43 protein-coding genes and 1 tRNA gene (1 of these 44 running past the window's edge) are annotated in these 57671 nt (G+C 63.7%); 35 read left to right on the forward strand and 9 right to left on the reverse strand.

Annotation, left to right across the window (positions count from 1 at the left end; all coding sequences use genetic code 11):
- The 8 genes from JJ896_10605 to JJ896_10640 form a co-directional block, all read left to right on the forward strand.
- Positions 1-533 (forward strand): elongation factor Tu (locus JJ896_10605; GenBank protein MBO6780092.1); only part of this gene is annotated, 533 nt, incomplete at its 5' end.
- A 117-nt stretch (positions 534-650) separates the two neighbouring features.
- Positions 651-726: transfer RNA gene (locus tag JJ896_10610), tRNA-Trp, on the forward strand.
- 16 nt (positions 727-742) lie between these two features.
- On the forward strand, positions 743-928 hold the full coding sequence (gene secE, locus JJ896_10615; protein ID MBO6780093.1) for a preprotein translocase subunit SecE: 186 nt from the start codon (positions 743-745) through the stop codon (positions 926-928).
- 5 nt (positions 929-933) lie between these two features.
- Positions 934-1488, forward strand: coding sequence for a transcription termination/antitermination factor NusG (gene nusG / locus JJ896_10620; GenBank protein MBO6780094.1), 555 nt, complete (start codon positions 934-936; stop codon positions 1486-1488).
- Between the two features lie 536 nt (positions 1489-2024).
- Positions 2025-2546 (forward strand): hypothetical protein, encoded by a 522-nt coding sequence (locus tag JJ896_10625; GenBank protein ID MBO6780095.1) that lies wholly within the window; start codon positions 2025-2027, stop codon positions 2544-2546.
- 667 nt (positions 2547-3213) lie between these two features.
- Positions 3214-3996 carry an NYN domain-containing protein gene (locus tag JJ896_10630; GenBank protein MBO6780096.1) on the forward strand — a complete coding sequence of 261 codons (783 nt, stop codon included), beginning with the start codon at positions 3214-3216 and terminating at the stop codon, positions 3994-3996.
- Positions 3997-3998: 2 nt separating this feature from the next.
- On the forward strand, positions 3999-5912 hold the full coding sequence (locus JJ896_10635) for a copper resistance system multicopper oxidase (protein ID MBO6780097.1): 1914 nt from the start codon (positions 3999-4001) through the stop codon (positions 5910-5912).
- Positions 5909-6619 carry a copper resistance protein B gene (locus JJ896_10640; GenBank protein ID MBO6780098.1) on the forward strand — a complete coding sequence of 237 codons (711 nt, stop codon included), beginning with the start codon at positions 5909-5911 and terminating at the stop codon, positions 6617-6619. The genes JJ896_10635 and JJ896_10640 overlap by 4 nt, the downstream gene beginning before the upstream one ends.
- Before the next feature lie 59 nt (positions 6620-6678).
- Here the strand turns inward: JJ896_10640 and JJ896_10645 are convergent, their stop codons facing one another.
- Entirely contained in the window at positions 6679-7353 is a 675-nt protein-coding gene (locus JJ896_10645; protein MBO6780099.1) for a response regulator transcription factor, read from the reverse strand.
- A 258-nt stretch (positions 7354-7611) separates the two neighbouring features.
- On the opposite strand from JJ896_10645, the gene rplK reads away from it, so the two are divergent.
- From rplK to rpoC, 6 genes are all read left to right on the forward strand, one after another.
- Positions 7612-8049, forward strand: coding sequence for a 50S ribosomal protein L11 (rplK, locus tag JJ896_10650; GenBank protein MBO6780100.1), 438 nt, complete (start codon positions 7612-7614; stop codon positions 8047-8049).
- A gap of 88 nt (positions 8050-8137) precedes the next feature.
- Positions 8138-8845 (forward strand): 50S ribosomal protein L1, encoded by a 708-nt coding sequence (locus tag JJ896_10655; GenBank protein MBO6780101.1) that lies wholly within the window; start codon positions 8138-8140, stop codon positions 8843-8845.
- Between the two features lie 28 nt (positions 8846-8873).
- Positions 8874-9395, forward strand: coding sequence for a 50S ribosomal protein L10 (locus JJ896_10660; GenBank protein MBO6780102.1), 522 nt, complete (start codon positions 8874-8876; stop codon positions 9393-9395).
- Between the two features lie 113 nt (positions 9396-9508).
- A complete protein-coding gene (rplL, locus tag JJ896_10665) occupies positions 9509-9889 on the forward strand; it encodes a 50S ribosomal protein L7/L12 (GenBank protein MBO6780103.1) in 381 nt (126 codons plus the stop codon).
- Positions 9890-10083: 194 nt separating this feature from the next.
- The gene (gene rpoB, locus JJ896_10670) at positions 10084-13911 is read left to right on the forward strand and encodes a DNA-directed RNA polymerase subunit beta (GenBank protein ID MBO6780104.1); all 3828 of its coding nucleotides are present in this window, start codon (positions 10084-10086) and stop codon (positions 13909-13911) included.
- Positions 13912-13974: 63 nt separating this feature from the next.
- Positions 13975-18237 carry a DNA-directed RNA polymerase subunit beta' gene (rpoC, locus tag JJ896_10675; GenBank protein ID MBO6780105.1) on the forward strand — a complete coding sequence of 1421 codons (4263 nt, stop codon included), beginning with the start codon at positions 13975-13977 and terminating at the stop codon, positions 18235-18237.
- Between the two features lie 129 nt (positions 18238-18366).
- On the opposite strand, the gene JJ896_10680 is transcribed toward rpoC, so the two are convergent.
- Both JJ896_10680 and JJ896_10685 read right to left on the reverse strand, forming a co-directional pair.
- Positions 18367-18657 carry a Bor family protein gene (locus tag JJ896_10680; GenBank protein ID MBO6780106.1) on the reverse strand — a complete coding sequence of 97 codons (291 nt, stop codon included), beginning with the start codon at positions 18655-18657 and terminating at the stop codon, positions 18367-18369.
- A gap of 101 nt (positions 18658-18758) precedes the next feature.
- Positions 18759-19712, reverse strand: coding sequence for a phosphodiester glycosidase family protein (locus tag JJ896_10685; protein ID MBO6780107.1), 954 nt, complete (start codon positions 19710-19712; stop codon positions 18759-18761).
- Positions 19713-19798: 86 nt separating this feature from the next.
- On the opposite strand from JJ896_10685, the gene JJ896_10690 reads away from it, so the two are divergent.
- The 10 genes from JJ896_10690 (at position 19799) to JJ896_10735 (ending at position 32956) form a co-directional block, all read left to right on the forward strand.
- Positions 19799-20350, forward strand: a complete 552-nt coding sequence (locus tag JJ896_10690; GenBank protein ID MBO6780108.1) for an RNA polymerase sigma factor — start codon at positions 19799-19801, stop codon at positions 20348-20350.
- Positions 20350-21276 (forward strand): hypothetical protein, encoded by a 927-nt coding sequence (locus JJ896_10695; GenBank protein MBO6780109.1) that lies wholly within the window; start codon positions 20350-20352, stop codon positions 21274-21276. The genes JJ896_10690 and JJ896_10695 overlap by 1 nt, the downstream gene beginning before the upstream one ends.
- Complete coding sequence (locus JJ896_10700) at positions 21277-22485, forward strand: DUF4097 family beta strand repeat protein (protein ID MBO6780110.1); 1209 nt, start codon at positions 21277-21279, stop codon at positions 22483-22485.
- A gap of 74 nt (positions 22486-22559) precedes the next feature.
- Positions 22560-23468: a DUF4097 family beta strand repeat protein gene (locus tag JJ896_10705; GenBank protein MBO6780111.1), complete on the forward strand. Its 909-nt coding sequence runs from the start codon at positions 22560-22562 to the stop codon at positions 23466-23468.
- Between the two features lie 118 nt (positions 23469-23586).
- A complete protein-coding gene (locus JJ896_10710; GenBank protein ID MBO6780112.1) occupies positions 23587-24207 on the forward strand; it encodes a TetR/AcrR family transcriptional regulator in 621 nt (206 codons plus the stop codon).
- Positions 24204-26066: a long-chain fatty acid--CoA ligase gene (locus JJ896_10715; GenBank protein ID MBO6780113.1), complete on the forward strand. Its 1863-nt coding sequence runs from the start codon at positions 24204-24206 to the stop codon at positions 26064-26066. The genes JJ896_10710 and JJ896_10715 overlap by 4 nt, the downstream gene beginning before the upstream one ends.
- Positions 26047-28416, forward strand: coding sequence for an enoyl-CoA hydratase/isomerase family protein (locus JJ896_10720; protein ID MBO6780114.1), 2370 nt, complete (start codon positions 26047-26049; stop codon positions 28414-28416). Before JJ896_10715 ends, JJ896_10720 begins: the two co-directional genes overlap by 20 nt.
- Before the next feature lie 15 nt (positions 28417-28431).
- Positions 28432-29622: a thiolase family protein gene (locus JJ896_10725; GenBank protein MBO6780115.1), complete on the forward strand. Its 1191-nt coding sequence runs from the start codon at positions 28432-28434 to the stop codon at positions 29620-29622.
- A 9-nt stretch (positions 29623-29631) separates the two neighbouring features.
- On the forward strand, positions 29632-32154 hold the full coding sequence (locus JJ896_10730; GenBank protein ID MBO6780116.1) for an acyl-CoA dehydrogenase: 2523 nt from the start codon (positions 29632-29634) through the stop codon (positions 32152-32154).
- Between the two features lie 76 nt (positions 32155-32230).
- Positions 32231-32956 carry a hypothetical protein gene (locus tag JJ896_10735; protein MBO6780117.1) on the forward strand — a complete coding sequence of 242 codons (726 nt, stop codon included), beginning with the start codon at positions 32231-32233 and terminating at the stop codon, positions 32954-32956.
- 438 nt (positions 32957-33394) lie between these two features.
- Here JJ896_10735 and JJ896_10740 read toward each other — a convergent pair whose 3' ends face one another.
- Complete coding sequence (locus tag JJ896_10740) at positions 33395-35005, reverse strand: beta-lactamase family protein (GenBank protein ID MBO6780118.1); 1611 nt, start codon at positions 35003-35005, stop codon at positions 33395-33397.
- Positions 35006-35161: 156 nt separating this feature from the next.
- On the opposite strand from JJ896_10740, the gene JJ896_10745 reads away from it, so the two are divergent.
- From JJ896_10745 to JJ896_10760, 4 genes are all read left to right on the forward strand, one after another.
- Positions 35162-35356, forward strand: coding sequence for a hypothetical protein (locus JJ896_10745; protein MBO6780119.1), 195 nt, complete (start codon positions 35162-35164; stop codon positions 35354-35356).
- Between the two features lie 91 nt (positions 35357-35447).
- Positions 35448-37112 (forward strand): acyl-CoA carboxylase subunit beta, encoded by a 1665-nt coding sequence (locus JJ896_10750; protein MBO6780120.1) that lies wholly within the window; start codon positions 35448-35450, stop codon positions 37110-37112.
- A gap of 140 nt (positions 37113-37252) precedes the next feature.
- Positions 37253-38977: a long-chain fatty acid--CoA ligase gene (locus JJ896_10755; GenBank protein MBO6780121.1), complete on the forward strand. Its 1725-nt coding sequence runs from the start codon at positions 37253-37255 to the stop codon at positions 38975-38977.
- Complete coding sequence (locus JJ896_10760) at positions 38970-39401, forward strand: hotdog fold thioesterase (protein ID MBO6780122.1); 432 nt, start codon at positions 38970-38972, stop codon at positions 39399-39401. Before JJ896_10755 ends, JJ896_10760 begins: the two co-directional genes overlap by 8 nt.
- A gap of 4 nt (positions 39402-39405) precedes the next feature.
- On the opposite strand, the gene egtD is transcribed toward JJ896_10760, so the two are convergent.
- The 3 genes from egtD to JJ896_10775 form a co-directional block, all read right to left on the reverse strand.
- Positions 39406-40383 carry an L-histidine N(alpha)-methyltransferase gene (gene egtD / locus JJ896_10765; GenBank protein MBO6780123.1) on the reverse strand — a complete coding sequence of 326 codons (978 nt, stop codon included), beginning with the start codon at positions 40381-40383 and terminating at the stop codon, positions 39406-39408.
- The gene (egtB, locus tag JJ896_10770) at positions 40380-41648 is read right to left on the reverse strand and encodes an ergothioneine biosynthesis protein EgtB (GenBank protein MBO6780124.1); all 1269 of its coding nucleotides are present in this window, start codon (positions 41646-41648) and stop codon (positions 40380-40382) included. The genes egtD and egtB overlap by 4 nt, the downstream gene beginning before the upstream one ends.
- 580 nt (positions 41649-42228) lie before the next feature.
- Positions 42229-45840 carry a DUF11 domain-containing protein gene (locus JJ896_10775; GenBank protein MBO6780125.1) on the reverse strand — a complete coding sequence of 1204 codons (3612 nt, stop codon included), beginning with the start codon at positions 45838-45840 and terminating at the stop codon, positions 42229-42231.
- 163 nt (positions 45841-46003) lie between these two features.
- Here JJ896_10775 and JJ896_10780 point away from each other — a divergent pair, with 163 nt between their 5' ends.
- From JJ896_10780 to JJ896_10800, 5 genes are all read left to right on the forward strand, one after another.
- Positions 46004-49042, forward strand: coding sequence for an aminotransferase class III-fold pyridoxal phosphate-dependent enzyme (locus JJ896_10780; GenBank protein MBO6780126.1), 3039 nt, complete (start codon positions 46004-46006; stop codon positions 49040-49042).
- A gap of 10 nt (positions 49043-49052) precedes the next feature.
- Entirely contained in the window at positions 49053-49949 is an 897-nt protein-coding gene (locus JJ896_10785; GenBank protein ID MBO6780127.1) for an SUMF1/EgtB/PvdO family nonheme iron enzyme, read from the forward strand.
- A gap of 212 nt (positions 49950-50161) precedes the next feature.
- On the forward strand, positions 50162-51499 hold the full coding sequence (locus JJ896_10790; protein ID MBO6780128.1) for a Gfo/Idh/MocA family oxidoreductase: 1338 nt from the start codon (positions 50162-50164) through the stop codon (positions 51497-51499).
- Positions 51496-52410 (forward strand): FAD:protein FMN transferase, encoded by a 915-nt coding sequence (locus tag JJ896_10795; GenBank protein ID MBO6780129.1) that lies wholly within the window; start codon positions 51496-51498, stop codon positions 52408-52410. The genes JJ896_10790 and JJ896_10795 overlap by 4 nt, the downstream gene beginning before the upstream one ends.
- Positions 52407-53330, forward strand: a complete 924-nt coding sequence (locus JJ896_10800) for a TIM barrel protein (protein MBO6780130.1) — start codon at positions 52407-52409, stop codon at positions 53328-53330. The genes JJ896_10795 and JJ896_10800 overlap by 4 nt, the downstream gene beginning before the upstream one ends.
- A gap of 18 nt (positions 53331-53348) precedes the next feature.
- Here the strand turns inward: JJ896_10800 and JJ896_10805 are convergent, their stop codons facing one another.
- On the reverse strand, positions 53349-54446 hold the full coding sequence (locus tag JJ896_10805) for a cobalamin-dependent protein (protein ID MBO6780131.1): 1098 nt from the start codon (positions 54444-54446) through the stop codon (positions 53349-53351).
- 49 nt (positions 54447-54495) lie between these two features.
- A complete protein-coding gene (locus JJ896_10810) occupies positions 54496-55989 on the reverse strand; it encodes a beta-N-acetylhexosaminidase (GenBank protein ID MBO6780132.1) in 1494 nt (497 codons plus the stop codon).
- Positions 55990-56086: 97 nt separating this feature from the next.
- On the opposite strand from JJ896_10810, the gene JJ896_10815 reads away from it, so the two are divergent.
- Both JJ896_10815 and JJ896_10820 read left to right on the forward strand, forming a co-directional pair.
- Entirely contained in the window at positions 56087-57412 is a 1326-nt protein-coding gene (locus JJ896_10815) for a hypothetical protein (protein MBO6780133.1), read from the forward strand.
- On the forward strand, positions 57409-57671 hold the start of the coding sequence (locus tag JJ896_10820; protein MBO6780134.1) for a hypothetical protein. The gene runs 676 nt beyond the window's last position; the window shows 263 of its 939 coding nt (coding positions 1-263); it begins with the start codon at positions 57409-57411; the stop codon falls past the right edge of the window. The genes JJ896_10815 and JJ896_10820 overlap by 4 nt, the downstream gene beginning before the upstream one ends.

Raw genomic sequence — 57671 nt, forward strand, 5'->3', positions numbered from 1 at the left:
TCTCGATCACGGGCCGTGGTACGGTGGTAACCGGTCGTGTGGAGCGCGGCGTGGTGAAAGTCGGCGAGCAGATCGAGATCATCGGTATGCAGGAAGAGAAGCTGACGACGACCGTGACGGGCGTTGAGATGTTTCGCAAGCTGCTGGAGCAGGCGCAGGCCGGCGACAACGCCGGTGTGCTGCTTCGCGGCACGAAGAAAGACGAAGTGGAGCGCGGCATGTGTCTGGTGAAGCCGGGCAGCGTGACGCCGCACAAGGAGTTCGAGTGCGAGGTGTACGTCCTGTCGAAAGACGAGGGTGGTCGCCACACGCCGTTCTTCAAGGGCTACCGTCCGCAGTTCTACTTCCGTACGACGGACGTGACCGGCGACATCGAACTGCCTGAGGGCGTGGAGATGGTGATGCCGGGCGACAACACGCAGTTCAAGGTGAAGCTGATTGTGCCTGTTGCCATGGAGCAGGGCCTGCGCTTCGCCATCCGTGAAGGCGGCCGTACGGTCGGCGCCGGCGTGGTCTCGAAGATTCTCGATTAAGGCATCGCCTTTTTCGGCTGATTCATGAGCAAAGCCCCGCGTCCGATTTCGGGCGCGGGGCTTCGGCTCGAAATCACATCGAACGAAATTCCGCGTGCCCGGTATGAGGCGCGCATTACGGGCGTAGCTCAATTGGCAGAGCAGCGGTCTCCAAAACCGCAGGCTGCAGGTTCGAGTCCTGCCGCCCGTGCCACCTAGAAGACTTAAGTATGAGCAAGATCACCGGCTACCTCCAGGAGGTCACCAAGGAAATGCGCAAGGTTTCCTGGCCCACCCAGCAGGAGCTCATCCGAAACACGGTCATCACGCTCGTGGCCACCGTCATCATCTCCGCATTCATCTACGCCGCTGACCAGGTCATTGCGGCGACGCTGGAGATCATCTACGGTACCTGAGACCCGTGGAAAAAGTCATGGACAACATCCGCAAGTGGTACGTGCTTCGCACCTTCTCCGGTCACGAGAAGAAGGTCAAGGAGTACCTCGAGCAGGAACTGGAATACGAAGGTCTGACCGACAAGCTCGATCAGATCATGATTCCTACCGAGACCGTCTTCGAAATGCGCGCCGGCAAGAAGCGCACGCGTGAGAAAACGTTCTTCCCCGGCTATCTGCTGATCCACGCGATCTTGGACAAGCAGATCAAGCACCTCATTTCAGGCGCCCCCTCGGTGGTCGGATTCCTCACGACCGGAGATCAGCCCACGCCTCTGCGGCCGGACGAAGTCAACCGGATCATGGGCAAGATCGACGAAGTCCGCGAGGCCGGCGAGCAGCTGGAGATCCCCTTCAAGGCGGGCGATGCGGTCAAAGTCATCGACGGGCCGTTCAACAACTTCAACGGCATGGTCGAGGAGGTCTATCCCGACAAGGCCAAGGTGAAGGTGATGGTGTCGATCTTCGGGAGGAAGACGCCGCTTGAGTTGGATTATCTCCAGGTCGAACACGAAGAGTAGGCGGATCCCGGGCGCGCTGGCATCCCGCCTGACTGCGTTCCCCTTCGGACTCGTCTCGCTGCGGCGTACTGATGTACGCCTCACTCGCTCGCCTCGGGCGCCTTGTCAGTCGGGCGCCATCGCACCCTCACGTTGGCGGCGGGCGGTCGGATCCCGGGCGCGCTGGCATCCCGCCTGACTGCGTTCCCCTTCGGGCTCGTCTCGCTGCGGCGGCTGTGTCGTTCGGCATGTACGCCTCACTCGCTCGCCTCGGGCGCCTTGTCAGTCGGGCGCCATCGCACCCTCAGGTTGGAGGCACCCTCACGTCGGCGGCGGGCGGTCGGATCCCGGGCGCCAGCACCCTCGCCTCGGCGGCGGGCGGTCGGCAGGCGGGGGGCATCGGGGGCCTCACCTCGGAGGCGGGCTGCAGCCACGAGTTGCTCTACCCGCCGGCCCGGCTCGGTTGGGTGAGCCCGGCGCGTTTGGTGTATCTCCCGTGAACAAAGCAGGAACCCATCGAATAGAGAGCTACACACTTCAACCAAACCGTTCTGGTCATGGCGCGTGTTTTTGCAGCTCTTCTGTTGGTCCTGCTGGTCGTCCCTTCGGTTCAGGCCCAGTATTCTCTCTCGGTTCAGTGGTTTGAGCGTGAGGGAGACGCACAGTCCTCCGTCAGTGAGGAGGTTGCGGAAGCGGTTCGGGATCAGTTGACCCTTCGGGGCTGGCTGGGCGAGGGTGAGGCCGGTCGTCTCTACCTCCGCGCCGAGCGGCACGACCTCCCCGGCGGTCCAGTTGTCGTCATCAGCATTGTGGAGGCCGCGGCGATGGGAGATCGCATCATCGATGCTGCCGCAGAGGCCCAGGTGTTTTACGCGGGCCAGCCCCTGCCCGAAGACACGCCAGAGGCCACCATGGTGCGCGAATACATGACCCGTGAGATGATGAAAGGGCACGTCAGCGTCAGCCACATCGAACAGATCGTCACCACGCCTGAGGAGATGGTCGCCTCCGTGGCGGCGTACCTGGATGATTTGGATCGCCGTTCGCGCTGTATGCGAAACCCGGCGGAGTGCGCCTGAACGCGTCGGGGGCGCCTTCATGGAATGGCGCCCCCGATTTCCACCTGCCGGTCTCGTTGCAGGAGCGCCGAGTGGAATAACGCCCCCCGATCCCACATGCCGGCCGCTCGGGGCGGCCTTAGTGTGGAATCGGCCCGCCGCATTCCACAACAGGCGCTCCGCGGCGGCGTCCTGACCGCAACGGCAGCGCCCCGGCCCGGCGGGCCGCGCGAAAAGCCGCCGCCGGCTGCCCCGTCCGGTAGCACCGCAACGGCAGCGCCCCGGCCCGGCGGGCCGCGCGAAAAGCCGCCGCCGGCTGCCCCGTCCGGTAGCACCGCAACGGCAGCACCCCGGCCCGGCCGGCCGCGCGGCAAACCGCCCCCGGCTGCCCCATCCCGCAGCACCGCAACGGCAGCGCCCCGGCCCAGCGGGCCGCGCGGCAAGCCGCCGCCGGCCGTCGCGTCGTGGCCGCAATGGCAGCACCCTGGCCCGGCGGGCCGCGCGGCAAACCGCCTGCCCGATGGCACCGCGCGGCAAACCGCCTGCCCGACGGCACCGCACGGCACCCCGCCCCGCCGGACACCACCGCGACCCCAGCCGCACCGCCCCAGCCCCCGCACGGCGAATCCCCCAGCGCGAAGACCGCGCGTAGCCGGAACACCCCAGGCCGCCGCCCGGTCAGAATCGCATGAGTTCAGACAACAATATTGCGGTATACGTAGACTTTGAAAATGTCGCCCTTGGGCTGAGGGACCGCGATCAGCCCGATTTTGATGTAGAGATTGTGCTCGAGAAGCTCCTGGAAAAGGGGCGCATACTGGTTAAGAACGCCTACTGCGACTGGTCGTCGTACCAGGGCGCGCGGCGCCCGCTCCACGAGGCCGGGTTTGTGCTGGTGGAGATCCCTCACGCCCGGTGGTCCGGCAAGAATTCAGCCGACATCCGCATGGTCGTGGACGCGCTCGACCTGTGCTACACGCGGCCGCACATCGACGTGTTCGCCCTTGTAACCGGTGATTCGGACTTCACGCCGCTTGTCGGAAAGCTCAGAGAGCAGGGCAAACGGGTTATCGGCATCGGGGTGCGAGACTCCAGCTCAAAGCTTCTCATCGAGTCCTGTGACGACTTCTGGTACTACGACGAGATTGCCGGCAGCCGCGTGCCGGAGGAGCCGGAGGCGAACGGTGAGAAAGAGAAAGGAAAACCTTCCCGCACCCGCCTGTTCAAGCGCCTGGCAGCCACCGCCCACTCCATGATCGACGATCGCGGCGAAGCAGTGTGGGCATCGCACGTAAAACAGGTCTTCAAGCGCAAACAGCCCAACTTTTCGGAGGGTTTCTACGGGTTTTCAAGCTTCAGCGAACTGCTGGAAGAGGCGAGTCGAAAGGGCTTTCTGGAGATCGAGAGGGACAAGAATTCTGGTGGCCACCGCATTCGCAGCGCCACCAGCCGACCAGGAAACAGCAAATAAGCATGCAAAGGCGACGGTTCTTACGCCAAACAGCCGGCGCAAGTCTGGGACTCGGACTCGCCGGGATTCTGCCTCCCTGGGCGATGGGCCATGTTGCCGGACCGAAGGCCCGGAACAGCGTGGACCTGCGTATCGCCCCGCTGGCAGGCCGGGTAGGTGGCGAGCGTGCCCGTCAGACTGCCATCAATGGCACGGTACCCGGCCCGCTTCTCAGATTTCGGGAAGGAGAGGAGGCGGTACTCCGCGTGACCAACGGGTTGAACGAGGACACATCCATTCACTGGCACGGGCTTCTGCTTCCGTACACCATGGACGGTGTGCCGGGACTGAGCTTCGATGGCATCCCTCCCGGCGAGACGTTTGAGTACCGATTCCCCATCATTCAATCCGGCACGTACTGGTACCACAGCCACAGCGGCCTTCAGGAGCAACTCGGTGTTTACGCGCCCCTGATCATCGACCCCGCGCACGACCACGGGCCCGCATTCGACCGGGAATTCGTGATTGTGCTCAGTGACTGGACGTTCGAGAACCCGTACAAGCTGCTGGACAACCTGATCAAGGATCCCACCTACTACAACTACCAGCGGCGAACCTTCGTCGACCTTGTAGAGGATGGGGCCAGGCAGGGTCTGGGGCAGGCCATCCGCTCCCGCCTGATGTGGAAGCGCATGCGCATGGACGCCACCGACATCTCGGATGTCACCGGCGCCACCTACACCTACCTCATGAACGGGCACGCCCCGGGAGACAACTGGACCGGCATCTTCCAGCCGGGCGAGCGGATCAGGCTCCGCTTCATCAATGCCGGGAGCGCGACGTTCTTCGATGTGCGCATCCCGGGCCTGCCGCTGACCGTCATTCAGGCTGACGGCCAGGACGTGCAGCCGGTCGATGTCGAGGAGTTTCGCATCGCTCCGGCGGAGACGTACGATGTGCTCGTCTCGCCCGGAAACGCAGAGGCGTACACGGTCTTCGCGGAGGCGATGGACCGCAGCGGTTTTGCTGCCGGCATGCTCGCCACGCACGCGGACGCGACGGCCCATGTGCCGAATCGCCGGAAGCGGCCGGTTCGCTCGATGGCGGACATGGGACACGCAGATCACGGAGCGCACTCGGGCGATGGGCAGGGAGCCCATGGAGCGGCGGCAGAAGACCCGCACGCCGGTCACGCCACGCCACCGGCAGAAGACGCGCACGCCGGCCATGCCACGCCACCGGCAGAAGACGCACACGCCGGCCACGCCATGCCGCCGGCTCAGGACGCGCACGCCGGCCACGCCATGCCGCCGGCAGATCCGCACGCAGGCCACGCCATGGCCGATGCCCCCTCCGACCTGCTCCCCGCAGGCACCGTTCCGCCTCCGATGCAGCACGGCCCGGAGGACCACGGATCCTCGAATGCAGGGGTTCCGGGCACCGTTACCAGCAGATTGCATGAGCCCGGAGTGGGGCTCGGCAGCGACGGCTGGCGCGTGCTGACCTACGCGGATCTACGCGCCGTACACCCTCATGACGACGCCCGCGAGCCGGGTCGGGAGTTGGAGCTGCACATCACCGGTAACATGGAGCGCTACATGTGGTCGTTTGACGGCAAGGCGTTCTCCGAAGTGACGGGGCCTATGCGGTTCGAGCACGGGGAGCGCCTCAGACTGACCCTGGTGAATGACACCATGATGGAGCACCCGATTCATCTGCATGGCATGTGGATGGTGCTCGAGAACGGAACGGGAGACGCACTTCCCAGAAAGCATACGGTCAACGTCAAGCCCGCCGAGCGCCTTTCGGTGCTCGTCACGGCCGACGCCCCGGGTCTGTGGGCCTTCCACTGCCATATCCTCTATCACATGGAAATGGGCATGTTCAGGGTGGTCCAGGTGGCAGACTCTGCCATGGCTTCTGGCGACGGCGCATGAGGCAGATCGCCCTGCTCCTACTGCTTGCCGCGGTTCCTGCGGCTGCGGCCCAGCACATGGACCGCATGGTGCGTTCGTTCGTCCAGCTTGACGAACTGGAATTCGTCGGTGCCGACTGGGGACAGCCGTTTCAATGGAGCTCCCACGCCTGGGTAGGTAACCAATACCAGCGGTTGTGGCTCAAGGCCCATCAGGACGGGGCGACTTCCCACGAAGCAAGTGAGGTGGAGGTGCAGGCGCTCTACGGTCGCATCGTAAGCCCCTTTTGGGACGCGCAGATAGGGGTGCGTCTGGACGCGGAGCGAGACGGCGATGCGATCGAAACCCGGGCGCACCTCGCGGTGGGGTTCGAGGGCATGGCTCCCTACTGGTTTGAGCTTGAGCCCACTCTGTACATAAGCCAGTCGGGAGATATGTCAGCGCAGCTGCACGTCGCCTATGACCTCTTCGTGACGCAGCGCGCGGTGCTGGAGCTGGGGGGCGGGGCCGTGGCCTCTGCCGCCGCCATTCCGGAACATGCGGTCGGACGCGGGCTCAACAGCGTTTCTGCCTCAACCCGACTACGCTTTGAACTCGAGCGCAAGGTGGCGCCGTATGTGGGCTGGCGATGGGCCAGGAGTTACGGAGCCACGGCCGACTTTGCTCGGGAGGACGGTCACCCGGATTCTCGGCGCGCCCTGGTGTTCGGCCTCAGGATCTGGAGGTAAGCCTCAGTCGCTGGCGGTATCCCGCAAGGCCCGCGCGCCTCAGGATCTGGAGATAGCCCTCAGGCGCCCGGAACCAGCCGATACCCGACCCCTCGCTGGGTCACAAGCTGTGTACTGGATCCCGAGTCCCGAAGCTTCTGGCGCAGCCCCGAGAGTGTGACGTCTATGACATTGTCGGTGGTGTGAATGTCCTGTCCCCAGACCCGGTCGCCCAGCGAGGCCCTGGACACTGTCACGCCTGCCTGGCTGCACAATTCCCGCAGTACGGCGAACTCTTTTGGCCGCAGGTGGAGGGGTTGGTCCCCGACCGATGCCGACAGCGCTGCGAGGTCCAGCCGGATATCGCCCACGGCAAGGAATCGCTTGGTTTCACCTGGAGGCCGGCGAGTGACGGCCCTGAGCCGTGCCAGGAGTTCTTCCATGGCAAAAGGCTTGGTCAGAAAATCGTCGGCTCCAGCATCCAGGCCACTGACCTTGTGCGTGAGGCCATCGAGCGCCGTCAGAATCAAAACCGGCGTTTGCACGCCGGAGGCCCGCAGATTCTGCACGATCGCCCGACCGTCCCGTCTGGGGAGACGCCAGTCAATGACAAGTGCATCGTAGGCATTTGCCCGGGCTCGTTCTTCACCGTCAACACCGTCTGTGACGACGTCGACTCGGTATCCGGCGTTGGTGAGCCCGAGCCGCAACAGATCTTTCAGGGCATCGTCATCCTCGATGACCAGGATCCACATAAGCTCGTAAGTTTGGGGAGAGCCTGAAGGTAATCGCGGGCTTTGCTGAGGTTCGGATTCTTAATCAGAATTAAGGTCTGCCTGGAGGTCCCTCCGGCCGTCTGAACGGTCTTGTGAGGATTCGGTCAAGGGGGTTCGGCACGTGTTGTGCGGGGAACAGCCCTACCCACTCCCTGTTCTACCGGGCTCGCTCCAAGTAACCATTTATATGCGGGAGCTGCGCCCCGACGGGCCCGGCGTCAGAACCGCGTTGTCTCCATGGCAAAGAAGATAGACGGCTACATCAAGCTGCAGATCAAGGCCGGCCAGGCCAACCCGGCGCCGCCGATCGGTCCCGCGCTCGGTCAGAAAGGCGTGAACATCATGGAGTTCTGCAAGCAGTTCAATGCTGCCACGCAGGACAAGATGGGTCTCGTCCTTCCGGTCGTGATCACAGTGTTTGCCGACAAGTCGTTCTCGTTCATCGTCAAGAGCCCGCCCGCGGCCATCCTGCTCAAGAAAGCAGCGAAGATTGACAAGGGCGCCGGCGACCCGCTTCGCGACAAGGTTGGCACGGTGACCTGGGAACAGTGCAAGGAGATTGCCGAGCAGAAAATGCCGGATCTCAACGCGCATGACGTGGATCAGGGCGCTCGCATGATCGCGGGAACGGCACGCTCCATGGGCCTGAAGGTCTCCGGCGCTCCGACGGCCTGACACAACGGAGCGCCCGACCGGGCATCCGTCAGTAGAAACAGCGGGAGCGGCCCCCTTGCCGCGTTTGCACCGCACAGACAGAAAACCAATGGGAAAGAAGGGCAAGCGATTCAAGCGCGTCCAGGAATTGGTGGCAGCGGGCGAAGCGCCTTTTGGCGTTACGCGCGCTTGCGAACTGATTAAGGAGACCGCTTCTGCCAAGTTTGACGAGTCCATTGACGTGGACATTCGCCTGGGCGTCGATCCGCGCCACGCCGACCAGATGGTGCGTGGTGTCGTCGCGCTTCCGCACGGTACCGGCAAGGAAGTGCGTGTGGTTGTGCTGGCCAATGAGGCCAAGCACGCTGAAGCACAGGAAGCTGGTGCCGACCACGTCGGTCTGGACGACATCGTCGATCAGATCCAGAAAGGGTGGACGGACTTCGACGTCATGATTGCCACACCGGACGTGATGGCCAAGGTCGGTCGTCTGGGTCGCGTGCTGGGTCCCCGTGGGCTCATGCCGAACCCGAAGTCGGGCACGGTCACCATGGATGTCGCGGCTGCCGTGAAGGACGTCAAGGCCGGCAAGATCGACTTCCGTGTCGACAAGTTCGGCAACCTGCACACCGCGATCGGCAAGGCCTCTTTTGAGCAGGATGCCATCCAGGCCAACCTGGAGGCCTTCCTGAAAGAGGTTATCCGCCTGCGTCCTGCCGCCGCCAAAGGCACCTACGTCAAGTCGATTACGATTTCGACGACCATGGGCCCCGGCATTCCGGTTGATCGCAACGAAGTCCTGAACGCGCTCCGCTAGCGCCTAAACCCCGAGGTATCCCATGGCGATGACACGCGCACAGAAGGCGGAGGCGATCAAAGAGCTTGCAGAGAAGCTCGAGCAGACCCCCGTCATCTATCTCACCGATTACATCGGACTGACCGTTGAGCAGGCCAACAACCTGCGCAGCGCATTTCGCAAGTCCGGCGTCGAGTTCAAGGTGGTCAAGAACACGCTGCTCAAGCGTGCGATGGACCAGCTCGGTGGCTACGAAGAACTCTACGATTCCCTGCACGGCTCCACCGCCGTCGCATTCAGTGAAGAGCCCAGCGCTCCGGCCCGCGTCCTGAAGGATTTCCTGAAGGAGTCCAAGCTGGAGATCCCGTCCCTGAAAGGCGCCCATGTCGATGGCGCCGTGTATGGCGAAGGATCTCTTGACACGCTGGCAGAACTGAAGTCCAAGGACGAACTCCTTGGCGACATCCTGGGACTGCTGATGTCCCCGATGACCAACATCATCGGTGCCGTCACGGCCCCTGGCTCCACCATCGCCGGCGCGATCAAAGAGATCGCCAACAAGGAAGGCTGAGCCGAATCCCTATTGGCCACCGGCCAACCATCCAGAACACCCGAACCATAACACGCAGTGCAGCCTGAGCCTTCGGGTCACGGCAGAGACCACTGCAGGACAAAGGAACCATCATGGCAGAAGTCAAGGAACTCGCAGAATCCCTCGTCAACCTGACGATCAAGGAAGCCCAGGAGCTCGCCACCATCCTCGAAGAGGAGTACGGCATCAAGCCGGCCGCGGCCGCAGTTGCAGTTGCCGGTCCCGGCGGCGGCGCTGCAGGCGGTGAGGCCGCAGAAGAGCAGACCGAATTCGACGTCGTGCTCAAAGGCCCCGGCGCCAACAAGATCAAGGTCATCAAGGAGGTCCGCGCCATCACCGGCCTGGGTCTCAAAGAGGCCAAGGAGCTTGTCGACGGTGCTCCGAACAACGTCAAGGAGGCCGTCTCCAAAGACGAGGCCGAAGCACTCAAGGCCCAGCTGGAAGAGGCAGGCGCCGAAGTCGAGCTCAAGTAAGCTCCCGTGCGGCATAGCCCGCACACCGAAAGTCGGCAGGCCGGCCCCGTTTTGCGGGGTCGGCTTTCCGCGCTTCCAACCTAACCCGTTGGAAAACAGCCAGAAACACGGGGTAACAGGTCGCGTAAGCTATCTGTTTGCCGCCGTCGGAAATCGCGGTCCCCGGACCGCACAATGAGAGACCACCCCAGCCTATGTCGGTCCTAAAGGGAGAGGCGAACCGTAAGTCATTCGGTCGCATCCGTCCGGTCAAGGATTACCCGGACTTCCTGGACGTGCAGCTCAAGTCGTTCTCCGACTTCGTCCAGGATCATGTGCCACCAGAGGAGCGGGCGCCCATCGGACTCCAGCATGTTTTCCTGGAGCACTTCCCGATCCAGGATAGCCGTGAGCGCTACACCCTGGAGTTCATTCACTTTCAGCTCGACGCCCCCAAGCATTCGGTTGCCGAGTGCATTGCGCAGGGCCTGAGCTTTTCGGTGCCGCTGAAGGCCAAGCTCCGCCTGTCTTCCAAGGAAGACGAGGATGAGGACGAGGCAGAAGAGGCCATCGAACAGGAAGTCTATCTCGGCAACCTGCCGTTCATGACCGAACGTGGAACGTTCATCATCAACGGTGCCGAGCGCGTGGTGGTCTCCCAGCTGCACCGCAGCCCGGGTGTGTTCTTCGGTCAGTCCGTGCACCCGAACGGTACCGAGCTCTATTCGGCGCGCGTGATTCCCTTCCGCGGCTCCTGGATCGAGTTCTCCACGGACGTTTCCAACGTCATGTGGGCGTACATCGACCGCAAGAAGAAGCTGCCAGTCACGACGCTGCTGCGTGCCCTCGGTTACTCGACGAACGCCGACATCGTGGGCCTCTTCGATCTGGCGGATACTGCCCCGATCAAGACCAAGAAGGCGTTCAAGAGCGTGGTCGGCCGCAAGCTTGCGGCTACCGTCACGGTGGAACGTCTGACTGAGATCGTCGACGAGGACACGGGCGAAGTCATCGAGGAGCGTACCGAGCGTGAAGTGCTGCTGCCGGTCGCTCACGAGGTCGCCGAGGAGGACTACGACCTTCTCAAAGAGGCCGAGATCGACAAGATCTTCCTGATTCGCGAGAATCAGGATGAGGATGCGATGGACAAGACGTCGCTCCTCAACACGATGAAGAAGGACCCGACGCACACCGAGGAAGAGGCACTTGAGTACCTCTACTTCCAGCTGCGCGGCACCGAGGCTCCGGACATTGACACCGCCCGTGGTGTGCTGGACCGCCTCTTCTTCAGCGACAAGCGTTACGATCTCGGCGAGGTCGGTCGCTACCGGATCAACCGGCGCCTCCGCATCGAGGAGTCGCTGGACCAGCTCACGCTGACGCGCGATGACATCATCGCCATCATCAACGAGCTGATTTCCCTGCAGAACGCCAAGTCCAACGTAGACGACATCGACCACCTGTCGAACCGTCGTGTGCGTTCGGTGGGTGAGCAGCTGGCCAGCCAGTTCTCGCTTGGCCTCGCACGCATGGCGCGCACCATCAAGGAGCGCATGAACCTGCGTGACGCGGAGAAATTCACGCCGCAGGATCTGGTCAATGCGCGCACGGTGTCCAGCGTGATCAACACGTTCTTCGGCACCAACCAGCTGAGCCAGTTCATGGATCAGACCAACCCGCTGGCGGAGTTGACGCACAAGCGTCGTATGTCCGCGCTGGGTCCCGGTGGTCTGACCAGGGAGCGTGCCGGCTTCGAGGTTCGTGACGTGCATTACACGCACTACGGCCGTCTCTGCCCGATTGAGACCCCTGAGGGTCCGAACATCGGTCTGATTTCGAGCCTGTGCGTGCACGCCCGCGTTAACGACTACGGCTTCATCGAGACGCCGTATCGAGTCGTGAAGGGCGGCATCGTCACCGACGAGATCCAGTACCTGACCGCCGAGGAGGAGGATCAGGCCGTCATCGCCCAGGCAAATGCGCCCATCGATGACAAGGGCAACTACCAGAACAAGTACGTCAAGTGTCGTCACCAGGGTGACTTCCCGATCGTGGAGCCCGAGAAAGTCCAGTTCATGGACATCGCTCCGAACCAGATCGTGTCGCCTGCGGCATCGCTGATCCCGTTCCTGGAGCACGACGACGCCAACCGTGCCCTCATGGGCTCGAACATGCAGCGCCAGGCGGTGCCGCTGCTACGCGCCGAGGCGCCGCTTTGCGGAACCGGCCTCGAAGGGCGCGTCGCGCGGGACTCCCGTGCAGTCCTCGTGGCTGAAGGCGACGGAGCAGTCGAGTACGTGGACGCCACCAAAGTGGTGATCCGCTACCAGCAGGACGACACGGAGGCTGCCCTGTCGTTCGATGATCCGGTCAAGACCTACGATCTGACCAAGTGGCGCCGGACCAACCAGGACACCAGCATCAACCAGAAGCCCATCGTGCAGGTGGGTCAGACGGTGGATCGCGGTACGGTGCTGACGGACGGCTTCTCCACTGATCAGGGCGAGCTTGCCCTGGGCAAGAACGTGCTTGTGGCCTTTATGCCCTGGCGCGGTTACAACTTCGAGGATGCCATCGTCATCTCGGAGCGCCTGGTATCGGATGACGTCTACACCTCGGTGCACATCGAGGAGTTTGAGCTCCAGGTCCGCGATACCAAGCGTGGTGAAGAGGAGCTGACGCGCGAGATCCCGAACGTGTCCGAAGAGGCCACCAAGGATCTTGACGAGCGCGGCATCATCCGCATCGGTGCCGAGGTCAAGGCAGGCGACATCATCGTCGGCAAGATCACGCCTAAGGGCGAGACCGATCCCACGCCGGAAGAGAAACTGCTGCGTGCCATCTTCGGCGACAAGGCGGGCGATGTGAAGGATGCCTCCCTGAAGGCGCCTCCGGGCATGAAGGGTGTCGTCATCGACACGAAGCTCTTCAGCCGTCGCAAGCTGGATCCGGCTTCCAAGAAGCAGGAGCAGCAGCGCCTGTCGGAGATCGACCAGGAGCTGACCCGCAACATGGCGGAGCTGAATGAGACCTTCTGGAAGAAGTTCTTCAGCCTCGTCGTGGGCCGGAAGGCGGTAGCCTACATCGATCGCAACGGCCAGACCGTCGTGCCAGAAGCCGCGAAGGTGACCCGGGAGATGTTCGAAGGGGTGGATCCGCTCACGCTGGACCCGCGCAATCCCATCTCGGCCGATGCCAAGCTCAACGCCAAGGTCAAGCGCCTTCTGCGCAATTACGAGCGCCGCCATCGCGACGTCGACGGCATCGCCAAGCGCGACAAGCACCAGGTCCAGATGGGCGACGAACTGCCTCCGGGCATCGTGCAGCTGGCCAAGGTCTATGTCGCCAAGAAGCGCAAGATTCAGGTCGGTGACAAGATGGCCGGCCGCCACGGCAACAAGGGTGTGATTGCACGCATCGTGCCGCAGGAGGACATGCCGTTCCTGGACGACGGTACTCCGGTGGACATCGTGCTGAACCCGCTGGGCGTGCCGTCCCGAATGAACCTGGGGCAGATCTACGAGACGCTGCTGGGTTGGGCAGGCAAGATGCTCGGCCACAGCTTCGCAACGCCGATTTTCGACGGCGCGAAGATGGAGGACGTGGCACAGGCCATGCGCGATGCGGGGCTGCCGGAAGACGGCCGTACGCAGCTGTTCGATGGGCGCACCGGTGAGGCCTTCGACCAGAAGACCACCGTGGGCTACATCTACATGCTGAAGCTCAGCCACCTCGTCGAGGACAAGATCCACGCACGGTCCATCGGCCCCTACTCGCTCATTACGCAGCAGCCTCTGGGTGGAAAGGCCCAGTTCGGCGGCCAGCGTCTTGGAGAGATGGAGGTGTGGGCGCTCTACGCCTACGGTGCTTCGAACGTGCTGCAGGAGATGCTCACCTACAAGTCGGATGACGTGCAGGGACGCTCCAAGGCCTACGAAAGCATCGTCAAGGGCGAGAACATGCCCGAGGCCGGCATTCCAGAGAGCTTCAACGTGCTCGTTCGCGAGCTCCAGGGTCTCGGCCTGGAAGTGAAGCTGGACTAACCTCCTACCCCCACTGGATTTCAACTAGCGCCCTCGGGCGCATTCGCATAAGCAAACAAGCATATGCCTTACGGGAAAACCCAGAAGATCAAGAAGAACTTCAGCTCGCTGACGGTCAGCCTGGCCAGCCCGGAGACCATTCTCGAGCGCTCCTACGGTGAGGTTCTCAAGCCGGAAACGATCAACTACCGGTCGTTCAAGCCTGAGAAGGAAGGACTCTTCTGCGAAAAGATCTTCGGCCCGGTCAAGGACTGGGAATGTCATTGTGGCAAGTACAAGCGTATTCGCTACAAGGGCATCATCTGTGACCGATGTGGCGTCGAGGTGACGCAGAAGTCGGTCCGCCGCGAGCGTATGGGTCACATCACGCTCTCGGTGCCCGTCGTCCACATCTGGTACTTCAAGACGCTTCCGAACAAGATCGGGCACCTCCTGGGTATCCGTTCCAAGGATCTGGAGCGCATCATCTACTACGAGAACTACGTGGTAGTGCAGCCGGGTTGCGCCGCAAGCCTGGGTGTCGAGGAGAAGCAGCTGCTCTCCGAGGATGAGTATTTCAACATCCTCTACCAGATCCGCGAGGACAACAACCGCCTCGAGGACGACGATCCGGAGAAGTTCATCGCAATGATCGGTGGCGAGGCCATCGAAGTGATGCTTCGTCGCATCGACCTGCCCATGACGGCGCAGGAGCTGCGTTTCCAGATCAAGACCGAGACCAGCCAGCAGCGCAAGGCAGAAGCCCTGAAGCGCCTGTCCGTGGTCGAGTCGTTCCGCGACGCCAACCGGCGCATGGAAAACCGTCCCGAGTGGATGGTCATGCGCGTGATTCCGGTCATCCCGCCGGAGCTCCGCCCGCTGGTGCCGCTGGAAGGTGGTCGTTTTGCGACTTCCGACCTCAACGACCTCTACCGCCGCGTCATCATCCGCAACAACCGCCTCAAGCGCCTGATCGACATCAAGGCACCGGAGGTCATTCTGCGGAACGAGAAGCGCATGCTGCAGGAGGCGGTCGACAGCCTCTTCGACAACTCGCGTAAGGCCAACGCCGTCCGGAGCGACTCGAACCGTGCCCTGAAGTCCCTCTCGGACATGCTCAAGGGCAAGCAGGGTCGTTTCCGTCAGAACCTGCTCGGAAAGCGCGTCGACTACTCCGGTCGTTCGGTAATTGTGGTCGGCCCCGAGCTGCAGCTGCACCAGTGCGGTCTTCCCAAGGAGATGGCGGTCGAGCTGTTCAAGCCGTTCATCATCCGCAAGCTCATCGAGCGCGGCATCGTCAAGACGGTCAAGAGCGCCAAGAAGGTGGTCGACCGCAGGACGGCGGACGTGTGGGACATCCTGGAGAAGGTCATCAAGGGCCGGCCGGTGATGCTCAACCGCGCGCCGACGCTGCACCGTCTGGGTATCCAGGCGTTCCAGCCCGTGCTGATTGAAGGCAAAGCCATTCGTCTGCACCCGCTCGTCTGTACGGCGTTCAACGCCGACTTCGACGGTGACCAGATGGCGGTGCACGTTCCGTTGTCGCTGGACGCGGCCATGGAGGCCATGCTGCTCATGCTCTCCAGCCACAACATCCTCAGCCCGGCGCACGGCGGCCCGGTGACAGTGCCGACCCAGGACATGGTTCTTGGTCTGTACTACATCACCAAGGCCCGCAACGGCATGAAGGGCGAGGGCATGCAGTTCTCGAGCACGGTCGAGGCGCGTCAGGCGTACGACCAGGGCATCGTCGAACTGCACGCCAAAATCGAGGTCCGCGTGGACGGTCGCCGTCAGCAGACCACGATGGGCCGTGTGCTCTTCAACGAGATCGTGCCTGACGGCGTCGGCTACATCAACGAGGTTCTCACCAAGAAGAACCTGCGCGGCATCATCTCCCGCGTGCTGAAAGCCTCCGGATTCCCGAAGACGGCGCGCTTCCTGGACGAGCTGAAGATGCTCGGCTTCGAGCGTGCCACCGAGGGTGGACTGACCTTCTCTCTTTCCGATATCGTGATTCCCGACAAGCGTCAGGAGCTCATCGATCAGGCCGAGGGCGAAGTCGAGAAGGCCCGCGCCAACTACGGCATGGGCTTCATCACGGAGAACGAGCGCTACAACCAGGTCATCGACATCTGGACGCACACCAACAACCAGGTGTCCGAAGAGCTCTTCAACACGCTGAAGGAAGACCGCGAAGGATTCAACGCCATCTACATGATGGCCGACTCCGGCGCTCGAGGCTCGAAGGAGCAGATCCGGCAGCTCGGTGGCATGCGTGGCCTGATGGCCAAGCCGCAGAAGAGCCTCGTCGGTTCGGCCGGCGAGATCATCGAGAACCCGATTATCTCCAACTTCAAGGAGGGGCTGACGGTGCTCGAGTACTTCATCTCGACGCACGGTGCTCGTAAGGGTCTCGCCGATACGGCTCTCAAAACGGCCGACGCCGGTTACCTCACGCGTCGCCTTGTGGACGTGGCCCAGGACGGCACGGTGACGCAGCACGACTGTGGCACGCTCCGTGGCATCCGGATCTCGGCCCTCAAGGACAACGAGGATATCGTCGAGCCGCTCGCAGACCGCATCCTTGGTCGCGTTTCGGTGCACGACGTGGAGGATCCGCTCAACGGAGACCTCATCGTCGGCGCCAACGAGCTGATCGACGAAGAGAAAGCCCGCCAGATCTCGGAGACCTCCATTGAGGAAGTCGAGATTCGTTCGGTGCTCACGTGTGAATCCCGGCGCGGCGTGTGTGCGCTCTGCTACGGTCGTAACCTTGCCACCGGCCGCCTGGTCGAGGTGGGTGAGTCGGTCGGCGTCGTGGCCGCCCAGTCCATCGGTGAGCCGGGTACGCAGCTTACGCTCCGGACCTTCCACATCGGTGGTACGGCCAGCCGCATCTCGGCTGAGAGCACCATCCAGACCAAGTTCGCCGGTAAGGTCGAGCACGTGAACCTCCGGACCGTCTCCTTCGACGACGGCGAAGAGGAGAAAGAGGTGACCCTGTCCCGTCAGGGCGAGATTCGCATCATGGATGCGGAGCAGGAGGGTCGCCAGCTCATTTCCTACCTGATCCCGTACGGTGCCGAGGTGCTGGTCCACGACGGAGACAGCGTCGACAAGGGTGCTGTGCTTGCCGCGTGGGACCCGTACAACTCGGTTATCCTGGCGGAGACGGGCGGTCAGGTCCACTTCCAGGACATCATCGAAGGCACCACCTTCCGTGAGGAGTCCGATGAGCAGACCGGCTTCAAGGAGAAGGTCATCATCGACTCCCGCGAGCGCACGCTCACGCCGGCCATCGTCATCGAGGCGGACGGCCAGAAGCGCGAGTACCCGCTGCCGGTGCGTGCCCGTATCCAGGTGGACGCCAACGACAAGGTGGCGGCCGGCCGTGTGCTCGTCAAGATCCCGCGCCAGTCTGCCAAGACCCGCGATATCACCGGTGGTCTGCCGCGTGTGACCGAGCTCTTCGAAGCCCGCACGCCGACCGACCCGGCTGTCGTGTCGGAGATCGATGGCGTGGTTTCCTTCGGAGGCCGTAAACGCGGTAGCCAGGAAGTGATCGTCACCTCCCGTGACGGCACCGAGTCCCGCACGTATCTCGTCTCTATGACCAAGCACATGCTGGTCCACGAGAACGACTTCGTGCGTGCCGGTGACCCGCTGTCGGACGGCCAGGTCTCGCCGCAGGACATCCTGAGCATTCTCGGCCCCCGCGCCGTGCAGGAGTACCTGGTGAACGAGATCCAGGAGGTCTACCGCCTGCAGGGTGTGACCATCAACGACAAGCACATCGAGTGCATCGTGCGCCAGATGATGCAGAAGGTGTCGGTCGTGGACCCGGGTGATACCACGCTGCTGGAAGACAACAACGTCGACCGGTTCGTGCTCGAGGAGATGAACGATGGGCTCTACGACAAATTTGTCGTGGTCGACCCGGGTGATTCCCACCTCGGCATCGGAGACGTGGTGGACCGCCGCAAGCTGCGTGAGGTCAACTCCGAGATGAAGCGCAAGGACCAGAAGCCCGCTCAGGTGCGTGAGACGCACCCGGCCGTGGCTCAGCCTGTGCTGCTCGGCATCACCCAGGCCGCACTCTCCACGGATTCCTTTGTGTCCGCCGCCTCGTTCCAGGAGACCACTAAGGTGCTGACGTCCGCTGCCATCTCGGCCGCGATCGATCCGCTCTACGGTCTTAAGGAGAACGTGATCGTCGGTCACCTCATCCCGGCCGGTACCGGCCAGCGCCACTTCCGCGACATCGTGGTCGGCTCCAAGCAGGAGCTGGCAGAGATGACCGCGCTCTCGGGCGATGGGGTAAGTGCCGATCTCGAAGAGGCCTAGGACTCCGAAAGGACGGAATAGAAAGAGCCCCGGTCGCCAATCGGCAACCGGGGCTCTTTTTTTGGGGGGTACGCCGCGCGGCGGCGCGGGTCACTATGGCTCAGGCCTCATTCAGGCCCGTGCCATTCGCTATTGGGCGCAGGTGACGGTGATCGTCATGGGCGTGTAGACACTGAATGTCAGTGCGCCTACAAGGCCGTTCACGAACGAAATCTGCGTCTCGATCTTGTGGGCGCCGCTGCGGCCGCAGATCTCCTCTGCATTGACCTCGTCCGGCGGCACGAGGCCGTAGACGAACGAGTGGGCCCAGATTTCCTCGACACGATTCGAGGGCTCGTTGTCAAACAGAACGCTGGTGTGGTAGCAACCACCCAGCGTCATCGCCAGCAGCAGCAGGCAGGTGGTAGCGGGGATGCGCATGGAATGTATTGGGGTTACTAGGCGCTCCAATGGCCGCGCCATGCGGCGCGAAGGTAACAGGGGAAAGCGGCGTACCCCGGAAATCGAACCCGGTTGTCGCCCTATTCCGCGCAGTCGACCAGCACTGCGCTCATCACTTCCCGTTCGATACGCTCTCCGGCCGGCCGGTTCAGCAGGTGTCCATTGACCACAAGCGCCGAGGACCCGCCGCCGTCCAGATTCATGCCGTCCACGGCCCCTGTCGAAGCCAGCAGCTCGGCGAGTTCGTCCAGGTCAACCCCTCTGCTGGCTCGCTGTCGCCCGTCCACGACCATCAGAATCAACGAGCCGTCCGCCGTCACACCGACGGCGGAACGAGGGTGCACGCGGGGAATCGAGGAGCCGAAGAAGACTTCCTCGTCCACTGTAATGTTGAATGTGCCGTCCTCCAGCAGCCGCGGTCCGGCGGACAGTGCATCCCGCATCGGCCAACTGCTGGACTGGGACAGATCGGGAAATTCTGCAGGCCGACCCGGCTCATTGGGAGGAGGTGAACTCCAGGCCAGCGTGGTATCTGCCCGGCTGTTGACCCAGGCGATGTAGGCCCGCCCGGTTTCGGTGATGCCGAGCGTCGCTCTGGCTACCGGATAGCGAACCTCGCTGCGTAGCACACTGCCGATGGCCGGGGTAAGGATTTCGCCGTCTGCCATGAGCAGCCCCACATGCGTGGCCGGATCCTCGCCCATGCGGAAATAGCCGCCGTTGAGTGCCACGCAGGCTCCTTCGCTCGAGGCAAACTCGCTGACGGTTTCCCGCCGGTCGCCGTCGTCGGATATCTCGACACGCGCTCCGTTTCCTTCAACGTTCAGGTCCACGTGCACGTACCACGCGGCCAGCGGGAGTGAATCGTTCCGTCCCTCATACACGCGCACGCCGACGGGCAGGGCTTCATTCAGAGAGTCCACAGGCAACCAGGCCACCAGGCCGTCGGGCGGAACAGGCGCAGACTCCGGCGGGGTGCCGCAAGCCACCAGACTCAGGAGCAGGACGAGAGGCCTCGCCAGGAAGTGCTTCATTCCACAAAGTTACGCGTTACCATGGACGCGGTCCGTGCAAACCTCCCGACGGGTCGGCGGGTCCAATGCATGGCTGAATACGGAGGATGGACGCACAGGAGACACGACTGGTCAGGCTGGCGCAGCAGGGGGACGCGGGGGCGTTCGATGCCCTGGTGCGCGCCAACGAGGCGCGGCTGCTGCATGCAATCGCCGGTATTCTGGGCCGCACGCCCGCGGTCTACGACGTGTATCAGGACACGCTGGTGAAAGCCTACACCAAGCTGCCCGGGTTTCGCCTGGACAGCGCGTTTTCCACCTGGATCACGCGCATCGCCATCAACCGGGCCCTCAATCAGAAGAGAAAGGAGAAGAATGCCCGCCAGGATCCGCTTGAGTTTGCGCAGCACATCCCCTCGCGGGGTCCGTCTGCCTCTCTCGCCGTGGAGCGGGCGGAGATGCGTGCCTCCACTGAGCGCGCCATGGAGCGACTGTCAGAGCGGGAGCGGGCCGTGTTCGTGCTGAAGCACCAGCACGGTTACAAGCTGCGGGAGATCGGCGACATGCTGTCGTGCGCCGAAGGCACAGTCAAGAACTACCTGTTTCGGGCCACGCGGAAGCTCCGTGAGGAACTGGAACCGGTGTATCGGGAGATGTGATGATGAACTGTGGACACAATCAGGAAGAACTGATGCTCTTCCATGCGGGTGAGCTGCCCGGTCAGGAGGCCGTGCTTGTGGAGGCCCGCGTGGCGAGCTGTCCGGACTGCCGCCGGGAACTGGATGCCCTTGCGGGTCTGGTAGCGTTCGTCGAACCCCCGGAACTCAATCCGGAGGCGGTGGCTCAGGCTCGCGCCCGGGCGTACGCGCAGATTGGCGCGGATTGGCGCACCCAACGGCGCCGTGCCGCGCAAAAGGTGCGGGGCTGGCTGGAGCGTCTGCGTCCGCTTCCGGAGTTGGCGCTGGCCGCGATGCTCGTGGCCGTAGGTTTTGGTCTTGGGGCCAGCACGAGGGGCGATGAGATCCGTGCCCTGGACCAGACCTTCGTCGATATCCGGGATATCCTCGTAGACCCGGAGACCGGGGTGGCCGAGGTCCGATTTGACCGCCTCGAGCAGGCCGCCGTGCGTGGAGGTCTTGGTGACGAGCCCATGGTAGCTGTGCTGGAAACGGCCTTGTCCGCAGACAGAGACAATCGAATCCGGTTGCACGCCCTGAGAACAGTCAGCGAGCTTGCCCGCACCTCCGCTCCGAACAGCGACGTGGCTGAGGCGGTAATACTCATGGTTCGTGCCGAGGAGGAGGACGCCATGCGACTGCGCGCCATTCGCGCCCTGGACGCCATGTACGCGGGCCGTTCGCTGCCGGATGAAGCCCGTACTGCCCTCCTGGACGCTCTGGTCTCCGAGGCGGGAGACGGCGTGCGCATAGCGGCCCTTGAAGCCCTGATGGCGCACGAACCAAGCGTGCGGGATGCGGGCCGCCTGCTGCATGTGTCGACTTCCGACCCGAATCCGTACGTTCGATCCGGTGCTGCCCGTGCGCTGGAGGAACTGGACTCGACGCCGCTGGAGCAGATTCGATAGATGCGAACCGCTGCCGCCTGCATACTGACCCTGCTGCTGATCGCCCCCGCCGGCGCTCAGGATCTGCGTGAGTCGAGCGAAGGATTCGAACTGACGAGGACTCGTTCCTTTACCCAGTCCGTCGACCACATCCGGATCGGAGGGCTAAGCGGCTCACTCCGCATTGTGGGCGGGGCCAGCTCGGTGGAACTGGAGGAACGGCTTGTATTCCGGGTCCGGGAGCGATCTGAGGCCCGGCGCCTGCTTGAGGTCACGCCTGATGACGCCAGGATAGTGGGGACGACCTTCGAGGTCGACACCCAGCCCGTTCGAGAAGTCAGCCGCCAACTCCGGCTGCGTGTGCCTGAACGCGTCTCGATTCTCGCGGATCTGGCCGGCGGCGCCATTGAGGTCACCGGGACGCGCGGGGACGCTCGGCTCCGCACGTCAGGCGGAGCAGTGTCCGTCGAGAACCTGGTGGGTCGTCTGGAGATCTCCAGTGCCGGCGGTGCGCTCTCGGTGCGCTCGGTGGAGGGCCCGGTGCGTGCGACCACGTCCGGTGGTTCGGTCTCCCTCCGCGGCGTGGCCGGCCGCGTCGAGGTGGTGACGGCCGGTGGTGGCGTGCTGGTTCGGGAGACCGGTTCGGACGTGCAGGTTTCCACTGCAGGAGGAGAGGTTATTGTGGAAGGAGCCGCGGGACGGGTGGAAGTCTCCACCGCCGGCGGAGACATCAATGTGACCTCCGTCGGGGGAGCGGCTGAACTCTCCACTGCCGGGGGCAACCTGGCGGTGCGTGCCATTGCCGGTCACGTCGAGGGCACCACGTCGGGGGGTGATGTCAGCGCGCAGGAACTGCTGGCAGGTGCCGACCTGGAAACCTTCGCTGGCGATATCGTGCTGCTGGACGTGGCCGGGCCGCTCCGGGTGATGACCCAGGTCGGGGACGTAATCCTTCGGCTGAGCGCGACTGAGGATGCCCCGGACGTGACGGCCACCACGCAATCGGGCGATGTGGAAATCTGGCTTTCCCAGGCCGTTTCCGCTCGTCTGGAAGCCACGTTGGGCATGGCCGGCGGCTTGTCGGGCCACGACATATCCAGTGATTTTCCGGTCACGCGCGAATCGCTCGGTTCCGCCCGAATCCGCAGCGTCGGCGTGCTCGGGGCGGGGGCCGGTCGGGTGCGTCTGGATGCGCGCAACGGAAGCATCCGGATCCGCACACTGAGGTGACGTTTTTGTCACCTGTGTGGTGCAACTACGCCATAATGCTCCCGTAACCTCGTTCAAACAAGGACTTTGGCCCCATGAACCGCTTATCTCACTTGAATCGGACCGTTCGCTTCTTCGCGCTGGCCGTGGTCGTGGCGCTCGCAGGATCCACTGCGGCGCTCGCCAAAGTCGAGAAGGACACCATCAAGCGCAGCTTCAATGTGGAACGGGGCGGCACGCTCTACGTGGACATTGACCGCGGCAACGTGATCGTCGAGGCGATCGACGGCAGCCAGGTGCATGTGGAGATGGAGCGTTTTGTCAACCACCGCGATGCCGATCAGGTGAAGCGCGTACTGGCACGGCACGAGTGGGAGATCGAAGGAGATGACGATGACGTGGTCATCGAATCCCGGTTCGAGCAGGGAGAGGGTCGCAACCGCTGGCGCAACACCGAAAATTTCCGGCTGCGCGTCACAGTGAAGGTGCCCTATGAGTACAACGTTGACTTCTCGTCCGGTGCCGGTAACGTGACGATTTCCGATCTGCGTGGGTACGTGGACGGACGCACCGGCGCAGGCAACATCCGCATCGGCGAAGTGAACGGTGACGTGGAACTGCATGCAGGCTCGGGCAACGTAGATGTCGACGGTGTCGTTGGAGAGCTTGAAGTGCACGTAGGTGCCGGCAACGTGACACTCGGATACGTGGATGGCGAAATCCAGGCAGCTACGGGCTCCGGAAATATCACCGCACGCATCACCCGTCAGCCCAGCGACGAGTCTACCCTCGAGTCCGGTGCCGGCAATGTCGTCGTGTATCTGCGTGACGAAATCGGCCTGTATGTGGACGCCAAGACCAGCGTCGGCTCGGCCAGTTGCGCCTTCGGACTGGAAGTCGAAGGACGCTGGATGAGCAAGAGCTTTGCGGGAGAGGTCAACGGAGGCGGGCCGGATCTGACACTGCGCTCCGGTGTCGGCAACGTATCCCTGCGTCGCATGTAGTTGCACCCGACCAGAAAGTCTGGGCCGGTCCTTCGAGGGCCGGCCCATTTTTTTTGCCCCAGGCTGCAACTTAACACTGTTAACCGAATATAGACCGGGTCCGCTGTAAGCCCTTCCAATGCCCGCTGAACCAGAATCCAACGGAGTCGATCTGCGTCGCCTGATCCTGGATGAGACGCGGCATCTCCTGGTGGCGGAGGGGTACAACAGCCTGTCGATGCGTCGCATCGCAAAGAAGATCGGCTACTCGGCTACCGCCATCTATCTGCACTTCGACAGCAAGGATGCCTTGGTGCATACGCTGATCGACGAAGGCATGGGCCGCCTGTATGACAGGCTGAAGGATCTCAAGCCCGAGCAGGGAGACCCGGCGGAAGCCCTGCACAAGGGCTGCATGGCCTACGTGAGATTTGGCCTGGACAATCCCGAGTACTACGAAATCATGCATCTCCTGCATCCGGAGCGCATGGAGCGGTACCCGGCCGAGAAGTTTCGGCGTGCCCGGCGCAGCCTCGAAATGATCGGACAGATCTTGGAGCGCGGCGTCAAGGCGGGCACCTTCACCGTCGAGTCCGCGACCGTCGCCTCCACAGCCATCTGGGCCATGCTGCACGGTGTGGTGTCGCTGATCATCTCCAGGCGCGTTGATGTGCGCATCGACCAGGAAGAACTCATCCAGACTCTGGTCGGCCAGGTGGTCACCAGCGTCACCCTCAAGCCAGTTCGCGTTCGGGTATGACGACCAGGGCACCTCTCGCACGTCTGGGCAGCACGCTGCCGCAACTCTTCTTTGAGGCGCGCTCGCGCTACGGAGACTATGATGCCCTGCACCGCCGGTTGGGCATCGGATGGGAGACCACCTCGAGCGATGAGTTCTTTCGGCGATCGGGAAACATCGCGCTCGGAATGCGCAAGTTCGGCCTGAACGCCGGAGACCGGGTGGCCTTCTACATGAACTCGGATTCCGAGTTTGTCGTGGTGGATATGGGCTGCCTGATCTCGGGCATCGTCGACGTGCCCATCTACCTGTCGCAGGCTCCTGAGGCCGTGCACTACGTGCTGGAGCATTCGGGCTCGCGCATCCTGTTCGTATCCAACGCGGAGCTGCTGGAAGAAGTGCGGCCGGCATTGCGCAACCTGCCGGCGCTCGAGACCATCGTCGTGGTCGATGGGCCCGCTGCCACGGCAGAAGGCATCACCGTGATTACGCTTCGTCAATTGGAGCGCATGGGGGCGGAGGCCGGTGACGCCGCAGCGGTGCGCCGACTGGCGGATCAACGGTATCCGGATGACCTCGCGACCATCATATACACGTCGGGCACCACGGGCACACCCAAGGGAGTGATGCTCAGCCACGAGAACCTGGCGTCCAACGCGCTCTACACCTACCAGGAGACTGGCAAGTATCGATTTGGCCCGGATGGCGAGACGGTGCTCTCCTTTCTTCCGCTCAGCCACGTGTTCGCGCGCACCATGTGCTATGCATCGGTCGCGTTCGGCAGCCCGATCTGGTTCACCACACCGGACAGGCTGATCGAGGATTTCGGCAACGTGCGGCCCACCGTGTTTGCCACCGTGCCGCGCGTGCTTGAGAAGGTGTACGCCAAGATCGTGGAGCGCTCCAATGAGGCTCGCGGGGTCAAGGGCAAACTTGCGCGATGGGCGCTGGAGCGGGCCGTGAGCCATGAGATGGGCGATGCGCCCAAGGGCATGGCCGCCGTCAAGCACCGCACTGCGGACAAGCTGGTCTACGCCAAGTGGCGAGCCGTGCTTGGTGGACGCGTCAGCATGATTTCAGCCGGTGGAGCCGCCTTGAATGGTGACATTGTGCGCCTGTTCGACGCGGCCGGCATCGATCTGCTGCAGGGCTACGGCCTGACGGAAACCAGTCCCGTGATCACGTTCAACCGACCGGCGACGAACCGGCCGGGCTGGGTGGGACAGCCCCTGCCGCACATCGAAGTGCGCATTGCCGAGGACGGGGAGATCTGCACCCGCGGCCCGCATGTCATGATGGGCTACTTCCGCGATCCCGACAAGACCGCCGAGGTGATCGACGACGAGGGCTGGTTCCACACAGGGGACATCGGCGAATTCAAGGACGGATTTCTGCGCATCACCGACCGCAAGAAGGACCTATTCAAGCTGTCTACCGGCAAGTACGTGATGCCGCAACCGCTCGAGAACGTGATGACTACCAGTCCGCTCGTGGAGCAGGCCGTGGTGGTCGGAGCGGGCCGCAAATACACCACCGCGCTCATCTTTCCGACCGAGGAGTCGCTGCGCAAGCTGGTGGATGACACGGCCTCACCGCTCGAGGACCTCGTCCTGAATCCCACGGTGCTCGCCGCCTACGCAGACCTGGTTCGGGAGGCGAATGAGGGGCGCAGCCACTGGACGTGCATCAAGCGATTCCGCCTGGTGCCCGACACCGTCAGCATCGAGAACGGTCTGCTCACGCCGACCCTCAAAATCAAACGAAACCGAGTCCGCGAACGCTTCGAGCGCGAAATCGAGAGCATGTACGTGGATGGCGAATGCAAACCGCCGGTAGTCGACCTGCCACAACAGACTGAACATGGAAGCCACGCTCACTGAATCCGTCACCCGGGCCCATCGACCCTTCCGAAAGGCCGCCGTCCTGGGTGCCGGCACCATGGGTGCGCAGATTGCGGCCCACTTTGTCAACGCAGGCATGGAAGTCCTGCTGCTGGATATTCCTGCAAAGGAAGGTCGCGCGAACGATGTGGTCCAGGGGGCCTTCAAGCGCGCCACCAAGTTGAAGCCCGCGCCGTTCTTCCGGGACGCGGACGCCGGGCGCGTGCAGCTCGGCAACTTTGACGATGACATGCATCGCCTGGCGGACATGGATTGGGTCGTCGAGGCTGTTGTTGAGCGCATGGACATCAAACGCTCGGTCATGGCTCGCGTGGCCGAGGCTGTCGGGCCGGACACCGTGGTATCCACGAATACCAGCGGCCTGCCCATCGCAGATATTGCGGAGGGATTGCCGGAGGACTTTCGCCGACGCTTCCTGGGCACGCACTTCTTCAATCCGCCGCGCTACCTGCGGCTCCTGGAGGTAATTCCGACGCCGGATACCGATCCGGATGTGCTGGCTCGCGTCTCGAATTTCGGGCGCGTGCACCTGGGCAAAGGCATTGTCATTGCCAAGGATCGGCCGTACTTCATCGGCAACCGCATCGGCATCTATGCCATGCTCGGGGCCATTCGAGCGTTCGTCGAGGACGGATACTCGATCGAGGAGATTGATGCCCTGACAGGGACCCTGGTGGGACACCCCAAGTCGGCCACCTTCCGCACGGCGGACGTCGTAGGTCTCGACGTCATGAAGCACGTCATCGAAAACCTCTACGAGACCGTGCCTCATGATGAGCGCCGCGAGGCGTTCCGTGTGCCCAAGGTGCTTGAAACGCTGGTGGGCAGCGGTGCGCTCGGTGCCAAGACGCGGGCAGGCTTCTACAAGAAGGAGGGCTCGGACATCAAGTCCATCCACCCGGCGTCAGGCGAGTACGAGCTGGCTCGCGAATTCAATCTGGGAGACATCGGAGCCCTGAAGGGGGCCGGAGACCTCACGGCCCGACTGAATGCGCTGTACGAAGACCAGGGCAGGGCCGGCGCCTTCTTCCGCAAGTCCACGCTCGACCTGCTGGCTTACACGGCGCGCCGTATTCCGGAAATCAGCGACTCGCCGGCGGACGTGGACCGGGCCGTGTGCTGGGGCTTCGGCTGGCGCATGGGGCCGTTTGCCATGTGGGACGCGCTCGGATTCGAACGCATCCGCGCGGATCTGGAGACTGGGGGCGAGGAGCTCCCCGGCTGGATTTCCGAGGTGGCGTCGGAGGGTTTCTACGGAGACGGCACGGTCTTCCTGCCCGGGAAAGGATACCAGCCCCTGGAAAGCCCCGAGGACGAGAAGGGCCTTGCCGCCATCAAGTCGGAGGGCCCGGGTGTTGTGTGGCAGAATGCCGACACCCAACTCATCGATATGGGCGATGGGGTGGTCTGCCTGGAATTCCGCTCCAAAGCCAACAGCCTCGGTCAGTTTGTGATGGAAGGGGTGCGGGACGCCATCGACCGGGTGGAGGCAGACCGGGACATTCGCGGCCTTGTCATCGGCAATGAAGGGTCCAATTTTTCGGTCGGTGCCAATCTGGGTGAGGCGGCGATGGCCGTCATGATGGGCCAGATGGATACCGTGGAGCAGTTTGTAGCCGGGTTTCAGGAGACCATTCAGCGCATCCGCTACGCCGAGAAGCCTGTCGTGGTCGCCGTGCATCAGCGTGTGCTGGGTGGGGCCTGCGAGATGGTCATGGCCAGCCCCCAGCCGGTGGCCGCGGCCGAGTCCTATGTCGGGCTCGTGGAGTTGGGCGTCGGCCTGATCCCGGCGGGCACCGGCACCATGCGACTGGCCCAGCTGGCTGCCGAGCGCAGCCCGAACGGATTCGACAGCGAGATCCAGGCTTTCCTGCAGGTTTACTTCGAGAATGTGGCCATGGCCAGGGTGGCCACCAGCGCCGCACAGGCCATGGACATGAGCTACCTGGCGCCGAATACGCAGGTGGTCATGAATGCCGAGCGTCGCTTCCATGTGGCCAAGTCTGAAGTGGTGCGGCTGTCGGAGGCCGGTTACATGCCGCCGCCGAGGAATCGCACGATCCGTGTGCTCGGCAGACCGGCTGGCGCAGCCATGCAGACCGCCGCCTACCAGTTCCTCCAGGGTCGATTCATCAGCGAGTACGATTTCCACCTCGCCGAACGCTTCGGGTACGTGCTTACCGGCGGTGCCCTGACCGGTCCGCAGGACGTCACGGAGGCGTATCTGATTGACCTCGAGCGGGAGGTCTTCATGGGTCTGCTCGGGGAAGAGAAAACCATGGCCAGGATCCAGCACATCCTGACCCACAACAAACCGCTCCGCAACTAGGACCGAATCAACGCAATGGAAGCAAAGAACGCAGCATTCATCGTCAGCAGTGTGCGGAGCGCTGTGGGCAAAGCCAAACGCGGCGCCCTGCGCAACGTGCGGCCGGAATCCATGGGGGCCGCGGTGGTTCGCGGTGCGCTGGACCGAGTACCCGGACTCTCCGACGATCAGATCGACGACGTGCTCATCGGGTGCGCCATGCCTGAAGGGCCGCAGGGCATGAACATGGGGCGCATCGTAGCCCAGGGCGCGGGCCTGCCGGACTCGGTACCCGGCGCTACCATCAACAGATTCTGCTCGTCCGGGCTCCAGACAATCGTGCTGGCCAGCCAGGCCATCGTGACCGGACAGGCTGACGTTGTTGTGGCCGGAGGCACCGAGTCGATGAGCATGGTGCCGATGTCCGGGTATTTCTTCTCCCCTGACCCGGCAGTTGTGGCCGGCGACCCCGACGTGTACATCTCGATGGGGAACACCGCCGAGAATGTGGCGGAGAAGTATGGCATCTCCCGGGAGGATCAGGATGCCTTTGCCCTGAGGAGCCACCAGCGCGCGCTCGATGCCATCGAAAGTGGCCGGTTCGAGGAGGAGATTGTGACGCTGGACGTCGAGGACGTGATGTTTGACGGCGATGAGGCCGTGGCGACGGCCATCCGATTCATGACGGACGAGGGACCCCGGCGCGACAGCACGCTGGAAGCACTGGGGCGCCTGCGGGCGGTGTTTCGGAATCGGGGCAGCGTGACGGCAGGCAACAGCTCTCAGATGTCGGACGGCGCGGCTGCCAGCGTGGTCATGTCGGAACGCGCGATGAAGGAGGCCGGCGTGGAGCCCATGGCACGCATCGTCGGCTATGCAGTCGCCGGCGTCGCGCCTGAACTGATGGGCATCGGGCCCGTCGAGGCTATCCCCAAGGTGCTGAAGCAGACCGGTCTGAGCCTGGACGACATCGGCCTCATCGAACTGAACGAAGCATTTGCCGCACAGGCCCTCGCCGTGATGCGTGAGCTGAGTCTCGACGAGGACCGGGTCAACGTCAACGGAGGCGCTATTGCCCTCGGCCACCCCCTGGGCTGCACGGGCGCAAAACTGACCGCCACCCTGCTTCACGAGATGAAGCGGCGCGGCGAGCGGTACGGAATCTGCACGATGTGCATCGGAGGCGGCATGGGCGCAGCCGCCGTGATTGAAAACCTGACTCTCTAAGCCGGAACCATGTCAGATCTACCTTTCTACGCCTTCATGGACCAGCTCCCTTCACTGGGAGTGGCCATTTGCGTCTCGATCCTCGCCGCCATCGTGCTGGCCTACATGGGCTCGGGGGCCATCGTATACACCCTGTTCATAGGGGCGCTTCTCTACGGATTCGGCGCCCCTACCTGGCTGTGGGGTGCGTTTGCGGTCTATGCCATTTTCGCGGTCACACCGGCCCGTCGCCTGTTGTCGGGCGCATTGATGAAGGTCATGACTGCCATGGAGTTTCTGCCGGTCATCTCGTCGACAGAGCAGGAGGCCATCGATGCAGGAACCGTCTGGTTGGAGGGTGAGCTCTTCTCCGGAAAACCGGACTTCAAGAAGATCCTGGCGTCCGACTACCCGGACCTGACACCGGAAGAGCAGGCGTTCGTGGACGGCCCGGTTCAGACGGTCTGCGACATGACGGACGACTGGGATGTTTTCCAGCGCCGGGACCTGCCTCCCGAGGTCTGGGAGTACCTGGCGAAAGAACGCTTTTTCGGCCTGATCATCCCCAAGGAGTACGGAGGCCACGGCTTCTCGCCGTCGGCAAACTCTGCCGTGGTGGGCAAGCTGGCGTCCGCCTCCACCGTGCTCGGGATTACGGTCATGGTGCCGAACTCGCTCGGGCCCGCGGAGCTGCTCATTCACTATGGCACGGACGCACAGAAGAAGCACTATCTGCCGCGGCTGGCCTCCCATGAGGAGATTCCGGCCTTTGCCCTGACCGAACCACAGGCCGGATCCGACGCCGGCGCCATTTCATCCAGCGGAGAGGTGTTCAAGGGGGAGGACGGCAAGCTCTACCTGCGCCTGAACTGGAAAAAGCGCTACATCACGCTGGCGCCGATTGCGACCGTGCTCGGTCTCGCATTCAAGCTGTTCGACCCCGAGAATCTGCTCGGAAAGGGCACTGACCTCGGCATCACGTGTGCGCTCGTCCCAACGGACACACCGGGCGTAGACACCAGTCTGCGGCACGACCCCATCGCCATCCCGTTCTACAACGGGCCGACGGAAGGTCACGACGTGGTCGTTCCGCTGGAGGAATCAATCATCGGCGGTGCCGAGGGTGCCGGCCGCGGTTGGCGCATGCTCATGGAGTCCCTCGCCGCTGGTCGAGGCATCTCACTGCCGGCCACGTCAACGGCCGGCACAAAGCACGCCGCGCGTGTGGCATCGGCCCATGCGGTGGTCCGCAAGCAGTTCGGCGTTTCGATCGGCAAGTTTGAGGGCATTGAAGAGCCCCTCGCCCGCATCGGAGGGTTCTCCTACATCCTGGAGGCAGCGCGCCGGTTTACCTGCGGTGGGCTCGATCAGGGTGCGAAGCCCGCGGTCGTGACGGCCATGATGAAATACCAGTCCACGGAGCTCTTCCGGAAGGCGGTCAACGATGCCATGGACATCATGGGTGGCAACGCGATCTCGCGTGGTCCGCGCAACGCCGTGGCACACGCGTATATCAATACGCCGGTCTCCATCACCGTGGAGGGCGCAAACATCCTTACACGCACGCTCATGGTGTTCGGGCAGGGAGCCATCCGCTGCCATCCATACGTGCTGAAGGAGGTCGAGGCGCTGGGAACGGGAGACGTCAAGGCGTTCGACAAGGCCTTCTGGGCCCATGTGGGCCACGTGGCGCGCAACAAGAACCGCGCGCTACTGCTTTCGCTGACCCGTGGTCTGCTGGCCGGCAGTCCGGTCGGCGGAGGGGTCGGCAAGTACTATCGGCGACTTTCGTGGGCATCGGCCACATTCGCGTTCTGGGCCGACATCGCGCTCGGCACGCTGGGCGGCACGCTCAAACGCAAGGAGAAGCTTACCGGGCGCTTTGCGGACATCTTCTCCTGGATGTACCTGGGTGCGGCCGTGCTGGCTCGATATGAGGCAGAAGGACGGCGTAAGGAAGACCTGCCGATGGTCAAATGGTCCATGGAGTTTGCGCTCGGAGAGATGCAGAAAGCGTTCGATGGGCTCTTCGACAACATGACCCTTCCGGGCTTCACCTGGATGGTGCGCGGTCCCGTGGCAGCCTGGAGTCGCTTCAACCGACTTGGCGGCGGACCGTCTGACAAGCAGGGGCACAAAGTGGCCCAGATCATCCAGACGCCGGGCAACCAGCGAGAGCGTCTGCTTTCAGGGGTGCATATCCCGGTCGCGGCAGATCGTCCGGTCAAACGGCTCGAGCTGGCCTTCGAGGCGTGTCATCAGGCCGATTCCCTGGCTCGCAAGCTCCGTTCGGCCGCCAAGGCCGGCACCATCAAGCGCAGCTCGCCGGCGCGTATGGTTGCCGCCGGCGTGGAAGCCGGAGTGCTGACCCAGGCCGAGGGCGACCTTTTGGCCAGGGCCGAAGCCATGCGTGCCGATACCATTGCGGTGGACTCGTTTACCCGCGAGGAGTACTTCGCCATGGCGGTTGATCCGGAGACGCTGGCCAGATCTGTGGACGAAAATGCCGGTGGAGACGGCGCGGAACCTCACCATATGGCTCCGAGTCACTGATTTCCGCGCCGAGGGGTGTAGACACCCGTTAGGCTCGCTTCTTGCTTCACGGTATCTTGACAGCTACTGCGTCGCGATGGCAAGTCTCACAGTCGACCATTTCCTGACCGCAGGGCCTGACATGGAGCAGGCCCAGTACCGCATCCTGGCCGGCCTTCGGCCCGTCCAGGAAGACTTCGCGCGTACGGCCATCTACCCGCACCTCAGTGATCTCATCGAGCTGCATGCGTCGCTCGAGAAGCTCCGCCGGCAGCTCGGTGAGATCCGGGACGCGTTGCCCACCGAAATCGACTCCATCGATCTGGAGAACAACGAGGTCGTGCACGCCGAGCCGCCGAGGGATTTCGGGCCCATGGGTCACCTCGGAGAGCTCATCGAGTGGGCCCTGCCGCTGCTGAGGCAGACCATCGAGGAGGGCCGCACCATCTTCGAGTTTGTCGATTCGAGCCTGCGCATTGAGCAGGTGGGAATCCTGCCTTCCTACACCGAGGAGGGTTATCTGATGGTGCCGGACATGGACGCCGACGAGCTCTGCGTGCTGCGCTACGCCATGTCGATCGTTACGCGCTCGAATGAGCGCTACCGCGGCCTGCGCACGAGCGTCGTGAAGCGCCTGCCGGATCGCAGGGCGATCCCGCCGGCGCACATCAAGCTCTCACTGGCAAAGGAGCAGCCCGACCTGCCGAATCCCGCCACGTACTACGTGGACGCGGACATCGAATTCCCGTTTGACGCGACGGTGATGCCAATCGCCAAACGCAAGCTCATGCGGCACCTGTTCAAGGGAGGCGCCTCGGCCTGAGGCGTCGGGCGCGACGCCGGCGCGCGGGCCCGGTTCTGGCGCGCGGCTCCGGTTCTGGCGCGCGGCCCAATCCCGGCGCGGGCTCCGGCCCCCGGCGTAGGGCCTCGGCCTCGGCGCGTGGCCCCAACATGGAATCCACCCCCCGTTCTACACCCGAGCGCCCGCCGCGCGGTCGGCGATATGGAATCCGCCCCGGTTTTACACCCGAGCGCCCGTCGCGAGTCCTCAGAGGTGTAATCCAACCCCCGTTTTACACTTCCGCCCCGGCCGGCCGCCCACCAGGCGCTGCGAGTCGGCCACGCGGGGAGCGCCGGCCCGCCACGACCCGGCCCGCAGCCCCCCGGCGCCGCAGCGCCAACCCGGCGCCGCAACGCCAACCCGGCCCGCAGCGCCAACCCGGCCCGCAACGCCAACCCGGCGCCGCAGCGCCCAAGCCGCCTACTCCGACCGGTCGAATCGCAAACTCCACACTCGGCCCTGGCTCGCGCGGAATCCATCGATCCGCCCGCGCCCGTCTCGCGTGAACACCACGGTGCCGAGCCGCGACCTGAAAGCATCCGTGTACAGCGGAGTCATGACGCCGCTGTTCCCGTAGCGGTCCAGCATCATCAGACGTGCGTCTTCCCGCACCACGCGGTAGGTCACCTCGGCCTCCGGGCTGTGGTAGGAGCCCTCAAAGGTGTCCATTTCGCCCTCGTCGGGCTCGAACCGCTCGACGCGCTCGTACCTGAGCGTATCGCCGCTGGTTTGGGCCAGAAACGCGGTGTCGTCGGAATCAAAAACCAGCACCTCTCCACGGAGGCCACGAAACCGCATCCCGGTCTCCGGCACAAGACGACCGCCAGGACCCATCAGTCCATCGGTTGTCGCGGTTAGCACGACATAGGACTGGTTGCGGGTATTCCGGAAGCCTCCGGCCAGGTCCTCCAGACGATCTCTCGAAAGGCGTACGATAGGCTCCGGCGCGACGGAGGGGTCGTCAGAGAGCGCATCGCCCAGCCAGAGTTCGGCCGTCGAGCGGGCCAGGGCGGTTGCGTTGGCTCCGGCGGTATTGCACATGACAGCCACGGCGACCCCCTGGTCCGGATAGCGCGCCAGGTACCCCCGATAACCGGCGGTAGCACCACTGTGGCGAATCTCCGGAACGCCGCGCCAGGTGCCGACCACGAGGCCGCTGGCGTAGGAAATCTCCACGCCGTTGTTCAGCACGCCCTGCCGGTGCATTTCTTCCCGAAAGGCAGCCGGACCGGTTTCCAGATACCAGGTGAAGCGTAGCAGGTCCCCGACAGTGGTAAGCAGTCCGCCGTTGCCGTGCACGTTTTCGAACGGCATCAGCATGTTGAAGCCGCCGGTTTGTTGATTCGGGCGATAGGCAGTAGCGCGATCCTTGACCACGCGAGTGTAATCATCGCGCCACTCGGTGTGGTGCAGTCCCAGGGGCTCGAAAATCCGCGTACGGCTGAACTCGGCGAACGACATCCCGGATACCCGCTCCACAATGATGGCTTGCAGGTTGTAGCCGGTGTTGGTGTACGAGTAGTAGGTGCCCGGCGGATAGTTGAGCTCCAGTTGCCGGGAGGCGATGTCCAGGGCATGCACATGCGTGTGCGTGCGTGTCGTGCGGGACCACCCCGAGATCCCGGCGACCGAACCCCAATCACGTAGTCCGCTGGTGTGGGTCATCAGGTGGCGCAACGTAATCGGTTCGCCGTAGTCGGGCAGTTCCGGCACCCAGGAGCGAATGTCCTCGTCCAGCGAAACTGCTCCGTCGAGGGCAAGCAGGATGGTAGCTGCCGCCGTGAACTGCTTTGAGACGGAGCCGGGCTCGAAAATGGTCATCGGGGTGTTGATGACATCGAATTCGAGGTTGGCCATACCGTAGGCCCGCTCCAACACGATCTCGCCGTCTTGGCTCACTCCCACAGCGCAACCGGGGAGGTCGGTGCCGACGAATGCGGCAAATACGTCATCCACCTGTTGCGCGGATTGGGCAAGAGCACCCGGAGCCAAGCCGAGGAGCAGGAGCAGAAAGGTTGAAAGGACACGCATGGCCGAACCTGGGTTGGATCAATCTTTGTAACTAGGGACTGCGTCAGGCGGCATCAAGCCGCGACAAGGGGAGAAAATCCGGGTATTTCAGAAACCTGGATGCTTCTTCCCTGTAACTAAACGGCTCGCATTCCCCAGGATAGAGAAGAAAGACCCATGGCCACTCAGGCGATGAACGACAGCTGGCGCCGCGTCCAGAATCAGATCACTTCGGTATGGTCCGATGTAGAGTTTGGCGACAAGGAGATGAAGAAGGCCCGCGGTAATCTGCGCAAGATGGTCGAGCTCATCCACGAGAAGACCGGCGAGCCGCGTCCGGCCATCATGCAGAAGATCTCTGCATTCCTGTAGGCGAGCCTGACAGGTATCGTTTTCTGGGCCCCGTCAGACCGGCGGGGCCTTTCTTTTTGGCTTCGATTGGCAGCGCTTCCAGAAGACACCCATGGCAGCAATCGGTAAGGCACTTTCTGCCAAATCCACCCACGAGGACGCATACGAGGCCCTCATCGAGGAGTGGCATGAACGCTCGGCGCGTCTCCGCATGGGCGGTGGGCAGAAGCGCATCGACCGTGAGCATGCGCGCGGAAAGCTTACGGCTCGAGAGCGCATCGCGGCCCTGCTCGACGAACCATCTGGCTTCATGGAGCTCGGCCTGTTTGCAGGGGACGGCCTGTACGATGCCGAGGGCGGCTGCCCGGCCGCCGGAACGGTCATGGGGCTCGGGCGCGTGTCTGGGCGCCTCTGCGTCGTGGTCGCCAACGACGCCACCGTCAAGGCCGGCGCGTGGTTTCCCATCACCGCCAAAAAGAATCTCCGGGCGCAGGAGTTCGCACTCGAGAACCACCTGCCCATCATCTACCTGGTAGACTCGGCGGGTGTCTTCCTGCCGATGCAAGACGAGATCTTCCCGGACCGGGATCACTTCGGCCGCATTTTCCGCAACAACGCGCTCCTTTCCTCAAAAGGGATCCCCCAGATTGCAGCAATCATGGGTTCGTGCGTGGCGGGAGGTGCCTACCTCCCGATCATGAGTGACGAGGCTCTGATTGTCGATGGCACCGGCTCGGTCTTCCTTGCCGGACCGTTCCTGGTCAAAGCCGCGATCGGGGAGGAGGTGGACAAGGAGACGCTCGGGGGAGCATCCACCCACGCCCAGATTTCGGGCGTAACCGACTATCGCGTGCCTGATGATGAGACGTGCCTCGAGACGGTGCGGGATCTGGTTTCGCGATTCGGAAAGCGGGACCGCGCGGGATTTGACCGGGCCGATGCCGTAGCGCCCTCGTTCGACGCCGAGGAGATTCTTTCCATCGTGCCCACGGTTGGCAATGTGCCGTACGACATGCGGCAGGTGCTCGCCCGAGTTATCGACGCGGATTCCTGGACCGAGTACAAACAGGAGTACGGACAGACCATCCTTTGTGGATACGCGCGCGTGGACGGCTGGAGCGTTGGCATTGTGGCCAACCAGCGGCTGGTGGTAAAGGCCCGTTCCGGGGCAAAGGCCTCCTCGAACGAGATGCAGGCCGGCGGCGTGATCTACTCCGACTCGGCCGACAAGGCCACGCGCTTCATCCTGAACTGCAATCAGAAACGCATACCCCTGGTTTTTCTGCAGGATGTAACCGGATTCATGGTCGGCACGCGGGCCGAGCACGGCGGCATCATCAAGGACGGCGCCAAGATGGTGAATGCGGTATCGAACTCGACCGTGCCCAAGTTCACCATCGTGGTGGGCAACTCGTACGGAGCGGGAAACTATGCGATGTGCGGCAGGGCGTACGATCCAAGGCTAATGCTAGCCTGGCCCACAGCCCGCATTGCGGTTATGGGCGGGGCGCAGGCAGCCAAGACGCTCGTGCAGATTCAGCTGGCCAAGCTGAAGCGGTCCGGTGAGGAGCCGGACGAGGCGACCCAGAAGGCGCTGCTGGAGAAAATCACCGCTCGCTACGACGCACAGACCTCCCCGTACTATGCCGCAGCCAGGCTGTGGGTGGACGAGATAATCGATCCGAGGCAAACCCGGGAGTGGATATCGACCGGCATCGAAATGGCGGACCACAACCCGGTGGTACCTGCATTCAATCCGGGCGTAATCCAGACCTGAGTCGCCGCCGCTGGTGGCCGAAAATCGGCTGCCCCACGTAGCGAATCCTGCCGGAGCCGTGCGGAAATGTGAACCTCCTGTGGGCTTCTGGAGGTTGCGCAGGCGGCCCCGTACCATAGCGGGCCCATCTGCCCGTTCCTATGAAGAATTCCATCCCGCGACAGTTTCTTGCGTGGGCCGACCGAAAGCCCTCGGTCACCGCCTACGCCGTGAAGGAAGGCGACGGCTGGAAGGAAACATCCTGGTCTGAGTACGTGCGGGAGGTGCGGGAAACGGCGCGCGCCTTCATGTCCCTGGGCCTGGCTCCGGGTGGTGTGGTCGCCATCATGGGCTTCAACCGGCCCCAGTGGACCATCTCCGACCTGGCGGCCATGGCGGCCGGCGGCGCTCCAGTCGGCATCTACAACACCTGCTCCGAAGCGCAGGTCGAGTATATCCTGGGTCACTCCGAGGCGCACATTGTGGTAGTCGAACTCGGGGAGCCGTTGGAGAAGGTCCTGGCTGTCAGAGATCGCCTGCCGAATCTGCGACACGTGGTCGTGATGGATGGCGATGACGAGCATGGCACGGCCTGGGCGGAACTGCCGGGGACTGCCGCTTCGGTCAATGAGGCGGACCTGGATGCACGTCTGGACGCGATCACCGAAGATGCTCTCGGCACGCTCATCTACACCTCCGGCACCACAGGGCCACCCAAAGGCGTGGCCCTGTCTCACGGCAATCTGACCGAGGCCACCAAGATGGGCCGAGAGCTGTTGCCGCCGGTCATCCGTCCCGATGCGCGCGTGCTGTCCTACCTGCCCATGGCCCATGCGGCTGAACGGGCGATCACACTTCTCGGGGCCAGTTCCTTCGGCTACGCCGTGTACTACGCGGAGTCCATCGAACGCATGCCCGCGAACCTGGTGGACGTGCAGCCAGACATGTTTCTGGGAGTGCCCCGGGTGTGGGAGAAAATCCACGCCGGTCTCACGGCCAAGTTGGCGCAGGCCACGGGCAACAAGGCGCGCATCGCAGCCTGGTCACGCAAGGTTGGGCTGGACTACCACCGGCTCAACAATCAGAGCGCGCCGATTCCGCTGGGGCTGAAGCTGAAGTACGGTGTCGCCTACCGTCTGTTGTTTTCGCGGATTCGCAAGGCTCTCGGGCTCAGCAGGGCAGAGGCGTTGCTGTCCGGCGCGGCTCCCATCGCCCTTGATGTTCTTGAGGACCTGGGGTCGCTGGATCTACCGCTGCGCGAGGTTTATGGGCAGACCGAAGGGTCGGGGCCTACGTCCAACAACAGGCATGGCGAGATCCGGTGGGGCAGTGTCGGACGCCCGTTCCACGGGGTCGAAGTGCGCATTGCCGACGATGGAGAAATCGTTCTGCGCGGTCCAAACGTCTTTCAGGGCTACTACAAGGACCCGGCCGCGACGGCTGAGGTGCTGATCGACGGCTGGTTGCATTCCGGCGATCTGGGGCATGTGGACGAGGACGGGTACCTGTACGTGACCGGTCGCAAGAAGGAGATTCTCGTGACCGCCGGTGGCAAGAACATCACACCCCGCAACATCGAGGAAGGCATCAAGGCTCATCCCCTCGTAAACGAGGCCGTGGTGATCGGCGATCGGCGGCGCTTCCTCTCGGCGCTGATCACGCTGGATCCGGAGGCAGAAGTGGGCAAGGACCAGGCCAAGGCGAGGATCTGGGAACACGTTGAGAAGGTCAATTCCTCCCTGTCGAACGTGGAGCAGATCAAGAAAATACTGGTCCTGCCGGACCAGCTGACGGTGGACAACGGAGCCCTGACGCCGACGATGAAACTGCGCCGCTCGGTGATCGCGGATCGCTACGCCGGCGAAATCGACGCGCTTTATGCCTGAGTCGATCTGGTTTGAGCGTCCTTCGCTGGAAGCCGCAAACCAGCGTGGGGAGGGCACGATGGTGTCCCACCTCGGAATCCGCATCGTCGAGGTCGGCGACGACTACCTGAAGGCATCCATGCCCGTGGACGACACCACCCGACAGCCCCACGGCATTCTGCACGGGGGAGCTTCCATGGCCCTGGCGGAAACCGTGGGTTCGATGGCTTCCGCCTGGTGCGTGGACATCCGCAAGCAATTCTGCGTGGGGCTGGAGATCAACGCCAACCACGTGCGCGCAGTGCGCGAGGGCATCGTCTTCGCCACGGCACGTCCGCTACACCTGGGCCGCTCGACCCACGTCTGGGAGGTCAAGATTTACGACGAGCAGGATCGCCTCGTGAACAGCGGCCGCCTGACCATGGTCGTGATGGACCGGCGATAGAGACTCAGCTCCCGGCGCTCAGATACTGGACGGAGAACAGTTCTTGCGGATCCGTCCAGACCCGCTGCACCGTCCAGCCTGCGCGCCCTGCCAGTTCGGCGAAGCCCGCCCTGGTGAACTTGTAGGAATGCTCGGTGACGATGCGCTCTCCGGTCTCAAAAGCCAGGGCGTGGCCATTGACCCTAACCTGAGTCGGCCGGCTTGCGACCAGGTGCATTTCGATGCGGCTGTCACTGTCGTTCCAGACTGCGCGATGCTGAAAGGCATCCAGCTCAAACGTGGGCCCCAGGCGATCGTTGATATGCCGAAGCATGTTCAGATTGAACGCCGCGGTCACCCCCTTTGCGTCATTGTAGGCCGACTCCAGCACGCACGGATCCTTGCGCAGATCAACACCAATCAACAGGCCGCCGCCCGGACCGACAAGACGGGCGATGCGCCCCAAAAAGTCCTGGGCCTCCGAGGGCTCAAAATTGCCGATCGTCGAGCCGGGGAAGTAGACGACAGAGCGACGCGAGGCCGCGAACTCGGCGAGTCCCGGGATGGCGCTCGTGTAGTCCGCACAGACGGGCAGAACCTTCAGTTCCGGATGTCGATGGGCGATGCGGGCCGCGCTGCGCAGCAGGTGCTCACGCGATATGTCGATGGGCAGGTAAGCCTCCGGTTCATGCAGCGCGCTCAGCAAGGCCTCTGTCTTGAGGCTGCTGCCGCTTCCGTACTCGATGACGACTGCGCCAGAGCCGATGGCATCCGCCATCTCCTCCACGAAGTCCTGCATGATGGCCGTTTCCGTGCGAGTGGGGTAGTACTCGTCCAGACGGCAGATCTCGTCAAAGAGTATGGACCCCCGCTCGTCGTAGAAGAGCTTGGGTGGCAGCGAAGGCGGCTGCGATGCCAGGCCCTCGGCTACCTCTCTGGCGACTGATGCCGGAGCCGGTTCCGCGTCGATGAACAGCGACGGCCCGCCGTCAACATGCCTCATTTAACCGTACGTGCCAGTCGGATTCCGGTGAACTGCCACCGCGCATAGGCCGGGAAAAAATTGCGGTATGTGGGCCGGATGTGCGTTCGGCTCGTCGCGCATGAGCCGCCCCGAAGCACGTACTGATTGCACATGAACTTGCCGTTGTATTCGCCCAGGGCGCCGGGCGGCGGGGTGTAGCCCGGGTAGGGACCGTACGAGCTGCTGGTCCATTCCCAGAGATCGCCCATCATGCCGCGCAGCCCATCGCCCACAGCGGCGGCGGGGTGCCAGAGACGGTCTTCGACATAGTGTCCCGGCGTGGGATCGGCCTCACCGAGGGCTGCTTCCCACTCGAATTCGGTCGGGAGGCGCATGCCCCTCCATCGGGCATAGGCATCGGCCTCGAAGTACGACAGGTGACAGACCGGGGCATGTGGATCGAGCGCCCGAACGCCCGCGAGCGTGAACTCGTACCATCCCTGGTCGTGTCGCTCCCAGTAGATGGGTTTCGTCCAGTCTTCCTCCTGGACCCGCGTCCAGCCTTCGCTCAACCAGAGCAGAGGATTGCGGTAACCGCCTTCTTCCACGAACAGTGCATACTCCGCATTCGACACCGGCCGGTGGCCAAGTTCGAACGGCTCCAGAAAGACGCGGTGGCGCGGACCCTCGTTGTCGTAGCTGAATCCATCGCCTTCATGGCCGATGTGGCGGATGCCCGCCTCAAACCGGACGAACCCGAGGGGCGAGGCGCTGGCAGGAGTTGTCTCTATCTCCCGGAATACCGGGTTGAGCGGGTTCTGCGAAAGCATGTGCTTTGCGTCGGTCAGCATCAGTTCCTGATGCTGCTGCTCATGGTTGAGTCCGATTTCGAGCACCGGTCGTACCCTCTCGAGCACGGAGGTGTCGGCTGTCGACAGGAAGGCGGCAATCGCAGCGTCCACGTGCGCACGGTAGGCCATGATCTCACTGACCGTCGGCCGCGACAACAGACCGCGGCGCGGCCTGTCAAATCGTTCGCCCGCCTGGATGTAGTACGAGTTGAACAGGTACGCGTACTGGTCGTGCAGCGGGCGATAGTCGGTCTGAAACTCGCCCAGCACAAACGTTTCGAAGAACCATGTGGTGTGCGCCAGATGCCACCGGATGGGACTGCAGTCGGTCATCGACTGAATCACAAAATCCTCCGGCTCCAGCGTTTCACAGAGTTCTTCAGTGAACGCGCGGATGGAGCGGTACCGGTCCGCCAGAACGACGGAATCCGGTGAAACGGAGGGAGGCTGCATGCGGTCTTTCGTTGGGTGTGAAAGCATCAACGGGAGCTGTCAGAGGGTGGTTTCGCCGGGCATCGATTCGTTACGGGGTGTCGGGGTCAAAACGGCGCTTCGCGGGAAGATTGGCCGCTGCGGGAGGAATCCGCTATTCCGGCGCCGGTTGTCGGAGGCTGGCTCGGCTCCTGGCGCGGTTGTGGGCGGCGGAGGCGCGGCGCCCCACGCGGGTTGTCGGCTCCTGGCGCGGCTCCCGGCGCGGCCCCGCGCGCGGCACGCCGCCACCGAGCACAGCGCCTTGCGGCCGCCCGACATGTAAAACGATGCCCTGATTCCACTTCCGGCGCCGGTCGCGGACAGTGAAGGTGTAACACGGCCCCTGATTCCACTTCTGACCCCGGCGGCGGGCGCCGAATGTGTAATGTGACGCCCCGATTCCACAACGAGCATCCGCCGCGCGGGCCGCCGCGCCGCGCTCCGCCGCAACCGCCACCGCGCCCGCTGAGCCGCGCGCCCGCCCTCGCCTCGCCCCAGCGCCCCAAAAAAAAGCGGCGGCCCCGCCATCGGGGCCGCCGCCAATCTCCGTCTCAGTCCGGCGCTACTTGAGCAAGCTCATCGCTCGGCTGACCGAGCCGACGCTGGTCTCAAGGCGGTAGAGATACGTTCCGCTCGGCAAATCGCCCGCCTCGAACCGTACCTCGTGCCGGCCCGCGGCCATGGGCCCATCGGCCAGAACTCGAACCTCCCTGCCCAGCAGGTCGAACACCGACAGGCGGACCGGTGACGCTTCGGGCAGATCAAAGGTGATCGCCGTCGTGGGATTGAACGGGTTCGGGTAGTTCTGTGCGAGCACCATGGTGACCGGCAACTCGGAGGTCGGCGCATCGTCCACGTCTGTGGAGAAGGCGCCCACACTCATGGTCGTCAGACCGGCTACGTCAGTACCCGCCGCCAGCGTGCCGTGGTACGGCTCGTAGAAGACGGTGGTGACGTTGGCACCATCGAGGTCTACGAACTCCCACACGGTGTTGTGCTTGCGATTCGTCAGCTTGTAGATGCCGCCACCCCAGACGGCCACGAACAACGGACCTTCTTCATCCGGGTGGAAGGCGAGCGATCGGGCTTCGCGGAACGGGAAGAGACCTCCGTTCAGTTCCTGCCAGTGACCGCCGAGGTCCATCGAGCGGTAGACGCCCCGAGCCGTCGCAGCCCACAGTGTCGGCTTGTGAGGCGTAGCCGGGTCGAATTCGATGTCGAACACCTGAACACGACCGTCGTCACCCAGGCCACGGCCTTCCAGTCTGGACCACGTCAGGCCAAAGTTGTCGGTGGCATAGACTCCGTTGCCGAACGTTCCGGCGAAGACGGTGCCGGGCGTCGTCGGGTGTGCAGCCAGTGACCACGTAACGTCCGAGGACGCGCCGGGCAGTTCGCCGGCCAGGTGCCAGGATTCTCCGGCATCCAGCGAGCGGAAGATGCGTCCCCGATCGGCCGAGGCGTAAAGCGTGCCGTTCGGGCCTTCCTCGATGGCATAGACAATCAGGTTGCCCGAGGACAATCCGGTCTCGTCTTCGAAGATCATACCCTTCCAGGTGCGGCCGCCATCGGTGGACCGGTAGATGCCTTCGTATCCCCAGGTGGCGATATAGACATCGTTGTTCTCGGTCGTGATTGCATCGTTCACGATCACCGGGTTCGGCAGACCCTCATTGGCTTCCACCCAGAGCTGGACCGAAGTCTGCCCCGGCGGGATGCCGCGATACACGCCCCGGTTGTAGGTACCTACCACAGGGTGCACGTTGCCGGCCGGATCCCTCCAGAAGGTGCCGGCCTGGATCTGGACCTTCGCCGGGAACTGCTGCGGTACCAGAGCCTCGAAGCTCGCCGTGTCCGAGTTGTTGGACTGGAAAGGATCGTTCACGGTAGAGTTGTGACGCACGGTAGCCGTGTTCTCAATCAGGCCGTAGTACGGGTATTCCACGGTGGCGCGGAAGCTGAGCATGGCCATTTCGCCGGGCCACAGCTCTCCGATATCCCACACGACCATGCCGTCTGATTCGTGCAGGGTGCCGTGACTGAGCACCTCAGTGCCGTCGCCAAAGGACAGTGACGGTGGGAGGTCGTCCTCCACAATCACTGAAGGCGCATTGCCGGGACCGCTATTGGTGACCTGGATTTCAATCAGGACGGCATCGCCCACAGTAGCTCCGGCCGTGTCCTTGAAGTGCTTGAAGATGGCGAGGTCGGCCTGGTCGCCGGCCGGACCGGCATCAAAGTGCGTGAGGCCGAGGTTCTCCTCGAACGGCCGCAGGATGTGCGGCAGCGAGCGGTAACCGAATGCACCCACAGCCGGGACCTCGAGCAGGTCCGTTACGGCCTGTCCGGTGCCGTCGTCAATCACGTGCTTCTCGTCTCCGGTGTGGCCGTTGGGCACGAAGATCTGCGGATGATCGAAGGGCGCCTTGTGCAGGCGCACCCGCTCGTCGGTCAGCGTAAGCATGAAGGCTACGAGCGCCTCCTTCTCGTGCTCGGACAGATACAGGTCCTGAATGGAGGGGTGGAGGAAGTCCTTGTTCTCCTCGGCGAAGTCGCCGCCGCGGTCAAAGAAGTCCACTACCTGACGCAGCGTCGCCAGACCACCGTTGTGCATGTAGGGGGCCGTCAGGGCCACATTCCGCAGACCGGGGGTCTTGAAAGCTCCCTCGATGGCCGGTTTTGGCCGCGTTCCGGACTGCACGTCCCACGTAGTCGGATCCTGGAAGTGCGGATCGAGGCGATTGTTTTCCAGGTGCTGCTCGGTGAATGTCAGGTCGTTGCCGAAGTCATCGGTCCGGCCCTGTCCAAGGTCGTCGTCGAACTTCCGCACGCCGATGTTGAAACTGCCGCGATCAAACAGGGCTACCTTTCCGTCCTTGCGACGGAATGTGTTCGTCAAGGCGTTCTGCTCGGAGAACTCGTGCAGGTCTACCCCGGCGTTGGTCAGGTCCGGCCCGGCGTGGCAGTCGATACAACGGCCCTTGTTCATGAAGAGCTCGAGTCCGGCCTTCTCCTTCTCGGTCAGCGCGTAGTGCTGGCCGCGGAGATAGTCATCAAACCTGCTCTCGTCGGAGACCTGGGTCGACACGTACATCATGATCGACAGCCCGGCGAAGAACGAGAAGTTGTCCTCGATCTGGGTGAACTCCTGGGTTTCGTTCTTGCCGTCTATGCGCCATGCAACCGGCTTGTCGCTCCAGAATTTGCTGCGGAAAGCCCGCTTGACCATGTCGGCGTAGGTGCCCTTGAGTCCCTTTCCGTAGTGGTCCCGAATGTTTTTGAGGTGCGAGTCCCCCGGGTCCACTTCCTGACCTGCCAGGGGCTTGGCCGGCAAGAGGCGCTTGCCGATGAAGGGCCAGGTGCGACCCACCGAGCCGACTTCCAGGAAGTCCACCGGCGGTCCTGTGGCCACAGAAGCCATGGCCGCATCGTCAATCAGAATCCGCTCTTCAGCGACGGTGTGCCCGTTGTGCACCCAGACCCGGGCATCCGGATCGCGCGGACCGAACGGGTTGCGCCCGTTGAACTGGTTGTTGGCACGCGAATCCCAAAGCAGCCTGAACTTGAAGATGGCATTGATGTGCGATGGGGTGTTCCGCGGCTCAACCGCGCGAGTGTTGACCCCCTTGACGTTGAACGTGGGGTCAGGAACCACCTGCACACTGTCCGCGCTTGCCCCTGGCTCTACACCGAGGAACATCGAGTGGAACACGCCCTGGCTCGAGATCGCCTCATTGTTGTCCTTTCCGAGCGGGAAGTTGTACGCCTGAAGCGTGTAGTTGGGACCTCCGAACGAGAACGTGCGGTCCGGGTGGTCTTTGCCCGCCGGACTCATCTGGTTCTTGATGCGGTTGTCCACACCCGCGTTGAAGTGACAGGACGCGCAGGTCTGCACTCCATCGGCACCCAGCTGCATGTCCCAGAACAGGGACTTGCCGAGTTGAACCGCGGCATCGCGATCCTTGATGAAGTCGTCCAGGTTCTCTGGCAGCGGGACCTCTACGCCTTTGAGGGTCTCCAACTGGCCGGAACGGACGCTGAGCTTCCAGCCCACGGTGACCACAACCAGGGTCAGCGCTAGCAGATTGAAATAGCGTGCTCGAAGGGGGCTCTTCATGCCAACTGTGCTCGGATTCAGGTATTCCGAGTCGGCGGACGCAAAGAGGAGGCCCATTCAGGGCGCACGATGCAAACGGCCCGAAATCGCCGGTTTCGCCATCCACTCGTCCCGATACGAGATGGATTTGCGAGGCCGCGTATCCATTTCGAGACTGACGGCGAGATTCCGGCGCGGGAGCGCATCGCCCGTATTTTGCGCCGCGCACACCCCAGCACCGATGCCCGAAGCCCAGCTCCCGGAGGTCCGAGAAAGACCCCCGTTTTCCGCCGAAACGGCCAAGCATGTAGCCCGGGAATTCTGGGGACTCGACGGGCGCGTCAGCCCACTGCCGGGGGATCGGGATCGCAACTTCCGGCTCTCGACCCCAGAGGGAGACTACGTGGTCAAGGTGGTCTTCCGGGGCGACCCACCCGGCCTTGCAAAGCTGCAGCAGGATGCGCTGGAGCGCGCCTCCGCCCTGGACCTGGCGGTGCCGCGAACGGTGCGATCACGCGCAGGCAAGCGCATCGAGAAGGTGGAAGGACCTGACGGCAACGCGTACCAGGTGCTGGTGAACACGTGGGTGCCGGGAATCCCGTTTGCAGAGTTCAGGCCGAAGACTACGGACTTGCTGGAGCGGATCGGGCGCGGGCTGGGCCAGCTCGACACCGTGCTGGCAGGACTGAGCCACGACGAGCTCGACCGCGCATTCGAGTGGGATGTCGCGCATGTGGCCTCCATCGTAGAGTCGCGTCTGTCCTTCATTGCCGACGAGTACGACCGGGCCCTGGTCTCTCGGCACCTGGACGCCATCACCGCCCGGTCGGTTCTCCTCGATTCACTTCCACGACAGCCCATCTACAATGACGCGAACGAGCACAACGTGCTGGTTGCGCCTGGCGACGATGCGCTTGAAGAGGGTCCTCCGGGCCTGGGGCTCATCGATTTCGGGGACATGGTGCGGACCTGGCGAGCCGCGGAGTTGGGCGTCGCTTCCGCCTATCTGACCATGGACTTTGCGGACCCCATTGCCGGCATGGCCGCTCTCGCGGCAGGATACCATCGCGCTTATCCGCTCCAGGAGCGCGAGTTGGAGGCCGTTCCCTACCTCACGGCAGCACGCCTCTGCATCAGTGTGTGTCACAGTGCGGAGCGGTCACGGTCGGAGCCTGACGATCCGTATCAGACCATCTCCCAGTCCGGCGCATGGAGTCTGCTTCGACACCTCGGAAACGGGCATCCGCGACTGATGACCTACCGGATACGTGCTGCCTGCGGGCTGGAGCCGTGCCCGGCCTCACCTGTGATACGCGCCTGGATCGAGAGCAATCCGGCGGCCCCTGTGATAGAAACCCCGCTCGACGGCCCGGTCTTCGATCTCAGCGTCGGCACCGACGAGTTTGACGGCACGCTGGACCCACTGGATGCCGCCGTGTGGGATGCGCCGTTCGCGCGCCGGCTGGCCGATACGGGCGCGAAGGTGGGCTTCGGTCGCTATCTCGAGCCCCGCATTTGTTATCGAGGCGATCAGTTCAAGTGGGGAGGAAGTGGTCCGGAGCGGCAGCGCACAATCCACCTCGGCGTGGACCTCTTCGCCCCTGCAGGTACGGGCGTAAGCACGCCGTATGACGCGGTGGTCGAGCACGTCGTGCACAATGACCAACCGCTGGACTACGGGCCCACCGTGATTCTGCGGCATGAAGCCGGCGATACGCCGTTCTACACACTCTTTGGTCACCTGGGCATGGGGGTGCTGGACACCCTGAAGGCCGGGGACCGCCTGAAGGCGGGGCAGCGTTTTGCGGATCTGGGTGATTCGAACGTCAACGGTGGTTGGTCTCCGCACCTGCACTTCCAACTCTACGCCGACAATCTCGACAACCTGGGCAACATGCCTGGCGTCGCGTTTGCCTCCCAGGCGCGCACATGGGAATCGATCTCGCCGGACCCGAACCTGGTCTTGCGCACGGTCCTGCCGCTGCGGCACGAGCAGCCCCCGGATCTCGGCGCCCGGCGCGCCGCCCACCTGGGGCCCAGTCTGAGTCTGTCCTATCGCCGCCCTCTGCACATCGTGCGCGGAATCGGCGCGCACCTTTTTGACGCCCAGGGTGGTGCTTACCTGGATTGCGTCAACAACGTGTGTCACCTGGGGCATGCGCACCCGGCCGTTGTTCGTGCCGCATCACGGCAGCTCTCGGTTCTGAACACCAACACCCGCTATCTGCACCAGAACATTCTGGACTACGCGGAGGCGCTGGCAGACACACTGCCGGGAGACCTGGAGGTGTGCTTCCTGGTCAATAGCGGTTCCGAGGCCAACGATCTCGCCCTCCGTATGGCGCGAACCGCTACAGGTGGCACCGGCACGCTGGTGCTGGATGGAGGCTACCACGGCAACCTGACCTCGCTTGTTGCCATCAGTCCCTACAAGTTTGACGGCCCGGGCGGTAGCGGCGCCGGAGACCGGGTAGCGGTCCTGGAGATGCCGGATCCCTATCGGAATCCCGGATTGGATGCGTCCCGTGGTGCGCACGATGCGCGGCGTGCCGCAACGGCCCTCGCTGCTCGTGGCCATGCGCCTGCCGCGCTGATTGCAGAGAGTATTCTGAGCTGCGGGGGCCAGATCGAGCCGCCCGAAGGGTACCTGCAGGCCGTCTACGCGGAAGCTCGACAAGCCGGCGCGGTATGCATTGCCGATGAGGTTCAGACCGGGTTTGGCCGGGTTGGCGACGCCATGTGGGCCTTCGAGCTGCAGGGCGTCGCGCCGGATATCGTGACCCTGGGCAAGCCGATCGGTAACGGATTTCCGCTTGGTGCTGTTGTGACTACCCGCAGAATCGCGCAGGCGTTTGCCAACGGCATGGAGTATTTCAACACGTTCGGAGGGAACCCGGTCTCCAGTGCGGTGGGCCTGGCCGTGCTGAGGGTCATCCTGGAAGAGAACTTGCAAACCCATGCGCAGGAGGTCGGCAGCCATCTGAAAGCGGGCCTGGAAGCCCTCAAGGCGCAGCACGCCCTGATCGGGGATGTGAGGGGTCGTGGTCTGTTCCTGGGGTTCGAGCTTGTGCGGGACCGGACCACGCTTGAACCTGCCGACCGGGAGGCCACATGGTTGGCGAACCGCATGCGGGACCTGGGCGTGCTTATCTCAACCGACGGCCCCCTGCACAACGTCATCAAATTGAAGCCACCGCTGGCATTCTCTCGCGATGACGCGGACGAACTCCTGGAAAAACTCGATGTGGTCCTTCGTGATACGTGTTTGCAGCCTGTGTAGCGCCCTGATCTTGAGCGCCTGTGCCGGATCTGGTGTAGTCCCGATGGGCGATGGGGGTAGTCTCGACCTGCAGGCCGGCGCCTCCGAACAGGTGATCATTCCCGGGACCGAGGTCACTCTGGATCTTGTGTTTGTGCCCACAGAAGGCGTCGTGTCGCTGGGAGACGCTCGCGTGGAGATCTCACCGTTCTGGATGGCGCGCCACGAAACCACTTTCGAACAGTTCGGAGTCTTTCGCCACGTGGAGCAGGACTCTCCCGTAACGGCGACTCCGCAGCCCATGGACGTGGACGCCGTAGCTCGACCGAGTCCGCCGTATGAGGATCCGTCGGCCGGCATGAGCCGCGACGGATTCCCGGCCACCGGAATGACCCAGTGGGCGGCGCTGCAGTATGCGAGATGGCTGTCGGCCAAGACCGGGGACTTCTGGCGGCTTCCGACCGAGGCTGAATGGGAGCACGCCTGCCGGCTCGGAGGCAGGCGCACGCTCGCAACGGACGCCTGGTACCTGGAGAACTCCGGCGAGGAGCTCCATGAGGTGGCCAGTCGCCCTGCGGACTCCCTGGGGCTGCACGACATGCTCGGAAACGCCTCTGAATGGATGCTGGACGAATACCGCAATGATGTTCAGGCCGTTTGGTCCGAAGGCCCGGACCCATGGGCCCGCCCCGCCCGACTGCATCCGCGCACAGTTCGGGGCGGAGCGTTCGACGACGGCCCGGGGATGCTGCGCTGCGAGGCGCGTCTCGAGTCCAGCCTGGCCTGGAAGGCCCGGGATCCGCAAATCCCCAAAAGCTTCTGGTGGAACACGGATTCTCCATTCCTGGGCTTCCGGCTGGTCCGGCCGGTCGTGCAGCCAAGTGCGCAGGCTCAGGCGGAGTTCTGGGCGCTCGTGCTCGGCGACTGAGGCGCCGCCGCGCCCCCAAGCGCTTCGCCCGCGGGTCCGCGCTCCACCCGCCGCGCCGCCGCGCCCCCCGGCGCCTCGCCCGCGGCCGCCGCGCTCCGCCCGCCGCGTTCGCCCGGCCGCCGCGTTCGCCCCGCCGCCGCGTTCGCCCCCATCACCCGTTGCCGCCATCCGACTCCTGATCGTACTCTGGCGCATCCAAATCTCCCGACCCCATGTCCGACTTCTCCCGCCGCGAATTCCTGCAGCGCACCACGGCCGTTGTCGGCGGCGCCATCGCGCTGCCCTCCATAACGAACGCCTCGGCCTACTACGGCACGGACGATGTCATCCGGGTCGGCCTTGTCGGGTGTGGTGGACGCGGCACGGGCGCGGCCTACCAGGCACTCGCCACCAGCCAGAACGTGCAGTTGGTCGCCGTTGCAGACGCGTTCCAGGACCAGCTGGACAGCTGCCTGGAAAACCTGACGCGTGAGCCTGACGACGCAACGGGCGAGCAGGTGCGTTCCCGGGTGCAGGTGCCGCCGGAGCATCGTTTCGTTGGGTTCGACGGGTACCGCCAGGTTATCCCGCTGGTCGATGTCGTCCTCCTCGCAACACCACCCGGATTCCGCCCGATTCACTTTGCGGAGGCCGTGGCGGCCGGCAAGCACGTGTTCATGGAGAAACCGGTGGCGACGGACGCACCGGGCGTTCGGCAGGTGCTTGAATCTGCCGCGGAGGCCAAGGCGAAAAGCCTCAATGTGGTGGTAGGTCTGCAGCGCCACTACCAGACAGTGTATCGCGAGTGGGTGGATCGGCTGCACGCCGGCATGATCGGCTCCATGGTGCTCGGACGCGTGTATTGGAACAGCTCAGGTGTCTGGGTGCGGGATCGCGCCTCCATGGAGGAGACAGCCGGGCGGCCTCTCACGGAAATGGAGTACCAGATGCGCAATTGGTACTACTTCAACTGGCTCTGCGGGGACCACATCTGCGAGCAGCACATCCACAACCTGGATGTTGGCAACTGGGTGATGCAGGGCTACCCGACGGTCGCCAATGGTCAGGGTGGCCGGGAGGTGAGACGGGGTCTGGACCACGGCCAGATCTTCGATCACCACATGGTCGAGTTCGAGTACGAGAGTGGCGCCCGCGTGCTCAGTCAGTGTCGTCACATAGAGGGCTGCATGAACCGGGTCTCCGAGGGCTTCCACGGCACGTCAGGCTCGGCTCCGAGACCGGGCCTCATCCAGTCCGCATCCGGTCACGACCTGTTCCGTCACGACACAAAGGGCGATCCCAACCCCTACCAGGTGGAGCACGACGAATTGTTCACGGCCATCGCCGCCGGCGAGCACCGGTACAACGACGGCGAGAACGGTGCCTATGCAACCCTGACCTCCATCATGGGCCGCATGGCGACCTACACCGGTCGCGAAATCACCTGGGAGGAGGCGCTCAATGACGAGACCAGCCTCATGCCCGAGCGCTTCACGTTCGACGCAGACCCACCGGTGCTTCCGGATGCCGACGGCCGCTACCCGGTGCCGGTGCCGGGTGCTCGCACGTGATCCTCCCGGTATTCCTGACTCTGGCGCTGGCGGCGCAGCCAGTACCTGGGGCTGCGGCCGGCGAGGCGGATTGCAGCCCATCGCAAGCCCCCCGCTACGAAGCGCAGCGGGCCCTCATGGGCACGCTGTTTCGGGTCGTGGTGCGCTCCGATCAGGATCCCTCACAGATCCGGGCAGCCATGGAGCAGGCCCTGGACCTGGGCCGCGAACTCGAACAGACGTTCAGCGACTATCAGCCATCCAGCGAGGTCAACAGTCTGGCGCAGTCTGGCGGGGGCACCCCGAGCCCTGACGTCCTGCACCTCCTGGAGCGATCGACCCAACTGCACCACGAGACGGGTGGTGCTTTCGATGTGGCTCAGGGCCATCTCACCCGACTCTGGCGCCGGGCCGAGCGCCGGCAGCAGGCTCCGGACGAAGAAGCCCTGAGTCGTGCCGCGGCACAGAGTGGCATGCATCTCGTCCATCTGCAGACGGGCGATGAGCTCCTGCTGAAAAACGGCGTGCGCCTGGACTTCGGCGGAATCGCCAAGGGATACGCCGCAGACCGCCTGCTGGAGTTGCTCGAGCGCGCCGGGTTGTCCGAGGCGTTGATCGACGCGGGCGGCGACCTGCGCATTGGTGCGGGCGGCTGGGCAGTTTCCGTGGATGGCGTCGCTCGCGTGGAGTGCCATTCGGCCATCGCCAGCTCCGGGGGACGATGGCAGCAGGTATCCGGGATGTACGCGCACATCGTAGACCCTGCCACCGGCAAAGGGGTGGCGCCGAACCGCAGCGTCACAGTGCGCGCCCGGGACGCCACAACCGCCGATGCCCTCGCGACCGCTTTTTCCGTAATGCCGCCGTCCGAAGCCCGGTCTCTGGCAGCGCACCTGAACGTCGAACTCACGATTACCCGGCACGACCCATGAATCGCCGAAGCTTTCTGACCACCGGGGCGCTGGCCGCTGCCGCCGCCGCATCGCCCATGAGTTCGAGTGTCGTATCCGCGACCCCGACCAGGCTCAGCAGCGATGACCCTTTCAACCTTGCCTATGCGCCGCACCTGGGCATGTTCAGGCAAAGCGCCGGACAGGATCCGCTCGACCAGCTTCGATTCATGGCAGAACGCGGCTTCCGTGCCTTCGAAGACAATGGCATGAAGGGCCGAGACCTGACGCTCCAGGAGGGCATGGCGCGGGTGATGGCTGAGCACGATATCACGATGGGCGTGTTCGTGGCTCACACCATTTTCTGGAGGCAGCCCAATCTGGCCAGTGGCCGCCAGGATTGGCGAGACCAGTTCCTGCAGGAGATCACCGAGTCGGTTGAAGTGGCCAAACGCGTGAATGCCACCTGGATGACCGTGGTGCCCGGCCACGTCGACCTGCGCCTGGACGCCGGGTATCAAATGGCGAACGTGGTGGAATCACTTCGCCGCGCCTGCGACATCCTCGAACCGCACGGCCTCGTGATGGTGCTGGAGCCACTGAACAAGCGCGATCATCCGGGCCTGTTCCTGACGGACATCGCACAGGCTTTTGCCGTGTGCCGCGCTGTTGACAGCCCTTCGTGCAAGATCCTGAATGACCTGTATCACCAGCAGATCACCGAGGGCAACCTGATCCCGAACATCGATGCCGCCTGGCACGAGATTGCGTACTTCCAGGTCGGTGACAACCCGGGGCGCAAGGAGCCGACGACGGGGGAAATCAACTACCTCAACGTCTTCCGTCACATCCACGAGAAGGGTTTTGCCGGCGTGATCGGCATGGAGCACGGGAACGCCAATCCCGGGGTCGAGGGAGAGGAGGCCCTGATTCGAGCTTACCGCGAGGTTGACGCGTTCTAGCCACCCGGACCGCCCGTGCTAAGCGGGGACCGGTCCCCCCACAACGTCTGAGTCGCCTTTCAGCAGCCTCAGCAAATCTTCGGGGCCGCGGCAGAGGGCGTCTGCGCCGATGCGCCTCCAGGCATGGGGTGACTGCTCGAAAGCTCCGCCTCCCACCACGACCGGACAGCCTTCAAGTTTGGAGTCGGCCCGGATTCGGGCGATGACTTCGGAGGCCGGCCGCATGTTGATGGGCAGTGTCACTGAGAGCCCCACGAGCACCGGTCTTTCGTATGCCATGGTGCCGGTGATGACATCATGGGGGTTATTGCCTCCAAGATTCCGTACGCGCCATCCGTCGGTCTTGAGCACATCGGCCAGGACAGAAAGTCCGATGTCGTGCAACTCGCGATCAACACCTGACAGCACTACGGTGCCCCTGGCGGCGGGAGCCTCCGGCTGCATGTGCTGGCGACAATAGGCGAACACGGCCGGCAGGATGGCCGTGGCGGTATGCTCCTCCTGCCACGTGATCTGGTTATCCTGCCACAATCTGCCTACGCTGTACATCACAGGCTGGACCAGGCCGAGGTAGAGTTCTCGAATGTCGGCACCCGCCTCATGGGCCCTGCGCACGACATCGACGGCTCCCGCGTGGTCGCCCCTAACCAGCCTGTCGAGTAGCAGCTTGCTTCGCTCCTGCATCTCCTCGGACTGCGAAAGCCACGTCTTTGGAAGGTCCGGTTTGAACAGGTCCGTCTCGGGGAGTCCTGCCAGCCTGCGAGTCTCTGCCGCCACCTGGGCCGGTGTCTCGGACTCCTCTACCAGGTCGGCCAGCACCTGGAAGTGGGCGCGCAGGCAGCGGTGTGACAGCCCCCTGGCGACCAGTACCCGGCCCACCCACCGAGCATACTCGACAAACGCGGTATCGTCCTGCGCCTCTATCGCCAGGTCGAAATGCTCCAGGTGCCGTGCTCCGTGTTCGGGCAATGCGCCTCGCAGCGGCGCATCGGAGCTCAGCTCCTCCGGAAAGCGCTGCATGAGAATACCGGCGGCCCTGACGACGGTCTGCTCGACGTCTGCAAGGTCGATGCGTGTCAGCCGCACGCGTCTGGGGAGTGCTTCCTGAAGAGTCACGGCGAATGAGGCTGAGTCAACATAACCCGGCCGGCTACGTGATCCAATCTCAGTCCAGCGGACGCACGTTGTAGCCTTCGTGCTGCAGCATGCGCACCTCGGAGCTGACCCTGCGTTCGAAGTCCGGCCAGGCTCGCTGCTGAGCCGGAGTCCAGAGCACCTCGGACATGGCCAGCATGCGCGGCAGGATCATGTACTCCAGTTTCTCGGGTGAACTGATGTACTCCGTCCAGACGTTGCCCTGCCCGCCCAGAATGCGCCCCGCTTCGGCGCTCGTCAGTTCCTCAGGCACTGGCTCGAAGCTATAGACCGTCTCCAGGTCGAGTCCGTGACCGGGCCAGTCCGCGGCGATGGGCTCTGACCCCGGGTCGCCCTGGTACAGGTCGAAATAGGTGTGACTGACCGGGGTCATGATCACGTCGTGTCCCTGCCGGGCCGCCTCGATGCCGCCCACCGTGCCCCGCCAGGACATGACCACGGCACCGGGTGCCAGGCCGCCCTCGCGAATCTCGTCCCAGCCGATCATGCGCCGTCCAAGTCCGGCCACGATCTCCTGGACCCGCTTCATGAACCAGCTCTGGAGCGCCACCTCATCCGCCAGCCCCTCTTGCTCCATGATCTCCTGGGCCACCGGGTTGGAGGCCCATTGTGCCTTGGGCACCTCATCGCCGCCTACGTGAATGAACCGGGACGGAAACAGTCCGGCCACCTCGCCCAGCACCGTCTCGATGAACCGGAAGGTTTCCGGGTGCGGGCAGAACACGTCCTCGTGCACCCCCCAGACCGTGGAAACCTCGTAGGGTCCGCCGGTGCATCCAAGCTCCGGGTAGGCGGCCAGCGCCGCCCGGGCATGTCCGGGCATCTCGATTTCGGGGATGACCTCGATCCCCAGCCCGCCGGCGTACTCGACGATGTCCCGAACCTCTTCCTGCGTGTAGAAGCCACCGTGGGGAATGCCGTCTCCCACAAACGGGTTGAAGTTCTTTTCCAGGATGGTCTCGGCCCGCCTGCTCCCGATCTCGGTCAGCAGCGGGTAGGCCTTAATCTCAATGCGCCAGCCCTGGTCATCCGTCAGGTGCCAGTGAAACCGGTTCATGCGATATCGCGCCATGAGGTCCAGAAACCGCTTCACGACGTCAGGCTCAAAGAAGTGTCGGCTGACGTCGAGGTGCATCCCGCGATAGGAGAATCGAGGGCGATCATCGATCAGCACACCCGGCAGGCGGGCATCCTCGCGAACCATGCGCGCAAGCGCCAGCGCTCCGTGGCGGAATCCGGCGGGGTCGGACGCTCTCAAGAACACGCCTTCCCGCCCGACGCGAAGCTGAAAGGACTCCGACGCCAGTCCCGGGGCCGATTCCAGGGACAGAGTGCCCGAACCGTCGGGCACGAGACGTGCCTGCAACAGATCCGCCACGTCCTGGGCCGGCGCGAGCCCATCGCCCGAAACCGATGGGTTATCAGGCCAACTGAATCCCCGGCCGGTCCATTCCACGGATGCCGGGTACGGAATCAGCGGCAGACGGTCCGATGGAGCGGGCATGCAGGACGCGGCCAGCAGGAGAAGGGGGGCAAGTCGTCGAATCGGCGGCCAGGGCACCTCCGAAGGTACGTATCTTCGGCGCCCAAACCCCGGGTATATGCAGCACTCCGACTACACGGAGCGGGTGGTCAACCTGCTCGACCCTTCCGCCAATATTTTTCTTTCGGGCGATGAGGCCCAGGCCCTGTCCGCCATGGAGGCGGGCGATGCCGAGGCCCTGGGTGCCGTCAGCGGGCAGTTCGCTCTGCTGCAGCGTTCGGGCAAGACGGTGCGCCTGGCGCGGTCCATCGGCCGGCCCATGCGGTACTTCCTGGCCAAGCGCGCCGAGGGGCCCTGCCTGATCGTAGCCGAGCGCATGGACGAGATTCGTCACCAGCTTGCGCTGGAGGGCCTTGAGGACCAGTTCCATCCGTCGTACACCCGCATGGTGCCCGCCCATTTCATGCTGGAGCTGGAGCTGATTGGGTGCCCCGATCCGAACCCGGAGTACCACCGGTTCTTTGATCCGCCCCGCGAACAATGGGCTCCAGACATCGACGAAATCGGGCGTCAATACATCGGCGCACTGGCCCGCGTATGTGACGCCTGGCTGGACACCATTTCGGAGAAGGCGCCCATCGGGGTGCTGTTTTCCGGTGGCATCGACAGCGGCGCGGTGTTTCTCACCTTGCGTCACCTGCTGCTGGCGCGCGGCCAGGCGCCGCAGCGATTGAAGGCATTTACCCTGCGCGTGGGAGGCGGTCAGGATGCCGAGCAGGCACACGCGTTCATGCAGGCCCTCGGACACACCATGTATCTGGAGGTCGTCGATGTCGCGATGGAGGACTTCGACTACCGCGCTGCCGTGCGGGTTACCGAGGATTACAAGCCGCTCGATGTGCAAAGTGCTACTGCGGCCCTGGCGCTCTGCCGGGAAATTCGGAACCGCTATCCCGACTGGGTCTGGCTGGCTGATGGCGACGGCGGCGACGAGAACCTGAAGGACTACCCCATCGAAGAGAATCCGGAGCTGACCATTCGCAGCGTGCTGAACAACCAGATGCTATACCAGGAGGGTTGGGGGGTGCATGCCATCAAGCACTCGCTGACCTATTCAGGTGGGCAGAGCCGGGGTCACGTGCGGTCCTATGCGCCCGCACGCGCGCTCGGATTCAAGGGATTCAGTCCATTTGCGATACCCGAGGTGATCGAGGTCGCCGAGGGCATCCCGTTCATCGAACTCACGGACTGGGATCACGAGGCGCTCTACGCGCTCAAGGGGCAGGTCGTCGCGGCCGGCATTGAGGCGCTGACCGGCGAGAAGATGCCGGTTTTTGAGAAGCGCCGTTTCCAGCGGGGCGTGGTCGACGACGGGGAGTTCGACCAGGCTTTTCCGGATTCGGAGCTCGCCTACCGGCGCGTGTTCGACACGCTGTTCGCTTGAGCCTGGTCCTGGACGACGCGGCCATTCTCGCGGCCAGGGGCCCGCGGGCCAAGCTGGACCCGGAGCGGCCGTATGCCGTGCACAGCGAGTCTGAAACGCTCGCTGACGGCACCCGCGCGCAGGTTCTGACGGTCTTCCTCACCAATCGCGAATGTCCCTTCCGATGCTTGATGTGCGACCTCTGGACGCACACCCTGACGCACACGCCCGCACCGGGTCAGGTGGTTCGGCAGATTGAATGGGCGATGGGCCAGGCCCC

It is taken from the genome of Rhodothermales bacterium (assembly GCA_017643395.1).
Taxonomy (GTDB): Bacteria; Bacteroidota; Rhodothermia; order Rhodothermales; family UBA10348; genus JABDJZ01.

Excerpts from the sequence above, each read along its gene's own strand:
- JJ896_10725 (MBO6780115.1), top strand. The coding sequence starts at position 28,432 with ATGGAAGCAAAGAACGCAGCATTCATCGTCAGCAGTGTGCGGAGCGCT.
- rplL (MBO6780103.1), top strand. The coding sequence starts at position 9,509 with ATGGCAGAAGTCAAGGAACTCGCAGAATCCCTCGTCAACCTGACGATC.
- JJ896_10685 (MBO6780107.1), bottom strand. The coding sequence starts at position 19,712 with ATGAAGCACTTCCTGGCGAGGCCTCTCGTCCTGCTCCTGAGTCTGGTG.
- JJ896_10625 (MBO6780095.1), top strand. The coding sequence starts at position 2,025 with ATGGCGCGTGTTTTTGCAGCTCTTCTGTTGGTCCTGCTGGTCGTCCCT.
- rpoB (MBO6780104.1), top strand. The coding sequence starts at position 10,084 with ATGTCGGTCCTAAAGGGAGAGGCGAACCGTAAGTCATTCGGTCGCATC.
- JJ896_10730 (MBO6780116.1), top strand. The coding sequence starts at position 29,632 with ATGTCAGATCTACCTTTCTACGCCTTCATGGACCAGCTCCCTTCACTG.
- JJ896_10630 (MBO6780096.1), top strand. The coding sequence starts at position 3,214 with ATGAGTTCAGACAACAATATTGCGGTATACGTAGACTTTGAAAATGTC.
- egtD (MBO6780123.1), bottom strand. The coding sequence starts at position 40,383 with ATGAGGCATGTTGACGGCGGGCCGTCGCTGTTCATCGACGCGGAACCG.
- JJ896_10695 (MBO6780109.1), top strand. The coding sequence starts at position 20,350 with ATGATGAACTGTGGACACAATCAGGAAGAACTGATGCTCTTCCATGCG.
- JJ896_10720 (MBO6780114.1), top strand. The coding sequence starts at position 26,047 with ATGGAAGCCACGCTCACTGAATCCGTCACCCGGGCCCATCGACCCTTC.
- JJ896_10815 (MBO6780133.1), top strand. The coding sequence starts at position 56,087 with ATGCAGCACTCCGACTACACGGAGCGGGTGGTCAACCTGCTCGACCCT.
- JJ896_10640 (MBO6780098.1), top strand. The coding sequence starts at position 5,909 with ATGAGGCAGATCGCCCTGCTCCTACTGCTTGCCGCGGTTCCTGCGGCT.
- JJ896_10635 (MBO6780097.1), top strand. The coding sequence starts at position 3,999 with ATGCAAAGGCGACGGTTCTTACGCCAAACAGCCGGCGCAAGTCTGGGA.
- JJ896_10735 (MBO6780117.1), top strand. The coding sequence starts at position 32,231 with ATGGCAAGTCTCACAGTCGACCATTTCCTGACCGCAGGGCCTGACATG.
- JJ896_10710 (MBO6780112.1), top strand. The coding sequence starts at position 23,587 with ATGCCCGCTGAACCAGAATCCAACGGAGTCGATCTGCGTCGCCTGATC.
- JJ896_10745 (MBO6780119.1), top strand. The coding sequence starts at position 35,162 with ATGGCCACTCAGGCGATGAACGACAGCTGGCGCCGCGTCCAGAATCAG.
- JJ896_10775 (MBO6780125.1), bottom strand. The coding sequence starts at position 45,840 with ATGGGCCTCCTCTTTGCGTCCGCCGACTCGGAATACCTGAATCCGAGC.
- JJ896_10705 (MBO6780111.1), top strand. The coding sequence starts at position 22,560 with ATGAACCGCTTATCTCACTTGAATCGGACCGTTCGCTTCTTCGCGCTG.
- JJ896_10810 (MBO6780132.1), bottom strand. The coding sequence starts at position 55,989 with ATGCCCGCTCCATCGGACCGTCTGCCGCTGATTCCGTACCCGGCATCC.
- JJ896_10690 (MBO6780108.1), top strand. The coding sequence starts at position 19,799 with ATGGACGCACAGGAGACACGACTGGTCAGGCTGGCGCAGCAGGGGGAC.
- JJ896_10655 (MBO6780101.1), top strand. The coding sequence starts at position 8,138 with ATGGGAAAGAAGGGCAAGCGATTCAAGCGCGTCCAGGAATTGGTGGCA.
- JJ896_10700 (MBO6780110.1), top strand. The coding sequence starts at position 21,277 with ATGCGAACCGCTGCCGCCTGCATACTGACCCTGCTGCTGATCGCCCCC.
- egtB (MBO6780124.1), bottom strand. The coding sequence starts at position 41,648 with ATGCAGCCTCCCTCCGTTTCACCGGATTCCGTCGTTCTGGCGGACCGG.
- rpoC (MBO6780105.1), top strand. The coding sequence starts at position 13,975 with ATGCCTTACGGGAAAACCCAGAAGATCAAGAAGAACTTCAGCTCGCTG.
- JJ896_10680 (MBO6780106.1), bottom strand. The coding sequence starts at position 18,657 with ATGCGCATCCCCGCTACCACCTGCCTGCTGCTGCTGGCGATGACGCTG.
- JJ896_10740 (MBO6780118.1), bottom strand. The coding sequence starts at position 35,005 with ATGCGTGTCCTTTCAACCTTTCTGCTCCTGCTCCTCGGCTTGGCTCCG.
- secE (MBO6780093.1), top strand. The coding sequence starts at position 743 with ATGAGCAAGATCACCGGCTACCTCCAGGAGGTCACCAAGGAAATGCGC.
- JJ896_10645 (MBO6780099.1), bottom strand. The coding sequence starts at position 7,353 with ATGTGGATCCTGGTCATCGAGGATGACGATGCCCTGAAAGATCTGTTG.
- JJ896_10750 (MBO6780120.1), top strand. The coding sequence starts at position 35,448 with ATGGCAGCAATCGGTAAGGCACTTTCTGCCAAATCCACCCACGAGGAC.
- JJ896_10780 (MBO6780126.1), top strand. The coding sequence starts at position 46,004 with ATGCCCGAAGCCCAGCTCCCGGAGGTCCGAGAAAGACCCCCGTTTTCC.
- JJ896_10800 (MBO6780130.1), top strand. The coding sequence starts at position 52,407 with ATGAATCGCCGAAGCTTTCTGACCACCGGGGCGCTGGCCGCTGCCGCC.
- JJ896_10660 (MBO6780102.1), top strand. The coding sequence starts at position 8,874 with ATGACACGCGCACAGAAGGCGGAGGCGATCAAAGAGCTTGCAGAGAAG.
- JJ896_10760 (MBO6780122.1), top strand. The coding sequence starts at position 38,970 with ATGCCTGAGTCGATCTGGTTTGAGCGTCCTTCGCTGGAAGCCGCAAAC.
- JJ896_10755 (MBO6780121.1), top strand. The coding sequence starts at position 37,253 with ATGAAGAATTCCATCCCGCGACAGTTTCTTGCGTGGGCCGACCGAAAG.
- rplK (MBO6780100.1), top strand. The coding sequence starts at position 7,612 with ATGGCAAAGAAGATAGACGGCTACATCAAGCTGCAGATCAAGGCCGGC.
- JJ896_10715 (MBO6780113.1), top strand. The coding sequence starts at position 24,204 with ATGACGACCAGGGCACCTCTCGCACGTCTGGGCAGCACGCTGCCGCAA.
- JJ896_10790 (MBO6780128.1), top strand. The coding sequence starts at position 50,162 with ATGTCCGACTTCTCCCGCCGCGAATTCCTGCAGCGCACCACGGCCGTT.